The sequence below is a fragment of the Hyphomicrobium sp. genome (genome assembly GCF_036262015.1).
Taxonomy (GTDB): Bacteria; Pseudomonadota; Alphaproteobacteria; order Rhizobiales; family Hyphomicrobiaceae; genus Hyphomicrobium_C.
The window spans coordinates 397,725-453,954 of the sequence record NZ_DATAJR010000004.1 but is presented as its reverse complement, the minus strand read 5'-3'; the positions used below and the strand labels follow the sequence as shown (position 1 = coordinate 453,954).

General features: G+C 62.3%; 50 protein-coding genes and 1 other RNA gene (2 of these 51 only partly in view). 30 read left to right on the top strand and 21 right to left on the bottom strand.

The window, feature by feature from the left end; all coding sequences use genetic code 11:
• The 5 genes from VHO05_RS03130 to VHO05_RS03110 all read right to left on the bottom strand — a co-directional run.
• Positions 1-557 carry the 5' portion of a hypothetical protein gene (locus VHO05_RS03130; RefSeq protein WP_329645154.1) on the bottom strand. 379 nt of this gene lie to the left of the window's left edge, so only the first 557 of its 936 coding nucleotides appear in the window; the start codon lies at positions 555-557; the stop codon falls past the left edge of the window.
• A gap of 272 nt (positions 558-829) precedes the next feature.
• Positions 830-1,162, bottom strand: coding sequence for a hypothetical protein (locus VHO05_RS03125; RefSeq protein WP_329645153.1), 333 nt, complete (start codon positions 1,160-1,162; stop codon positions 830-832).
• Positions 1,163-1,319: 157 nt separating this feature from the next.
• Positions 1,320-1,535: a cold-shock protein gene (locus VHO05_RS03120; RefSeq protein ID WP_329645152.1), complete on the bottom strand. Its 216-nt coding sequence runs from the start codon at positions 1,533-1,535 to the stop codon at positions 1,320-1,322.
• Positions 1,536-1,795: 260 nt separating this feature from the next.
• Positions 1,796-2,659, bottom strand: coding sequence for a 23S rRNA (adenine(2030)-N(6))-methyltransferase RlmJ (locus VHO05_RS03115; protein WP_329645151.1), 864 nt, complete (start codon positions 2,657-2,659; stop codon positions 1,796-1,798).
• A gap of 83 nt (positions 2,660-2,742) precedes the next feature.
• Positions 2,743-3,291, bottom strand: coding sequence for a polymer-forming cytoskeletal protein (locus VHO05_RS03110; RefSeq protein WP_329645150.1), 549 nt, complete (start codon positions 3,289-3,291; stop codon positions 2,743-2,745).
• 232 nt (positions 3,292-3,523) lie between these two features.
• Between VHO05_RS03110 and VHO05_RS03105 the strand changes: the two genes are divergently transcribed.
• A complete protein-coding gene (locus VHO05_RS03105; protein WP_329645149.1) occupies positions 3,524-4,213 on the top strand; it encodes a protein-L-isoaspartate(D-aspartate) O-methyltransferase in 690 nt (229 codons plus the stop codon).
• A 44-nt stretch (positions 4,214-4,257) separates the two neighbouring features.
• Positions 4,258-4,473, top strand: coding sequence for a hypothetical protein (locus tag VHO05_RS03100; protein WP_329645148.1), 216 nt, complete (start codon positions 4,258-4,260; stop codon positions 4,471-4,473).
• A gap of 4 nt (positions 4,474-4,477) precedes the next feature.
• Here the strand turns inward: VHO05_RS03100 and VHO05_RS03095 are convergent, their stop codons facing one another.
• Positions 4,478-6,937, bottom strand: a complete 2,460-nt coding sequence (locus tag VHO05_RS03095; protein WP_329645421.1) for a UvrD-helicase domain-containing protein — start codon at positions 6,935-6,937, stop codon at positions 4,478-4,480.
• A gap of 626 nt (positions 6,938-7,563) precedes the next feature.
• Here VHO05_RS03095 and VHO05_RS03090 point away from each other — a divergent pair.
• On the top strand, positions 7,564-11,613 hold the full coding sequence (locus tag VHO05_RS03090; protein WP_329645147.1) for an AsmA family protein: 4,050 nt from the start codon (positions 7,564-7,566) through the stop codon (positions 11,611-11,613).
• Positions 11,614-11,625: 12 nt separating this feature from the next.
• Here the strand turns inward: VHO05_RS03090 and VHO05_RS03085 are convergent, their stop codons facing one another.
• Genes VHO05_RS03085 through fumC form a run of 3 tightly spaced genes read right to left on the bottom strand, consistent with a single transcriptional unit; the run spans position 11,626 to position 13,516 of the window.
• Positions 11,626-11,886 carry a ribbon-helix-helix domain-containing protein gene (locus tag VHO05_RS03085; protein ID WP_329645146.1) on the bottom strand — a complete coding sequence of 87 codons (261 nt, stop codon included), beginning with the start codon at positions 11,884-11,886 and terminating at the stop codon, positions 11,626-11,628.
• Positions 11,883-12,083, bottom strand: a complete 201-nt coding sequence (locus VHO05_RS03080) for a DUF4169 family protein (RefSeq protein ID WP_329645145.1) — start codon at positions 12,081-12,083, stop codon at positions 11,883-11,885. The genes VHO05_RS03085 and VHO05_RS03080 overlap by 4 nt, the downstream gene beginning before the upstream one ends.
• A 17-nt stretch (positions 12,084-12,100) precedes the next feature.
• Positions 12,101-13,516, bottom strand: a complete 1,416-nt coding sequence (fumC, locus tag VHO05_RS03075; RefSeq protein WP_329645144.1) for a class II fumarate hydratase — start codon at positions 13,514-13,516, stop codon at positions 12,101-12,103.
• A 260-nt stretch (positions 13,517-13,776) separates the two neighbouring features.
• Between fumC and VHO05_RS03070 the strand changes: the two genes are divergently transcribed.
• Complete coding sequence (locus VHO05_RS03070; protein ID WP_329645143.1) at positions 13,777-15,384, top strand: EAL domain-containing protein; 1,608 nt, start codon at positions 13,777-13,779, stop codon at positions 15,382-15,384.
• 85 nt (positions 15,385-15,469) lie between these two features.
• Here VHO05_RS03070 and VHO05_RS03065 read toward each other — a convergent pair whose 3' ends face one another.
• Positions 15,470-15,775 (bottom strand): hypothetical protein, encoded by a 306-nt coding sequence (locus VHO05_RS03065; protein ID WP_329645142.1) that lies wholly within the window; start codon positions 15,773-15,775, stop codon positions 15,470-15,472.
• 259 nt (positions 15,776-16,034) lie between these two features.
• Here VHO05_RS03065 and VHO05_RS03060 point away from each other — a divergent pair, with 259 nt between their 5' ends.
• The gene (locus tag VHO05_RS03060; protein WP_329645141.1) at positions 16,035-16,385 is read left to right on the top strand and encodes a hypothetical protein; all 351 of its coding nucleotides are present in this window, start codon (positions 16,035-16,037) and stop codon (positions 16,383-16,385) included.
• An 11-nt stretch (positions 16,386-16,396) separates the two neighbouring features.
• Here the strand turns inward: VHO05_RS03060 and VHO05_RS03055 are convergent, their stop codons facing one another.
• The gene (locus VHO05_RS03055; RefSeq protein ID WP_329645140.1) at positions 16,397-17,092 is read right to left on the bottom strand and encodes an SspB family protein; all 696 of its coding nucleotides are present in this window, start codon (positions 17,090-17,092) and stop codon (positions 16,397-16,399) included.
• 47 nt (positions 17,093-17,139) lie between these two features.
• Positions 17,140-17,522: a transfer-messenger RNA gene (gene ssrA, locus VHO05_RS03050) on the bottom strand.
• A gap of 78 nt (positions 17,523-17,600) precedes the next feature.
• On the opposite strand from ssrA, the gene VHO05_RS03045 reads away from it, so the two are divergent.
• The 10 genes from VHO05_RS03045 to VHO05_RS03000 all read left to right on the top strand — a co-directional run bounded on the left by VHO05_RS03045 (position 17,601) and on the right by VHO05_RS03000 (position 27,704).
• On the top strand, positions 17,601-18,371 hold the full coding sequence (locus VHO05_RS03045) for a CPBP family intramembrane glutamic endopeptidase (RefSeq protein WP_329645139.1): 771 nt from the start codon (positions 17,601-17,603) through the stop codon (positions 18,369-18,371).
• Positions 18,372-18,420: 49 nt separating this feature from the next.
• Positions 18,421-19,215 carry a thymidylate synthase gene (locus tag VHO05_RS03040; protein ID WP_329645138.1) on the top strand — a complete coding sequence of 265 codons (795 nt, stop codon included), beginning with the start codon at positions 18,421-18,423 and terminating at the stop codon, positions 19,213-19,215.
• A gap of 126 nt (positions 19,216-19,341) precedes the next feature.
• Positions 19,342-19,845 (top strand): dihydrofolate reductase, encoded by a 504-nt coding sequence (locus VHO05_RS03035; RefSeq protein WP_329645137.1) that lies wholly within the window; start codon positions 19,342-19,344, stop codon positions 19,843-19,845.
• A 211-nt stretch (positions 19,846-20,056) separates the two neighbouring features.
• Positions 20,057-21,184: an FtsH protease activity modulator HflK gene (gene hflK / locus VHO05_RS03030; RefSeq protein ID WP_329645136.1), complete on the top strand. Its 1,128-nt coding sequence runs from the start codon at positions 20,057-20,059 to the stop codon at positions 21,182-21,184.
• A 1-nt stretch (position 21,185) separates the two neighbouring features.
• A complete protein-coding gene (gene hflC / locus VHO05_RS03025; RefSeq protein ID WP_329645135.1) occupies positions 21,186-22,079 on the top strand; it encodes a protease modulator HflC in 894 nt (297 codons plus the stop codon).
• Positions 22,076-22,261, top strand: coding sequence for a DUF2065 domain-containing protein (locus VHO05_RS03020; protein WP_329645134.1), 186 nt, complete (start codon positions 22,076-22,078; stop codon positions 22,259-22,261). Before hflC ends, VHO05_RS03020 begins: the two co-directional genes overlap by 4 nt.
• Before the next feature lie 174 nt (positions 22,262-22,435).
• Positions 22,436-23,923, top strand: coding sequence for a Do family serine endopeptidase (locus tag VHO05_RS03015; protein WP_329645133.1), 1,488 nt, complete (start codon positions 22,436-22,438; stop codon positions 23,921-23,923).
• A 104-nt stretch (positions 23,924-24,027) separates the two neighbouring features.
• The gene (locus tag VHO05_RS03010; protein WP_329645132.1) at positions 24,028-24,738 is read left to right on the top strand and encodes a phosphatidylserine decarboxylase; all 711 of its coding nucleotides are present in this window, start codon (positions 24,028-24,030) and stop codon (positions 24,736-24,738) included.
• A gap of 41 nt (positions 24,739-24,779) precedes the next feature.
• Positions 24,780-25,763: a CDP-diacylglycerol--serine O-phosphatidyltransferase gene (gene pssA / locus VHO05_RS03005; RefSeq protein WP_329645131.1), complete on the top strand. Its 984-nt coding sequence runs from the start codon at positions 24,780-24,782 to the stop codon at positions 25,761-25,763.
• Between the two features lie 147 nt (positions 25,764-25,910).
• On the top strand, positions 25,911-27,704 hold the full coding sequence (locus VHO05_RS03000) for a hypothetical protein (protein ID WP_329645130.1): 1,794 nt from the start codon (positions 25,911-25,913) through the stop codon (positions 27,702-27,704).
• On the opposite strand, the gene VHO05_RS02995 is transcribed toward VHO05_RS03000, so the two are convergent.
• Positions 27,701-29,812: an ATP-binding protein gene (locus tag VHO05_RS02995; protein ID WP_329645129.1), complete on the bottom strand. Its 2,112-nt coding sequence runs from the start codon at positions 29,810-29,812 to the stop codon at positions 27,701-27,703. The two genes, VHO05_RS03000 and VHO05_RS02995, sit on opposite strands and share 4 nt — an antisense overlap.
• 8 nt (positions 29,813-29,820) lie before the next feature.
• Complete coding sequence (locus VHO05_RS02990; protein WP_329645128.1) at positions 29,821-30,672, bottom strand: HAMP domain-containing sensor histidine kinase; 852 nt, start codon at positions 30,670-30,672, stop codon at positions 29,821-29,823.
• Between the two features lie 230 nt (positions 30,673-30,902).
• Between VHO05_RS02990 and VHO05_RS02985 the strand changes: the two genes are divergently transcribed.
• Complete coding sequence (locus VHO05_RS02985; RefSeq protein WP_329645127.1) at positions 30,903-31,979, top strand: hypothetical protein; 1,077 nt, start codon at positions 30,903-30,905, stop codon at positions 31,977-31,979.
• A 69-nt stretch (positions 31,980-32,048) separates the two neighbouring features.
• Here the strand turns inward: VHO05_RS02985 and mscL are convergent, their stop codons facing one another.
• A complete protein-coding gene (mscL, locus tag VHO05_RS02980; RefSeq protein WP_329645126.1) occupies positions 32,049-32,438 on the bottom strand; it encodes a large-conductance mechanosensitive channel protein MscL in 390 nt (129 codons plus the stop codon).
• Between the two features lie 193 nt (positions 32,439-32,631).
• Here mscL and VHO05_RS02975 point away from each other — a divergent pair, with 193 nt between their 5' ends.
• The 9 genes from VHO05_RS02975 to VHO05_RS02935 all read left to right on the top strand — a co-directional run bounded on the left by VHO05_RS02975 (position 32,632) and on the right by VHO05_RS02935 (position 44,305).
• Positions 32,632-32,892 (top strand): DUF4212 domain-containing protein, encoded by a 261-nt coding sequence (locus tag VHO05_RS02975; protein WP_329645125.1) that lies wholly within the window; start codon positions 32,632-32,634, stop codon positions 32,890-32,892.
• 40 nt (positions 32,893-32,932) lie between these two features.
• Positions 32,933-34,756: a solute symporter family protein gene (locus tag VHO05_RS02970; protein ID WP_329645124.1), complete on the top strand. Its 1,824-nt coding sequence runs from the start codon at positions 32,933-32,935 to the stop codon at positions 34,754-34,756.
• A 2-nt stretch (positions 34,757-34,758) separates the two neighbouring features.
• Positions 34,759-35,736 (top strand): prolyl aminopeptidase, encoded by a 978-nt coding sequence (gene pip / locus VHO05_RS02965; RefSeq protein WP_329645123.1) that lies wholly within the window; start codon positions 34,759-34,761, stop codon positions 35,734-35,736.
• Positions 35,737-35,846: 110 nt separating this feature from the next.
• Positions 35,847-36,479: a response regulator transcription factor gene (locus VHO05_RS02960; RefSeq protein ID WP_329645122.1), complete on the top strand. Its 633-nt coding sequence runs from the start codon at positions 35,847-35,849 to the stop codon at positions 36,477-36,479.
• Between the two features lie 375 nt (positions 36,480-36,854).
• Positions 36,855-38,060 carry an aminotransferase class V-fold PLP-dependent enzyme gene (locus tag VHO05_RS02955; protein WP_329645121.1) on the top strand — a complete coding sequence of 402 codons (1,206 nt, stop codon included), beginning with the start codon at positions 36,855-36,857 and terminating at the stop codon, positions 38,058-38,060.
• A gap of 132 nt (positions 38,061-38,192) precedes the next feature.
• Positions 38,193-39,149: a CoA ester lyase gene (locus VHO05_RS02950; protein WP_329645120.1), complete on the top strand. Its 957-nt coding sequence runs from the start codon at positions 38,193-38,195 to the stop codon at positions 39,147-39,149.
• 46 nt (positions 39,150-39,195) lie between these two features.
• Positions 39,196-40,365 carry a malate--CoA ligase subunit beta gene (locus VHO05_RS02945; RefSeq protein ID WP_329645119.1) on the top strand — a complete coding sequence of 390 codons (1,170 nt, stop codon included), beginning with the start codon at positions 39,196-39,198 and terminating at the stop codon, positions 40,363-40,365.
• A gap of 11 nt (positions 40,366-40,376) precedes the next feature.
• Positions 40,377-41,273: a succinate--CoA ligase subunit alpha gene (gene sucD, locus VHO05_RS02940; protein ID WP_329645118.1), complete on the top strand. Its 897-nt coding sequence runs from the start codon at positions 40,377-40,379 to the stop codon at positions 41,271-41,273.
• Between the two features lie 185 nt (positions 41,274-41,458).
• Positions 41,459-44,305 (top strand): phosphoenolpyruvate carboxylase, encoded by a 2,847-nt coding sequence (locus VHO05_RS02935; RefSeq protein WP_329645117.1) that lies wholly within the window; start codon positions 41,459-41,461, stop codon positions 44,303-44,305.
• A gap of 168 nt (positions 44,306-44,473) precedes the next feature.
• Here the strand turns inward: VHO05_RS02935 and VHO05_RS02930 are convergent, their stop codons facing one another.
• Both VHO05_RS02930 and VHO05_RS02925 read right to left on the bottom strand, forming a co-directional pair.
• Positions 44,474-45,799: a TRAP transporter large permease subunit gene (locus VHO05_RS02930; protein WP_329645116.1), complete on the bottom strand. Its 1,326-nt coding sequence runs from the start codon at positions 45,797-45,799 to the stop codon at positions 44,474-44,476.
• Positions 45,796-46,437: a TRAP transporter small permease gene (locus VHO05_RS02925; protein WP_329645115.1), complete on the bottom strand. Its 642-nt coding sequence runs from the start codon at positions 46,435-46,437 to the stop codon at positions 45,796-45,798. Before VHO05_RS02925 ends, VHO05_RS02930 begins: the two co-directional genes overlap by 4 nt.
• A 178-nt stretch (positions 46,438-46,615) precedes the next feature.
• Between VHO05_RS02925 and VHO05_RS02920 the strand changes: the two genes are divergently transcribed.
• Positions 46,616-46,975 carry a DUF1428 domain-containing protein gene (locus VHO05_RS02920; protein ID WP_329645114.1) on the top strand — a complete coding sequence of 120 codons (360 nt, stop codon included), beginning with the start codon at positions 46,616-46,618 and terminating at the stop codon, positions 46,973-46,975.
• A gap of 5 nt (positions 46,976-46,980) precedes the next feature.
• Here VHO05_RS02920 and VHO05_RS02915 read toward each other — a convergent pair whose 3' ends face one another.
• Both VHO05_RS02915 and prmB read right to left on the bottom strand, forming a co-directional pair.
• On the bottom strand, positions 46,981-47,985 hold the full coding sequence (locus VHO05_RS02915) for a TRAP transporter substrate-binding protein (protein WP_329645113.1): 1,005 nt from the start codon (positions 47,983-47,985) through the stop codon (positions 46,981-46,983).
• Positions 47,986-48,230: 245 nt separating this feature from the next.
• On the bottom strand, positions 48,231-49,142 hold the full coding sequence (gene prmB, locus VHO05_RS02910; protein WP_329645112.1) for a 50S ribosomal protein L3 N(5)-glutamine methyltransferase: 912 nt from the start codon (positions 49,140-49,142) through the stop codon (positions 48,231-48,233).
• Positions 49,143-49,406: 264 nt separating this feature from the next.
• Between prmB and VHO05_RS02905 the strand changes: the two genes are divergently transcribed.
• Entirely contained in the window at positions 49,407-51,083 is a 1,677-nt protein-coding gene (locus VHO05_RS02905) for a formate--tetrahydrofolate ligase (RefSeq protein ID WP_329645111.1), read from the top strand.
• Between the two features lie 78 nt (positions 51,084-51,161).
• Here the strand turns inward: VHO05_RS02905 and VHO05_RS02900 are convergent, their stop codons facing one another.
• Together VHO05_RS02900 and VHO05_RS02895 are read right to left on the bottom strand one after the other, a co-directional pair.
• Positions 51,162-51,488, bottom strand: coding sequence for a 2TM domain-containing protein (locus tag VHO05_RS02900; RefSeq protein ID WP_329645110.1), 327 nt, complete (start codon positions 51,486-51,488; stop codon positions 51,162-51,164).
• 104 nt (positions 51,489-51,592) lie between these two features.
• Complete coding sequence (locus tag VHO05_RS02895) at positions 51,593-52,597, bottom strand: hypothetical protein (protein ID WP_329645109.1); 1,005 nt, start codon at positions 52,595-52,597, stop codon at positions 51,593-51,595.
• 566 nt (positions 52,598-53,163) lie between these two features.
• On the opposite strand from VHO05_RS02895, the gene VHO05_RS02890 reads away from it, so the two are divergent.
• From VHO05_RS02890 to VHO05_RS02880, 3 genes are all read left to right on the top strand, one after another.
• Positions 53,164-53,757 (top strand): ParB-like protein, encoded by a 594-nt coding sequence (locus VHO05_RS02890; protein WP_329645108.1) that lies wholly within the window; start codon positions 53,164-53,166, stop codon positions 53,755-53,757.
• Positions 53,758-53,947: 190 nt separating this feature from the next.
• Complete coding sequence (locus tag VHO05_RS02885; RefSeq protein WP_329645107.1) at positions 53,948-54,802, top strand: glycoside hydrolase family 16 protein; 855 nt, start codon at positions 53,948-53,950, stop codon at positions 54,800-54,802.
• Positions 54,803-54,949: 147 nt separating this feature from the next.
• Positions 54,950-56,230 carry the start of a polysaccharide deacetylase family protein gene (locus VHO05_RS02880; protein WP_329645106.1) on the top strand. Its footprint extends 2,058 nt past the window's final position, so only the first 1,281 of its 3,339 coding nucleotides appear in the window; it begins with the start codon at positions 54,950-54,952; its stop codon lies beyond the right edge, outside the window.

Sequence of the window (56,230 nt, the reverse complement as noted above, 5' to 3'; positions counted from 1 at the left end):
GCGTCAGCGGCCTTCTGCTCGGGCTTGGCTTCTTCCGGTTTTGCCTCAGCGGCAGCCGTGCTTGCTGCCGGGGTATCCGCAGGTTTGGTCTCCGCAGTCTTCTCTTCGGCCTTGGCCGGGGCAGATGTCCCGGCAGACGCGCTATCGGACTTGGTTTTTTCGCCAGACGTCGAAGCGGCTGCAGCCTCCTTCTTCTCCGGCGTAGACTTGTTCTCAGGCTTCGCCTTGGCGTCCTGCTGTTTCGGCATCTTCTGCATGTCCGGACCCCAGCAGACGGTCGCGGAGGCGGTGCAGGTATGCTCGTCGACAACAATGAGATTCAGGAAGAGCTCGCAGCTCACATCCTTCTTGCCGACTGAATATTTCTCGATGCCCTGCTCAGTCGCCCAAGTGGCGATGTGCTTGTCGAGAAGGTTCTGCGCGTCGCGCGTGGGGCCGTCTTTGCCGTAGTCGTTGACCGTGAAGCCCATGCGTTTGCAGCCCGCGATGGCCGGGTGGGCGAAAGCGAGCGCACCGGTCAGCGCAGTGGCAAGAGCAATCCTGGACACGAAACTCATCAAGTTTCTCCGTAACGGCGAAAAGCGTTTGTCTTCGTGCTGCTATAGCGAGGTCTAGCCATCATGCCTAGGCCGATTGGCAAGATTATGCGCAGCTTTACTAATAGAGCAAAACACTTACCCGGCCGGGGCATATGCCACACGCGGTGGTAAATGCGCCCCAGATTTCGTCACAATTCTACTTCGAGTCTTCGTCCTTCGGCTCAGGCGTCCACAAGAAAACACCGCGCTTTCGTAGAAAGCGCGGTGTGAATTCCCGTCAGTAGCCCGACTTAGAGCTTACAGATCGTGGCGGCGCCGCGGCAAGTCCAGCCCCAAGAGCCACCCTGCTTGCAGCTGTAGGTGCGCGGCCCGTAGGAGTAGCCGGGCAGATTTGCAGCCGCCCCGACCTTATTGTTCGAGCCCATCCACGCAGCCCAGGCGCCCCAGTCGACAGCCTGAAGAAGCGCTTCGTCGACCTGCAGCTTCGCGTCCTGCTGGCTGCCGGCCTCGCCGACCGCGCCCTTGCGGACGCAGGACTTGGCATCAGCCGTCCCAGCCGTCACCACGGCCGCGAGACCCGCGACGGCGGCAAATGCCGTCATCGAACGCAGAGCTTTGTGCATCGATCTTCTCCCCTAGCAAAATGAACGCGGCAGTTCGTGCGCGCGGCAGAACCGAGGGGGACTCTGCCCGAGATAGTGAACGCCCACCATCCGTCATTCACAGGTAATGCGATCGTTGCGTGCGATTTTGGATTTCTCGTTGCCGAGCAACAACGGCTCACATGGCCTGCTGCAAATTCACGGCTTTTGGGCCTTTCCCGCGCTTGTCGGGCTCCGTGTCGAAGGAAATACGTGTGCCTTCCGCGATTGCGCTAACTCCCGAGCGTTCAACAGCTGTCACGTGTACAAATACGTCCTTGCCCCCGTCATCCGGAGTGATGAAGCCGTAACCCTTCTGCTCATTGTAGAATTTGACGGTTCCAACTTGGCGCATTTCTTCTCTCCAGAAGCCCGCGTCAGTTCAGGGATGCCAGCAGGAAAGCGGGCGATGCTCCGGCCAGCAGGCCATCATCGCCTTCGGTTCTTGAGAGACGTTTCGTTCGTCGAGAGAACGGTCATGCGCAGGGCAAGTCCACTCGAACCTCGGGCCACTCCCACTCGGCACGCATACCGGCCAAGGAGAGAGAAGTATTTCCAAAACGGCCCCGAGGCGCAACCCTCAGCCCTATTTGATAGGGCGCAAAATATCGGGCTTCACGAGGATGTTACGCGTTCGCCCGCGAGCCACTCGAGGCGACCGTTTGCACCCTGGGCGCGCGCAAGTTTGGAAGCGAGGTACGGCAAAAGACTTGCGAGCTTTGCTTCAAGCGTGAAGGGAGGATTGAGAATAAGCAGACCCGTTCCCGCGAGTTCTCCCTCGCTGTACGGTGGACGTACGAACAGCTCGGCAACAAGGAGCTTCGGGATGCCAAGGGCTACCGCTTCCCGATAGAACGACTGCACAACGCGGACGTCCTTTATCGGGTACCACAGGATCACGGTGCCGGTCGCGAAGCGGCGGTGTGCAGCTTCGAGCCCCTCTACGAGACGTTGAAACTCGCCGGGCTCTTCGAACGGCGGATCAATGAGCACGATGCCCCGGCGCTCCTTCGGCGGCAGCACGGCCTTGAGAGCGCTCCAACCATCGATGGTCAGGACTTTCGTAGCGGGATCTTTGGCGAAGACCTCTTTCAGAGTGGCGGCATCCTCGGGGTGGGCTTCATTGACAACCAATCGGTCGCCGCGGCGCATCAAGCGCCGAGCGATCAACGGACTGCCGGGATAACTCCGGACTTCGGATCCGGAATTCTCGCCGCGGATCACATCGAGATAGGGCGCGAGACTTGCCGCAATCTCTGCGGGCGGGGTGTCGTCGAGCAACCGGCCGATGCCGTCGCGCCACTCGCCGGTTTTCTGAGCCTTTTCGCTCGCCAGATCGTAGCGGCCCGTCCCGGCGTGCGTATCGATGACGCGGAAGGGCGCGTCCTTGAGCTTCAGGTGTTCGATGACGAGCGCAAGCACGGCGTGCTTCAGCACATCCGCAAAATTGCCGGCGTGGTAGATGTGGCGATAGTTCATGCGAGGCCCAAGCGATCCGGGGGCCGGACCTGAAGGTCCGCCCCCGAAGCCTGTTAGCATATCGGCATGGGCCGTGGGACTTTTCAGCCCGCCATGTTTTGCGTGTAGCTCGGAACTGCGGGTGGCGTGCTGCGACCTTGCGCATTGGCGGGTTGGTTCGGGCTTTCGAGCTGCGGCGCGATTTCCGACGGATCGCGAACGCGGCGAGAGCGGCCGTCGAATGCGGCGCCCTGCTCAATCGAAAGTAGATGGCTGTGAATGTCGCCTTCGACCTCGGCGCCCGCATGAAGGATGACGTGGGTGCCCATGATGGCGCCGTTGACCCGGCCGAACACGTCGATCGTTTCGGCGGCGATGGCCCCCTGGATGACGGCCTCCTTACCGACTTCGAGTTGACGGCTGTGGAGATCCGCCTGGATGTTGCCGAGCACCTTGAGCGATCCCTTGCAGCGGATCGTGATAGTCTGGCCCTCGATGGAGAGATCGTTTCCGATTACGGATTGGGTGGGGGCGCCTGCGGATTGGACAGCATGAAGATGCTGCTTTTCGACGCCGAGCCCACGGTCCATGCGACGCAACTGCGGTGCGGGTGCTTCGGCTGGAACGGGTTCGGGCTTACGATTGAAAACCATGCTCACTCTCCCTGACGCATAAACTGATCCGCACGTTCCCTCCATGACGCGCGAGTTCGTCGAATTGATGTCATGGCTAACAAGGGACTAATACGGAATTTGTGCTCGCGGCGAGCCCATGCTCGGGACCAATCATGCCCCGTCCCACGTTTGGGTCTTTGTCCGCGCTCCCTACTCCGAATTGTCAGCTTGGCATGCGACGCTGACCGAATGACGGATAGTCGAGGTCCACATGTCCGCACTCGAAGAGCAGTTGGCCACATCACGTGAGCGGATGGTGCACGAGATCAAGCGCTCCATGGCGAGCCTCGGCCCGAGGCTCGGGCGAGCCGCGATATCGCCTCGCGTCCTGCATGTCATGGGGGACATCCCGCGACATCTGTTTGTCGCGCCGGACCATATGGCTGAAGCCTATTTGAACCGTCCTGTCGCAATCGGGTACAAGCAGACGATCTCGCAGCCGTTCATCGTTGCGCTGATGACTGACCTTCTGGATCTCAAACCGGAGGACTCAGTGCTCGAGATCGGAACGGGCTCCGGCTACCAGACGGCCATTCTTTCCCGACTCACGAAGGAAGTTTTCACGATCGAGCTTTGCGAGCCCCTTGCGGAGCGAGCCGCCGAGGCTTTCAAAAAGCTTGGACTGACGAACATCAAGGGACGTGTCGGAGATGGCCACCTTGGCTGGCCCGAAGCCGCGCCATTCGACGCGATCGTTGTGACAGCGTCGCCCTCCACCATCCCCCCGCCCCTCATCGATCAACTCAAACCCGGAGGGCGCCTTGTCATGCCTTTGGGGGAAATTGCCCAACAACTCATTGTTGTCGAAAAGCGGAGTGATCTATCGACTACCTTGAGAGAGATCATTCCAGTGTGCTTTGTTCCGCTGACACGGCGGGGCACCCCTCCAGACCAAGATTGAGTGGGCACGACCGGGATGACGGGGTGGATTGAGGAGACTGTGGAATGGACGATCTCGACAGGTTCGAACCGGGGATTCAGACCTACAGCGGGACAGTCCGGATCTGGGCCACGAGCACGGCCGAGATCATCACGGACAGCGGGCTAGTGCTGTTTCTCGATACGCGCGGACAACCGCCGCTGCCGGCCGGCACGCGCGTCACCATCGACGCCAGGAAGTATCGCCCGTGTCATTTTGTGACCCGCGTCACGCCGGGCTGAAAGGCTAGAAGGGCGCGACGAAGCTATCAACGACGCGCTTCTTGCCCGCGTGGTCGAACTCGATCGTGAGCTTGTTGCCGTCCACCTCGGTGACCGTGCCTGGCCCGAACTTCTGATGACGCACGCGTGCGCCGACGCGATAGCCAGCGCCCTCAGCCGACGACGACGCGATGAGTTGGCCTTCGATGGTGATCGTCGGCTTCATCGGGCGCATGTTGGTCTGCCGCTTGCGGTCCGCATCGCGCGACCAGTTGCTCCCTGCTCGCTCGTCCGATCTCGACTTTTCGTAGGACTTTGTTTTCTCGTAAGACTGGGCGCGCTGCCAGCCCGGCGTGTCGTAGTTCGATCCGAAACGTGAGGGGGCTTCATCGAAGCGGCTCTTGCCGTAGGGATTTCGCCCGAAGCCGCCGGTCTCGAACGGGTTACCGAAGTTCTGGTAGGCGCCGCCGAACGGGCTCTTGGTCTCGATGACGTCGACATCGCCCTCCGGCAGGTCGTCGACGAAGCGCGAGGGAATTGCCGACTGATAGAGGCCGCGCGTGCGGCGGTTTTGCGCGAACGAGACTTTGGCGAGCCGGCGCGCGCGCGTGATGCCCACGTAGGCGAGGCGCCGTTCCTCCTCCAACCCGGCTTCGCCGCTCTCGTCGAGCGAGCGCTGATGGGGGAACAGACCCTCCTCCCATCCCGGAAGAAACACGGTGTTGAACTCCAGGCCCTTGGCAGCGTGCAGCGTCATGAGGCTCACGCGTTCCCCGTCGTCGCCTTGCTCGACGTCCATGACGAGGCTCACGTGCTCAAGAAACGCTTCGAGCGTTTCGAACTCGTGCATGAAGCGCACGAGCTCCTTCAAGTTCTCCAGCCTGGACTGGGCCTGGGGGCTCTTGTCCGCCTGCCAGTGGGCTGTGTAGCCGCTTTCGTCGAGGATCAGCTCGGCGAGCTCCGTGTGCTTCATCCCCTCGACGAGGCCGCGCCAGCGTTCGAAGGCATTGACGAGATCCGAAAGCGATTTGCGCGCCTTGCCGCCCAGCTCCTCGGTTTCGACGATCTCACGGGCAGCGCGGAACAGCGGCACCTCGCGGGCACGGGCGAGGGCGTGGATGCGCTCGACGCTGGTGTCGCCGAGGCCGCGTTTCGGCACGTTGATGATGCGCTCGAACTTGAGGTCATTGGCCGGGTTGTGTGTGACCTCGAGATAGGCGAGCGCGTCCTTCACTTCCGCCCGCTCATAGAAGCGCGGGCCGCCGATGACCCGGTACGGCACCCCGGTCGAGACGAAGCGATCTTCGAAGGCGCGCATCTGGAATGACGCCCGCACGAGGATGGCGATCTCGTTCAGCCGGTGGCCGTTCTTGCGCAGCTCCTCGATGTCGCGCGTGATCGAGCGGGCTTCCTCCTCGTCGTCCCAGACGCCCATCACGGTGACTTTGTCGCCCTTCTCCCCGTCGGTGAAAAGCGTCTTGCCAAGACGGCCTTTGTTCTGAGCGATGAGTCCTGAGGCCGCCGATAGGATGTGTCCCGTGGAGCGGTAATTGCGTTCCAGGCGGATGATGCGGGCGCCCGGGAAGTCCAACTCGAAGCGCAGGATGTTGTCCACCTCCGCGCCGCGCCAGCCGTAGATCGACTGATCGTCGTCACCGACGCAGCAGACGTTGGGCGAACCCTGGGCGAGCAGGCGCAACCAGAGGTACTGGGCGACGTTGGTGTCTTGATACTCGTCGACGAGGATGTAGCGGAAGCGGCGATGATAGTCGGCGAGCACGTCCGGATGTTCGAGGAAGAGCCTCAGCGTTTCGAGCAGGAGATCGCCGAAATCGGCGGCGTTCAGTTCCTTGAGCCGCTTCTGATACGCAGCATAGAGCTTCGCGCCCTTGCCGCCTGCAAACGCGAAGGCTTCGCCGGCCGGGACCTTTGCCGGCGTCAGGCCACGGTTCTTCCAGTCGTCGATGACGCCCGCGAGCTGGCGGGCGGGCCAGCGATCCTTGTCGAGGCCTTCGGCTTCGATCACCTGCTTCAAGAGGCGAAGCTGGTCGTCCGTATCGAGGATCGTGAAGCCTGACTTGAGGTCTACCAGTTCTGCATGGCGGCGTAGGATCTTGACGCCGATGGAGTGGAATGTGCCGAGCCACGGCATCGCCTCCACGGCGCCGCCGACCAAGCCGCCAATGCGCGCTTTCATCTCGCGCGCGGCCTTGTTGGTGAAGGTCACCGCCAGAATCTGGTTCCCGTAGGCGCGGCCGGTCGCGAGGATGTGGGCGATGCGGGTGGTAAGAACACGCGTCTTGCCGGTGCCGGCGCCCGCCAGCACCAGCACAGGGCCATCGAGCGCTTCGACGGCCTCGCGCTGCTCGGGATTGAGGCCATCTAGATACGGGGGCGCCGCGGCGGCACGCGCGCGCTCAGAAATGGACCTACGGGCGGAAGCGGATTCAGCCGTGGGCTCGGCGGCAGCCTTTCCAGGCGCCATCGGCAAGTCGAACGGCGGAACGTCATCGTCCCCGTGTCCAGGCCCGTGGCCCAAGTCGCCGCCCGCCGCGGCGCCTTGCCGGGCAGGTCGTTTGTCGTCGTGCGGCATCAGTTCGCTCTACAGCATGCCCTTCGGAGAGACCAGTGGTTCGACCCGCGCGAACGGGGAGCATGGTCACTTTAGTGAGACCGATGATTCACGCTTCCGGCTGGTAGGGCCCGAAGCGACCATGGTCTTTTTTAGTGAGACCGATGATTCACGCTTCGGCCGGTAGGGGCCGAAGCGATCATGGTCTATGCAGCATCAATCGGGCCCGAAAAACGGCCCGTACGACAAAAATATAAGGTGCGTCGTGGGTTCCGCGAGCGGGACAGATGATCCTCCCCAGGAAAATGCCCTAATTGGGGGTCACACTTGTCATCACTGTTGGGGTATGGTGGGGCACGCGTCGGCCGTCGCGCCTTGCGACGGCATTGTTTCCAATCGGCTTCCCTCGGCCCCGGCTATCGGTGGCGCGTTTGCGATGGGTTGGCCGCGCGGCGCGTTCCCTATGCGGAAAAATGCTTGGGCTTTCGGGCCTTTGCGTGCGCCGCAGGTGCGATTGGATTTTGAGCAGATAGACGCGGATGAACAACGCCCTCCTTTATCTCGGCGGCATTCTGATCTCGGTCCTGGCGGTTCTGTTTGCTGTCCCCCGATTCGTCGATTGGAATAGCTATCGCGGCATCTTCGAAGAGGAAGCCACTCGCGTCCTGGGACGTGAGGTTCGCGTCGGCGGGAGCGTGAACGTGCGTCTGCTGCCGGCCCCCTATGTCAGCTTCGAGCGGCTTCGAATCGCCGATGTGGGCGACGAGGGAGGGAACTCGATCATCCGCGTCGAGAGCTTCACGATGTGGCTGTCGGTCCCTCCGCTGCTTCGCGGCGTGCTCGAAGCCCATCGCGTCGAAGTCCGCCGGCCGATCGTGAACCTGGCGATCAATGCCCAGGGCGGCGGCAACTGGCGGACGCTGGCCCTGACGCCCGGCACGCTTTCGTTCGCACCCAAGGACGTCGCGCTACAGTCCGTGCAAATCCACGACGGCGCAATCATCGTCAGCGGACCATCTCGGGGGGAGCTCGCGCGGTTCGACACCATCAACGGCGAGCTGACGGCCGAGGCCCTCGAAGGGCCCTACAAATTCAAGGGGCAAGTCAATTGGGGCGACACGACGCGCAACGTCCGGCTGGCGACAGCCAAAGTCGACCCCAACGGTGATCTTCGCTTCAAGGCAGCCATCGATGTCCTCGACAGCACAAACTCCTATGTCCTCGACGGCCGCCTCAAGAACATCCGGGAAACCCCAACGCTTGAAGGCGATTTGACGGCCAAGCTCGCGCTTGGAGCTCACCCACCGCTCAGCCCGTCAACCGCAGACCCGGTTTTGGACGTCCCCCCGCAGGCTCATCCTGACGCGCAGGGTGCTCCGGGCGCCCCCTCAGCCCATGTCGCCTCTCCGCCGGCGCCTGTTGTACCCGCGGTTCCAGCGCAAACCGGTCACAAAGCCTTCGAGCTCAAAGCCAAGGTGCTCGGCACGACGCAGAGCGTCGCGCTTCAGGATATTGCCGTCTCTCTGGAGGCGGGCACGACACCGCAGCTCATTACCGGCGAAGGCAAGGCGGATTGGTCCGACAAGATGCGCCTCGACGTGACGCTTGCGTCGCGCTGGCTCGACCTCGATCAGCTGACCGACACATCGTCCGCCAAGACACCGCTCGAAGCTGGCCGCAGCTACTTCGAGGTGCTCGCGGCGGCGCTGCCTGCAGAGGCTGATACGAATGCGCGACTCGAATTCGATCAACTGACGCTCGGCGGGGAGCCGATCAGCAACGTTCGGCTTGCCGCTTCGCGCACGGGCGGGCCACTCGAACTCAAAGGTGTGCGCGCAGATTTGCCCGGCGGGGTTCGTCTGGAACTCGACGGTGTTCTGACGCCGTCGTCCAAGACGACGAAGGTTCCGCGTCTCGATGGCACCCTGTTCGTTTCCGGCAAGAGCCTCATGCGCTTTTTGGCCTGGGGGCTCAACAATGCAAACGTGGGACGGGAGCGCAACGACGGTCCGTTTACGCTCGACGGCCGTTTCGGCCTCGGCGACGGAACACTCGCGCTGACCGATGCCTCGTTCGCGTTCGCGGGCACGCCTCTCAATGGCGACCTCAAGCTCGATCTCGGGGAACGCAAGAAACTCGTCATGGCCATCGAAGGCCCGCGGGTCGACGTGGCTCATATCGGTTCGGGCCTTGTTGGCCTCAATGTGCTCCGCGGCCTGTTCGGTAAGGACGCCGTTGCGACGGACGCAGCGTCTCCCGCTTCATCCTCCCAATTCTTCGATCCCGCCAATGCCGACCTGTCGCTGGCCTTCAAGGTGGCGGAGTTGGTCGACGGCGACCGCGTCCTGACAAACGTCGACACCGAGATTCGGCTCGATCGCGGTACGCTCACCATCCCTCGCCTTCGCTTCTCGACGCGCGAAGGTCTTCAGGTCGATGCGGACGGTGAGGCCAAGAATGTTCCCGCACAGCCGGAGGGCTCCATCCGGGGGTTGATCTCGGCCCCCAATGCGGAGGCGGCACGCGCGTTCGTGTCATTGCTCGACCTCGATGACACCCCGGCTGCCGATCTTGACCGCCTTGCTCGTCTGGCGCCGCTTCGTTTGGCCGGAACACTGCAGCTCAAAGGCGGCCCGAGCAACGCCACCGAGCTCACACTTGACGGCTCGCTCGGAGGGGGACGGATGTCCGCCGCGCTACGTCTGGACAGGGGGCAGGGGCAATGGCGGTCCGCCCCGCTCGACATCCAGGCTACGCTCGACAACCCCGATGTGGCCGGTCTCATGGCGACGCTGTTCGATGCGAAACTGAATACCGCGGCCGGCGACGCGCCGAAGGCGGGGCGTGTTGTCGTGAAAGCAGCTGGCGTCCCTGCCGATGGACTTCTGTCGCTGGCGGACGTGACGTCCGACGGCCTTTCTCTGAGCTATCGCGGCAAGGTTCGCCTCCCGGCACCTAGCGATATCGGGCTCGACGGAGACCTGCAGATTGCCGCGCCGGATGCACGCGTTGCGCTTGCTCTGGCGGGGCTCTCGACAGGGGACGGCGCGGCGGGCGTTCCTGTCAACGGCACGATCCAAGTGCGCCGCGACGCGGGGAGCCTGCGGCTCGGGTCGCAATCCATCACGCTCGGAGAGAGCACGCTTTCAGGAGACTTGTCTGTGGCTGCTCGGGATAGCGGCGGCAAGACGATCCAGGCGACGCTCACGACCAACAAGGCTTCGTTCGCGACACTCCTCTCACCCATTCTCAGCGCGACCGACGCCTCAGCTCAGATCCTCGGTACGTCTCCTGCCGCGCAGGCGCCTCAGGCACGACAGGTTCGTCAGCCGGACGCGCCGAATGCAGCTGTGCCGGAGACGATCCTTTGGCCGGAGCAGTCCTTCGATCTTTCTGTTCTCGACCGCCTCGATGGCAAGATCGATCTCAGCATCGGAGCCCTTGTCGTCGAACCGGGTCTGACAATGCGCAATGCGCGCCTTGTGACCGAGCTGTCGCCGGGAGGCATCAAGGTCGCGTCGCTCGAAGGCGATGCGGTGGGGGGGCGGATGACCTCTCAGCTCAACATCGCGAAGGCTCCGGCCGGCATCGACCTCACCGGCGCGCTCAGGATCGATATTTCGAGCAAGCCGCAGCCTGCCGGTGGCCAAGTTTCGCCACCGCCTGGCGATGCGGTAGCCTTCAACGTGAGTTTCTCCAGCCGCGCTCTGAGTCCCGCCGCGGCGATGGCGGCCGTAACGGGCAAGGGTGAATTGACCATCGGCGATGCGACCCTCAACGGCAATTCTCCTGCAGCCGTCGCGGGAGTCGTGCGTGAGGCTCTGACTGGGCAAGGCCCGAGCAGCGGCAACGGTTTGACGGAGGCCATCAGGACCTCGCTCAGGCAAGGCGAGGTCAAGCTCGGCAAACTTGCAGTTCCCGTCGATATCAGCGATGGCGCGCTCAAACTCGAGAAGGTGCGGATCGAGATGGCGGACGGACGCTCGACCTTCGCAACGGCTGTCGAGCTTGCCACCATGAAGGTCGATAGCGAATGGCAGATCGAGCCCAAGCTCGAAAAAGGCGTTCCCGCAAATCCGGCGCGCGCCTTCCTGCCACCCGTAACCGTTGTTTACACGGGCAAGCTCAGCGAATTCTCGACGCTCGTGCCCACAGTCTCGGCTGGCGCGCTCGAACGCGAACTCGTCGTGCGCAAAATGGAGCTCGACGTGGGCGAGTTGGAACGCCTGCGCAAGCTCGATCAGGAGCGCGCACGTCAGGACGCAGAACGGCGCAAGGCGCTCGAAGAGGATCAAGCGGCAACGCCGCCACCGGTGCCAGTTCCGGTCCCTGCCCCCGCGGCCGCCCCCCAAAATAATCCTTCACCGCCAGCTGCGGCGCCTCAGGCCTTCGAACCAGGCGCCTGGGATACGTTCGACGGGGAGAGCAACCAGGCCAACGGTGCTCACCCCAGCGGCAATCAGGAAGCTGGGGCGTCTCAGACCCAGCCTCCCACCGTTGCGCCTTCACCTGCAGCCGAACGCCCGCGCCCGCAGCGCCGCAAGCGGCCGGCTGAGGAGGAGTGGCGGCCGTTCCAGACGCCCTACTGAGCACGGGAATTTTCAGTCGCGATTGCCGCCGTCGTAGCTCTCGATAGCGCCGGCTTGGCGGACATAGTCCAAGATCCAGACGCGGACGGCACTCGACAGGCCGGCCTCGCCACGGCGTTCGTCGATACGGGCGATGAGGGCCGCGAGAGAGATGCGCTCGCGCGCCGCGGACTGCTTGAGCGCCTCCCAAAATGGCTGTTCCAGCGAGATCGACGTGCGGTGCCCGCGGATCGAGAACGAGCGCTTGACCGGACGGACCGCACCCCCGCTCATGAGTTGTCGCCGTCCTCGCCGGTGTCGCGCTTGTGCGCCTCAAGGCGACGCCCGGCGAGTTCGTTGTTTGCGTCGAGCTGCTCCCGCTCCGCCTTGGTGCGGCCGAACTTGATGCGGTTCTCCTCAGCCCGCTTTTCCTTCTCAATCCGATCGCGCGCCTTGCGGGCCTTGCGCAGATTGACGATCTCGGCGGCCATCGGCGTCTCCGTTCGGTCTATTCCGGCCCGATCATCTTCTCCGGCCTGACAATCTCGTCAAACTCCTTGTCAGTGACGTAGCCGCCGCCCACAGCTTCCTCGCGCAACGTCGTGCCCTTCTTGTGGGCGGTCTTGGCGATCTTGGCCGCGTTGTCGTAGCCGATCTTCGGCGCAAGCGCTGTGACCAGCATCAGAGACCGGTCGAGGCCAGCCTTGATGTTGTCCTCGCGCGGCTCGATGCCGACGACGCAATTATCGGTGAAGGACATCGCGGCGTCCGACATCAGGCGCACGGACTGCAGGAAGTTGTAGGCCATGACGGGGTTGAAGACGTTCAGCTCGAAGTGGCCCTGGCTGCCAGCAAAGGTCAGCGCTGCGTTGTTGCCGAAGATCTGAACGCAGACCTGGGTCATCGCTTCGCATTGGGTCGGGTTGACCTTGCCCGGCATGATGGACGAGCCCGGCTCGTTCTCCGGCAGGGCCAGCTCACCAAGGCCGGAGCGCGGCCCCGATCCCAAGAACCGAATGTCGTTCGCGATCTTGAAGAGCGACGCGGCGACGGTGTTGATGGCTCCGTGCGAGAAGACCATGGCATCGTGAGCGGCCAGCGCTTCGAACTTGTTCGGCGCGGACGTAAAAGGTAGCTGCGTGATGGCGGCGATGCGCTGCGCGACCATCTCCGCAAAGCCCTTCGGCGCGTTGAGACCGGTGCCGACGGCTGTGCCACCCTGCGCAAGCTGCATCAGAGCGGGAAGCGTCTGCTCGATGCGCTTAATGCCGTTCTCGACCTGCTGGGTGTAGCCGGAGAACTCCTGGCCCAGCGTCAGCGGCGTGGCATCCTGAGTGTGTGTGCGGCCGATCTTGATGATGTGCTTCCACGCGTGCGCCTTGTCGTTCAGCGCATTGCGCAGGTACTGCAGCGCGGGCAGAAGGCGGTGGTGGATTTCCTCCGCGCAGGCGATGTGCATGGCGGTCGGATAGGTGTCGTTCGACGACTGCGCCATGTTGACGTGGTCGTTCGGATGCACGGGTTTCTTGGAGCCGACAACGCCGCCGAGCATCTCGATGGCGCGGTTCGAGATCACCTCGTTCGCGTTCATGTTCGACTGCGTGCCGGACCCCGTCTGCCAGACGACGAGCGGGAAGTGATCGTCAAGCTTGCCCTCGATCACTTCCTGGGCCGCCTTGACGATGGTTTCGCCGATCTCGGGATCGAGCTTTCCCAGCGCCATGTTCGTCTCGGCAGCCGCCCGCTTCACGATGCCGAGAGCGCGTATGACGGGCGCGGGTTGCTTTTCCCAGCCGATCTTGAAGTTGCCGAGGCTACGCTGAGCCTGGGCCCCCCAATAGGTGTGGGCCGGCACGTGGATCTCGCCGAACGTGTCGGACTCGACGCGGTGAGCGGGCTTGGCGGAAGGCTTCTTGTCGGTCATGGCGCTGATCCGTACCTGGAATGCATGGGATTGGCCGTCGCCATAGCACGGGCGGTTCGAGGGTCCAAGATCACGCTGCCGCGCAGGTTCCAAAGCACCGGACTGCCGATTCGACCTGCTATCCGCGCTTGGAACGGCCGCACTGAACCGAACGGCGGGTTCATGGTCTGCTGGCGGACGTTCTTCGAATATTTACAGCACTGTGGTTCCATCCCTGACCCGCCAGTGTCGCGAGACATTTGGCCGTTCGAGTATGAGTCATGGCGTCAAGATTCTTTAATCCCTTTGTATCGGATCGCCATGATCGGCTGGTCGGATTTGTCATTTGGCTGCTGATTGCCGCGATTTTTCTCGCGGCTGGCGCCTGGTTCTGGCGCAATCAGATCGAAGAGACTCTGGCGCGCGATGCGCGTGCCGAGCTTGCGCAGTTCGATAAGTTGCATGCCAACGTCACCACCGCCTTCGACGAGCTGCAGCGGACGGCTACGTCCACACCATGCTCGAACGAATTCATCCGGGAACTGCGCCGCGTCGCCTTCAAGCCCGATGGTTTGAATGAATTCATGTACGCGCCCCAAGGCATCGTGACGTGCTCGACCAGCATGGCATCTCGCGTTGCCGTGCCGCTCGGGCCACCGGACATCGATCGCCCGGGCAAAGGCGACATCGATCTTTGGGTCAACAAGCGCCTCGATATGATCGGGCTTTCCGGCGTTGTCGGAAGCGTCGTGCTCCAGGAGCCCTTCGCCCTCGTGATCCCGCCACAGGCGTCTTGGTCCGATGCCTCCTCCTGGCTGCGCAAAGAGTTCGTCGTCGCAACGGGAGGCCGCGTATGGCACCTGAGCGGTGAGAGCGGGACTTTCGCAGCTGCTTCGGCACAGCGGACCGAGGGCGAGTCAATGTGGGCCATCCACGGCACCGCATGCAGCGACGCCCATCCCTTCTGCGTGGCCCTCGAAACCAACCTCGCGCAGATCGCTTTCGACTGGCGCGCGGAACTTATTCTCGCGGTGGGCGTCGTGGGCTTCTATGCGTACTGGCCGGCTTCTGTCGCGCATCGATCGCTCAAAAAATATTGGTCGCTGGAATCGCGGTTCCGCCGCAACCTCGACGCGGCCTCGATCGTTTGCGCCTATCAGCCGATCCTGGATCTCCGGACGGGAGCCATCTCGAGCTGCGAAGTTCTGGCGCGCTGGCGCGACGTTGACGGCTCCATCGTGCCGCCTGACAAGTTCATCGATCTTGTCGCCTCCGCCGGGCAGACGCTCGAGTTCACGAAGATGGTCGCAGATCGTGCCTACGCCGAACTCTCGGCTAATCTTCCTCAAGGCACCAAACTACAAGTCAACTTCAATATCTTCCCGCGCGATCTCGACTGCGAAAAGCTTCGGCACGTATTCAGCGCGTTCGAAGCGGATCGAGATCGCTTCCCGTTGGCGCTCGAAATCGTTGAAAACGACGAGGTGCTCGACAACGTTCACGGCGAGATCGAAGCGCTGGCACGGCATGGTATTCGCACCTACATCGACGATTTCGGCAACGGGTATTCGAGCATTCACCGCGTGGCCTCGCTTGCGATCCACGGCGTCAAGCTCGACCGTTCGTTCGCCATGGCCCCGAACGAAAGCCTGATGGCACGTATGCTCGTTCATGCCTTGGACATGATCGGCTCGTCAGGCCGAGAAATCGTGGTCGAGGGCGTCGAAACCCAAGACAGGCTCGACCTTCTCCTTGAGTCCGAACGCGTGGCGTATGCCCAGGGCTATCTCATTTCCAAGCCGCTCCCCATCGGGCGTCTCGTTGAGTTCTTGGCCAACCACGATGCCAAGGCCGTTCTTGCGCGCGCTTCGCGCGCCGCTGCAGCCTGACAGGCCTCTGCGCGGAGGAATACATGCTCAAGGGCCGCGCATTGCGCGGCCCTTTTCATGATCCCAACCTACACCGTCGGCTCACCTATGAGCGGTACGCGCGTGCTACGAGCGCGGCGTGGCGGCGTTCGGCGTTGCGAAGCTGCATGCGTTCAACGAACGTGACCTTGCCGTCCGCCCACACGCGCCGCTTCAGAGCCGCAAGATTGGCTGCACTGCGCGCGATGGCTGCGCGCTCGAACCCGTTCACGCCGCGATGTTTCGCGACGTTGGTGTAGCCGGGCTTGCCGTAGCCATGGGTATAGGCCTTGGCCGGAGCCGCAACGGACACACCGGCGGTCATCATGAGAGCAGCGGCAGTCAGAAAGGCGGTCTTTAGCTTCGTCGTCATTTGGATCATCTCCACTTTGTTGCGGCCCTTAATCACGCTGCGAGCAGCTCTGTGGGCCTTACATGAGGAGAACGATGCCTCGCTCGCACTTCCGTTGCTGAAAACGTAAAAAAATTCAGTCACTTAGCGTTCATGTAGCTGAACAATCATTCATCCGGAACGCCGTCTTTTTTGGAACCCTTACGAGCGCGCGCCGCTTCTATGAGCAAGCCTGCTCCGGAAGAGAACGGGCCAAATAACGGAGTACGAGATGATGAGCATGTTGAAGACGTACACGTCGGTGGCCGCGTCGGCTGCGATCCTGATCGGTGCTGGCGCCGCGGTTGATACAGCCGCAGCCACTCCCCTTTCCCAAGCGGGCGTCAGAACCGCAGACGCAAGCGGAACCGTGCAGGACGTGAGATATCGCCGATGGGGCGGCGTCGGCATCTACATCGGGCCGAGCTACGGCTATTATCCGCGCTATGGCGATGGCGGATACTATAGCGACTATGGCTACTATCCGCGTTACCGCTCTAGCTATTACGGCGACCGGTACGATCGCGGCTACCCCAAATATAGCCGCCGCTGGACAAAGGAGCGCTTCGAGCACCCGCTTGGGCGGCGATAGACATCGTCCAATTACTTTTTGCGGAATTTATCGAGGCTGACGATTTCGGCTCCACCCGGCTTGATCGGCGCTTCCGCGTCGTTCGAGCTGGGGGCGGCTTCATCCGAATTTGAGCGCTTGCTGCCGGATTTCGCGGCCAGAGGCGTCGGCGCCGAGGCGTCCTCAGCCGCGGGCTCGATGGATGGAGCCGCGCCGCTCTCGCCTGAAGCTGACGCTTTGTCGTTCGCGTCATCCAGCGTTTGAGTTTTGCGCGTGCGGGCAGCTTTACGTGTGCGCGTCGCGCCAGCACGGGCTGTCATACTCTCGAACGTGCCACCATCGGATTGCGTGCGCCCTTCCGGACCCGCGTTTGGATCCTCAAACTGCAGTCCGAACCGAACGGATGGATCGAAGAAAACCTTGATGGCATCGAATGGCACGACCAAACGCTCCGGAATGCCATCGAAGGTGAGCTTGACCTCGAAGCGATCCTCGGTCACCGCGAGATCCCAGAACCGATGCTGGAGCACGATCGTCATCTCACGCGGATACTTCTCCTTGAGACGCTTCGAAAGCGTCACACCTGGAGCCTCGGTATCAAAGGAGATGTAGAAATGGTGATCGCCGGCCAAGCCTGACTTAGCCGTGCTGGCGAGAACCTTGCGTACGACTCCGCGCATCGCCTCTTGCGCAAGTCCCTCATAGTCGATCGTCGACTCAACCGTCATGCCGTGCCGCTTCGTCTCGCGCCTCAATTCCCCCAGCGACGCAGATGAGTGGGAGGCTTCTGTTGCCCGGTGCCCCCCAGACCGCGCCTTGCTCGGCTAGGAGCGAGGACTTTAGTATTTAGGCATTTCGCGCTGCATTACGCAGCGAGAGCAGCCTCAGCATAGTTGTCATTGGCAACTATTCTGAATGACCCGATGACGGCGGTATCATGCCGAGCAAAAGCTAAATCCTTTACACCCTCGTCGATCCTAGTTCGCCCCCATCACCAACTCACTGAACCCTGTGACAGGTCCGCAATCAATGAACTGATGGTGGAGGCGCCGGGTACTGCCCCCGGGTCCGAACGGCTTATTACGATCGCGTTTATCGCCATAGCCGGACGAATCCGGCGCGCTAAATATATGCTGGAAGGAATTGAAATAAAAGTGCCTCACGGGAACCCGTCCTGCGGCGAAGGATCAGACCGGCCCGCCTTGCTTCCAGCCCTCATCTTCAAGGAAATTGTCCATGTCTGACGCCACGAGCGCGAATGCGAGCTCCGACGCCTATCGCGCGGAAACACCCTGGGGACCAACTGCCGCACTTGCCGTTGCCCTGCTGGCCAGTCTGGCGCCGGTGCTGGTCGGGATTGCCGGCCTGATGGCCGAAACGTCGGGTCTCATCAGTCCGGAAGGCCAAACCCAGCTCGACGGCGCCCCGTCGCTGGCCTCGCCGTTCATGCTTGCCCAAATGATCCTCGGGCAACTTCTTTCGTTGTCGATCATCTGGCTGGCCGCGGGTTGGAGGGGGGCCAGGGTGCAGACCCTTCGCCTCGCATCTCCGCAAACTGGCTGGGTCGAAGCTGCAGGGCTTGGTGTCCTGCTGATCGTTGCAATCGGGCCGATCGAGCTTCTGCTCTATCGGATTGCCGGCCTCGACCTTTTCACCGATGGCCGCTGGCTCCTCGAGGGATTGCGGTCACCAATCTGGCTCGGAATTGTGGTGGCGGCTGTCATCCTGGCTCCGCTTTGGGAGGAGATCACGTTCCGAGGCTTTCTGCTGTCCGCATTGGCGAAAAGTTCACTCGGATTCTGGCCGGCCGCCGTTCTTTCATCCAGCTTGTGGACACTTTTGCATTGGGGTTACTCGTGGCCAGGCCTTTCGAGCGTATTTCTCGCGGGCATTGGCCTTTCCTGGATAATGCAACGAACAGGCTCCATGCGTGCCGTTGTGGTGGCTCATGGCGTCGTTAATGCCTTTTCGCTGACAGTCACCTATCTGTTCGCTCCTCAGCCCTAGCGACGATGCAGCGTTTGGCTCGCGAAAAAGAATCGCTATCCTCCCGACCATGCAGCAGTACCTCCACCTTCTCCGTCGCGTGCGCGACGAGGGCGTTCACAAGACCGACCGCACCGGAACCGGGACCCTCTCGGTTTTCGGCCACCAGATGCGGTTCGATCTCGCCGATGGTTTTCCGCTGGTCACGACCAAGAAGCTGCACCTCAAATCGATCATCCATGAGCTAATCTGGTTTCTCGCGGGCGACACCAACGTCGGGTATCTCCAGGCCAACGGCGTGCGCATCTGGGACGAGTGGGCCCGCGCCGACGGCAGTCTAGGCCCCGTCTACGGAAAGCAGTGGCGGAGCTGGTCGGCTCCGGACGGACGCGTCATCGATCAGATCTCCGATGCGGTCAACACGCTGAAAACCAATCCAGACAGCCGGCGCATCATCGTTTCCGCCTGGAACCCCGCGGACATTCCCGACATGGCGCTGGCACCTTGCCATTGCCTGTTCCAGTTCTACGTGGCCGAAGGGCGGCTCTCGTGCCAACTCTATCAACGCTCAGCCGACGTCTTTCTCGGCGTCCCGTTCAACATCGCGAGCTATGCCCTGCTCACCCTGATGATGGCTCAAGTCACGGGGCTCAAGCCGGGCGAGTTCGTACACACGTTTGGCGATGCTCATCTCTACGTCAATCATTTGGAGCAGGCAGACTTGCAACTTACGCGCGCACCGCGCGTGCTGCCACAAATGACCATCAATCCGGACGTCCATTCGATCTTCGCGTTCCGCTACGAGGACTTCATGCTCGAAGGCTACGACCCCCATCCCCACATCGCAGCACCTGTGGCCGTTTGAAAACAGTTCGGCGTTTAGCGCAAAATTTGCGATCGAGATGGGAATATTCCTTCGCTTGCAAATTTTCGCTCTGGAACGGAATAAACGCAAACTCACCCCTACAGACCCGACAAGACTTCTGAAGACATGCAAATTTCACTCATCGTTGCGGTTGCCGAAAACGGCGTCATTGGCGCAAATGGCAAGCTGCCCTGGAAGCTTTCGTCGGACCTCAAGACGTTCCGCCGTATCACGATGGGCAAGCCCGTCATCATGGGCCGCAAGACGTTCCAGTCGCTCAAGGGGCCACTCGACGGACGCGATAACATCGTGCTGACGCGAGACCCCCACTTCGAAGCCCCCAGCGTGAGCACGGTCGACTCATTCGCCGACGCGTTGACGCTCGCCCGCACCCTCGCTGCGACGCGCGGGGCCGACGAGATCATGGTCATCGGGGGGGCCGATGTGTTCCGTGCTGCGCTTCCGCACGCGACCCGACTCTACTGGACGGTTGTGCATGCCCGACCAGAGGGCGACGTCCACTTCCCGTATCTGGACCTTTCAAGCTGGACCGCCGTGGAAAGTGCCGAATTGCCCGCGAGCGAAAAAGATAACGTGACGGCAACCTTCAAGGTGCTCGATCGTAAATAAATTCCCCTAAGGGTGCGAAAAACACCCCTAACCGTCTTGACCGGCTCTCTCCGCGAACCACATTCCACCCGGCGGGTTTGCGTCTCCCCTGGTCCTCCCCTATAAGCGAAGCGCAATTGCCTTCTGGGACTTACGCGATCCCGGGCTCCCGCTTGGGCCCCTCCTGACGCGGTTCCCGTCCATCATTCACAATCGAAGGGCTGAGATCACTATGCCTTGGAGCAATCAGAGCGGCGGCGGCGGAAACGGCGGCGGCTGGAAAGGTGGCGGAGGCGGCGGCGGGCCGTGGGGGCAAGGGCCGGGTTCCCAGCCTCCCGATCTCGAGGAGATGCTCAAGCGCAGCCAGGACCGCATGAAGCAGGTCATGCACGGCGGTGGCATTCCGGGCCCTCTCGCGTTTCTCGCCGCTCTCGTCGCAGCTGCCGTGGTTGCCTGGTACGCCTTCTTCTTCCGCGTCGATCCCGACGAACTGGGCGTCGTCATGCGCTTCGGCGAGTTTGTCCGCCAGGAACCACCGGGCCTGCACTTCCGGTATCCGTATCCGATCGAAGAGGTCATCCGCCCCAAGGTCACGACCCAGAATATCATCGAGATCGGCATGCGCTCGGCGAACTTCGAGCGCGGCTTCGGCGGCGGCGGCGTGCAGGACGTCAAAGAAGAGAGCCTGATGCTGACCGGTGACGAGAACACCGTCGACATCGACTTCGTGGTCTATTGGCGCATCAAGGACGCGGCCCAGTATCTGTTCAACATTCAAAACCCCAACAACACCGTGAAGGAAGTGGCCGAGAGCGCCATGCGCGAAGTCGTGGGCCAGTCCGAAATTCAGCCGCTCCTCACGCAAGCACGGCAGAAGACCGAAGCGGCGGTCTTGAAGCTGATGCAAGACACGCTCAACGGCTATGGCGCAGGCATCCAGATCGATCAGGTGACGCTGCAGAAGGTCGACCCGCCGAGCGAGGTGATCGACGCCTTCCGCGACGTCCAGGCGGCACGCGCCGACAAGGAGCGCCTGCAGAACGAAGCGTTCGCCTATGCCAACAAGGTGGTTCCGGAAGCGCGCGGCGAAGCCGAACGCATCCTACAGGGCGCCGAAGGCTTCAAACAGCAGACCGTTGCCGAGGCGCAAGGCCAGACGGTCCGCTTCCTCAAGGTCTACGACGAGTACAAGAAGGCACCCGAGGTCACGCGCAAACGCATCTTCCTCGAGACCATGGAACGCGTCTTCGGCGGCACCGACAAGGTCATCATCGACAGCAAGAGCGGCCAGGGCGTCGTGCCCTATCTTCCGCTGGATCAGCTCCAGCAGCGCCGCCAGCCCAGCGAGGGAGGCAACTAATATGCGTGCATTTCTCGCATTCGTAATCATCCTGCTCGGCGCTGCTGCCGCAGCTGTCTATGCGTCAGCCTATATCGTGCATCAGAACGAGCAGGCGCTCGTACTCGAGTTCGGCAAGCCAAAGCGCGTCGTGCAACAGCCCGGCCTGCATTGGAAACTGCCGTTGGTCGAGACAGTGGATATCTTCGACAAGCGTATTCTCGATATCGATACGTCGACACAGGAAGTCACCGCATCCGATCAGAAGCGTCTGCTCGTGGACGCCTTCGCGCGCTACAAGATCGTCGATCCGTTGAAGTTCTATCAGACGTTGCGCCTCGAAAGTAACGTACGCTCGCGCCTTGGACCGATCGTGGAATCGGCTCTGCGCCGCGCGCTCGGCGGAGCGACCTTCCAGGACCTGGTTCGCGACAAGCGTGAGGCGCTGATGAAGCAGATCGCCGCCAACGTGAACGAGGAAGGCAAGGACTTCGGTCTCGAAGTGGTGGACGTGCGCATCAAGCGGGCCGACCTGCCGGACCAGAACCTGAAGAGCGTGTTCGACCGCATGCGGGCAGAGCGTCTGCGTGAAGCGGCCGAGTTCCGCGCCCAGGGCACGGGCGAGGCCAACCGCATCAAGGCGACCGCCGATCGCGAGGTCACGGTCATCAAGGCGGAGGCGACCCGCAAGGGCGAAGAGCTGCGCGGCGCCGGCGAAGCCGAGCGCAACAAGATCTTCGCCGATGCGTTTGGGCGTGATCCGGACTTCTTTGCCTTCTACCGTTCGATGCAAGCCTACGAGCAGGGTCTCAAGCCCGGCGATACGCGGTTGGTGATCTCGCCGGATTCCGACTTCTTCAAGTATTTCTCGAACCCACAAGGGACGGAGCCCGCTCCTACGCCGCCTAAACCATGAGCGATCTCGCCGTCGCCCTAGGACTGGTGCTCGTCATCGAGGGATTGCTCTGGGCGCTTTCCCCTGATCTCGGACGCCGTCTTCTGGCGGCGGCGGCGGCTACCCCGGAACAGAGTTTGAGACGTTCCGGCTGGATTGCGGTCGCGGTCGGCGCCCTCATCATCTGGTTGGTTCGGGGATAGAGGAGGCGGCCGGAGCCTCCTCACCTTGGGCCCAAAATTTCCTGGCCCCAGCCGCGTTGACAGCCCCCGGGCGATCTCACACTTTGGCAGGTAGGCCCCTAGGGATTATTGCTCCTAGGATGGCGGCTGGCAGACCGAACCGGCGGTAACCGGCGGGTGAGCAAGGAGATCCTGATGATCACGACCAACGGACCACGCGCGGCGGTTTTTTCCGGCCGGCTCTCGGTCCCTCTCCTGCTTGCGCTCGTTGCGGGGATGCTGGCCGCTGGGCCGGCTGCTGCACAGCAGCGTGGTCCCCAGTCCGTCGCTCCCATAGCGGAAAAGCTAATCGACGCGGTCGTCAACATTTCGACCAGCCAGGTCGCCAAAGGACCGGAAGGCGTTCCGCTTCCGAAGGTTCCGAAAGGTTCTCCCTTCGAGGATTTCTTCGAGGACTTCTTCAATAAAAAAGGTGGCCGCGCTCCGCAGGCCGAACGCAAGGTTTCCTCTCTCGGCTCCGGCTTCGTGATCGATGGAAAAGAGGGCCTGGTCGTCACAAACAATCATGTCATCGAGGGTGCGGACGAGATCGTCGTCAATTTTCATGATGGTTCGAAGCTCAAGGTCGACAAGGTGCTCGGCCGCGACACCAAAACCGATCTGGCACTCCTGAAAGTGACGCCTAAGAAGCCGCTGGTCTCTGTCGGGTTCGGCTCTTCCTCCGATCTCAGGGTCGGCGATTGGGTGATGGCAATCGGCAACCCATTCGGCCTGGGCGGCTCCGTCACCGTCGGCATCATCTCGGCCAAACAGCGGGACATCAACGCTGGCCCCTACGATGATTTCCTGCAGACCGATGCGGCTATCAACAAGGGCAATTCCGGCGGACCGCTGTTCAACATGGACGGACAGGTCGTCGGCGTAAACACAGCCATCATCTCCCCGACCGGCGGTTCGATCGGCATCGGCTTCGCCGTGCCCGCAGACACGGTTACTCAGGTCGTTTCGCAGCTCAAGGAGTTTGGCGCCGTCAAGCGTGGCTGGCTCGGCGTCAAGATCCAGTCGATCAGCGAAGACATTGCCGAGAGCCTCGGCGTTCCGGAGAACACCGGCGCGCTAGTAGCGGGCGTGACCCCGGATTCGCCAGCCGCGAAGGCGGGCATCGAGGCTGGCGACGTCATCATGAAATTCGACGGCAAGGACGTCACAACGATGCGCGGCCTGCCGAAGCTCGTCGCGCAGGCGCCGATCGGCAAAACGGTCGACGTGGAGGTGTTGCGTCAGGGCCAAAAGAAGACACTGCCCGTGGCGGTCGGTATGCTCAACGACGAAGAGAGCGCACCCGAACCCGCAGCCGCGGAGAAAAAGGAAGAAGCACCTCAGCCTTCGACGTCGATCCTGGGCCTCACAGTCATTCCCTTGACCGATGACTTGCGGAGCCGTTTCGGCTTCGACGCCAAGGTCAATGGCATCATCGTCACCGAGATCGATCCTTCGAGCCAAGCCGCTTCGAAGAACATCCGTCCAGGAGACGTTATTACAGAGGCTCAGCAGGAGCCGGTGGCCGCGCCGAAGGATCTCGAGGCCGCAATAGAAAAGGTCCAAAAGTCCGGCGGCAAGAGCGTCTTGCTTCTGGTCGAGGATGCGAAGGGGGACACGCGGTTCGTCGCCATTCCGTTCTAAAAACGGAATACCCACAACGAACGGACACCCAATTCGGCGCCTTGTGTTAAGTTCGTGCGCGGACGAGTACCGCGCACTCCGTTATTTTCGTTCAGGAGGACACCTTGTCCGATCATTCCTTGCTCGACACCATCACCGACACCCTCGCGCCGGTGCACCGGGACGGGCACAAGTTCATTGCCATCGGGCTCGGCGTAACGCTGATCCTTTTCCTGATCTGGCCGGTCCTCGGCTGGATTGCGGCACTCATCACCGCGTGGGTGATCTATTTCTTCCGCGATCCGGACCGCGTTACGCCGCTGCGCGAAGGGCTCATTATCGCACCGGCTGACGGCAAGGTGTCGCTCATCGAGAAGGTGCGTCCCCCGGCAGAGCTCGGCCTCGGCGACGAGGAGCGCACCCGAATTTCGATCTTCCTCTCCGTCTTCGACGTTCATATCCAGCGCGCGCCGATGGCCGGCCGGATCATCCGCTCTCTCTACATGCCCGGCGCGTTTCTCAATGCCGCGCTCGACAAGGCATCCGAAGAGAACGAGCGCCGTACTATCGTGATCGAAACCGCGAACGGAACCAAGATTGCCGTCGTACAAATCGCAGGCCTCGTCGCCCGCCGCATCCTGACGCTGGCTGCGGAAGGAGACACGCTCGGCGTTGGCGAACGGTTCGGCCTGATCCGGTTCGGCTCGCGCGTCGATACATACCTGCCGCCCGGCGCCTTCCCGGCCGTCGCGATCGGTCAGCGCGCGATCGGGGGCGAGACAATTCTTTCGGACCTGAGATCGACCGAGCCGGAACGCGAAGCCCGGCGTCACTGAGAAGCAGACTGGTCACTGAGCACGCGCTGAGGAGGGCTCTCATGGACCCGATCGTACCGCAACTCGAGAAGGAAACGCGCCGTCGCCGCCGGCGGCGCATGTTCAGCCATTCACGCATTCCGGTGCGCATGATGGTGCCGAACTTCTTTACTCTGCTAGGACTTTGCGCGGGTCTCACCTCGATCCGCATGTCAATCGAAGGCCGCTACGACTTCGCGCTCGCGGCGATCGTGTTCGCAGCCCTGCTGGACGGTCTCGACGGGCGTATCGCGCGGCTTCTCAAGGCCTCCTCACGCTTCGGCGCAGAGCTCGACAGTCTTGCCGATTTCGTGAACTTCGGCGTGGCGCCCGCCATCCTGATCTTCACGTGGGGTCTCGGCGACCACAAGAGCCTCGGCTGGATTGCCGTCATGCTATTCGCGTTGGCTTCCGCGCTGAGGCTCGCGCGGTTCAACACGCTGATCGACGATGAGCGGCCGAAGTGGCAATCGGACTTCTTCATGGGAGTTCCGACGCCGGCTGCGGCGATCCTCGTGCTGCTGCCGGTGTATCTCGCCCATCTCGGGCTCGATCTCCGGTCGTCCCCGATCCTGCTCAACATCGTGCTGGCCTATACGATGCTGATCGGGCTCATGATGGTTTCGATTGTCCCGACCTATTCGGGAAAGCTGCTCGGCGAGCGGATCGGCCGCGAGTGGGTGCTGCCGATCTTCATTCTCTCGATGCTGGCCGTTGCGTGTCTGCTGACCTACCCGCACGCGACGCTGGCGATTGCTTCGATCGCCTATCTCGCCGCCCTGCCCTACACCTGGAAGCGGTTCCGCAAGCTCGAGCAGCTCCATGCTCCCGCCATGGCCGGCGCGCCTAGCGCATCTGCTCCGGCGGCACCTGATCCATCCCCTGCGAACGAGCCCTCAGCTCAACCGAGCGAAGCCGCCAAGCCCGAAGATGTGCCGCAGCGCACGTCTCAAGAACCACCATCGGCGCGAATTGTCGAAATTCGGCCGGGCGAACAAAAGCGCTAGCCGACGAGCCGCGACCGGCGTTGCTCGGATGCATCGCCCGTGTGTCCGCGTGCGGACGTTCGCGGAACCGCAGGAGGACATGCGGAGCGATTTCCCCTAATGTTCCCTTCAGGGAGCATTGTCTCGTTTCGCCGGGGGTGTCGCGTCATGGCCGAAGCTGCTTCGAAGCCGTCCAAAGTCTGGCGGCGGCGTCTCGATTACATTTTCGGACGCAACACGCTTATCGGCGTCGCCTCCCTGATGCTGCTCTTCCTGTCCGGGTACGCCACTTGGCACGGAATGCGAGATTTCATCATCGGCGTTTCGGCCGCACCCACGGGCTCCGATCCCGGGCCGATGTCGATCCCGAACGACATTCTCGTCATCGGCGTCGTGGTCGCACTCACATTCCTGATGTGGCTCGCTTTGCGCGAGACATTCGGCGCGGGACGTGACTTCAGCGACCGCATCATCATGTTCGTGCTCTACGTCTTCCTCGCCATCTGGTCGATCGGTTTCGGCTACGGCTTCTGGTGGAGCCTCATCTCCGGCCAGGAAGCGACACGGACCGGCCTTTCGGGTCTCCAGGAGGATGCACGCGACGCGAGCGCGGTGGTCGCCGCGCGTCTCGATGCCGTGCGGTCTCAACTCGACAATGTCGTCTCGTGGTCCGAAAGCCAGATGGCCCGCGAGGAGACGAGCGGCGGCAGCTGCGGCACGGCCTCCGGTGCCGGGCGCGGGCCGCTCTATAACGCACGGCGCGGCGTACGCGATTCCGTCGCGACGCTACGCGACGGAATGGTGAAAAGCTGGCTCGAGCCGGTGCAGGCCGAAGTCGAGCAGCTGCGGCAGAGCGCGCAATCACTAGCCGGCGCAAGCGTCGAGGAACGCCAGCGCAATTTCGAGACGATGGCCTCGCAGATCCGAGGCTCGGCACGCAACATCGCTGCGCGGTCGAACGAACTCGGCAAGTCGACGGCCGCCGAGATGCGGGCGCTGTCGGAGACCGTTTCGGTAGCTCCCGGACAGCCCGGCTTCTCCTGCTACGACCCGACCCTCGCCCAGCGCCTGACGCAGGCGGCCGAGCAGGCCGACCAACCCGCCGAGGTGAAGCTGCGCGACGCGGCCTTCAGCGAAGGACCGGCCGGTGTCGCGAATGCGGTCAAGAACCTCTGGAAGAATATTGGCGCCTACTCCTACAGCCTCGGGCATTTCGTCGTGACGGGAGGCTCGGAGCCGGCAACGCACACGGAAGCGGGCGATCCGATTACGGGGCGTGACCTCATCGCGCTCCTGGCTTCGGTCGGCATCGACTTCGGCCTGCTGGTGCTGGCGATCCTCAATCCGCCTGCGCGGCGCCCGGAGATGGCGGGCGACAAGAGACGCGAGATCCAAACCGCCATAGCAACGGCCATCGCCAGGGCTCCCGACGCCGATATCGAGTGGGTCCGGCGGCATTTCATCTATCACCGCTCTCACTCCTATCTCGTCATTCCCAATCTCTACAGTTGCGACTCCGAGAAGGAGGGCGCGAAGGCGCTGGCCATGAACCAGCTTGCCGGCGTGCTTGACGATCTCAGTCTCGTGGAGTGGCCCAAGAAGGCGTGGATGGGGATCGGCAAGAGCGAGCTGCAGAAGCTCAAGGCCGAAGAAGGCCAGGCGAGCGACACCGATCTCACCGCTATTCGAAAGGCCTGGCTCGACAAGGAGGGGCACACGGACGGGCCCGACGCGGCAAAGCGCGACGAGGACGTGCGCAACTCAGCCGCGCTCAGAAATCACGGGCTCTTCTCCAAGGCGGAGAAGGCACTGACCATCGCCGGATGGAGCGAGCCCGCGCGGCGGGACGTGGAAGTCTATCGCCTCGTCGACACCGAAGGATTGACGCCGATCCTCGACGTGCTCAACGATTGGAGCGACGGTCCCAGCAAGCCCGCGGAGGCGAGCAAAGAAAGCGCTTAGAGCCCATTGGAGCTCAGCGTTGTGCTGACGGCTTCAAAAGGCGCTCGCGCAGAGCCAGACGGGGATTGCCCGAGGCCGGCGTCGCATCGCCGGAGCTTTGGGGGGCGGACGGCGGCGCGGCCTCGCCACCACGCACGAGGCCCGGCGGCGGTTGCGGCCGCCCCTGGTATCCGGCCGCGCGGAATGTCCGCCGACGCAAGCGGCCGGCGCAGGATCGAAGGCTCGCTGCGGGACACATGCATGGGCGGCATGGCATTGCGCTGCGCGTCGGCATGGAGGGGGCGGGCATCTGACGTCGGGTCTGGCTGAGCCCCGTCGCCAGCGGTGCGATCCAGAAACGCGGCATCAAACCCGACCGACGTTTCTGCATGCCGTGGCACGCTAGCCGATGCGGGAAGGCTGATCGTCTCGGCGAACATTTGGGCCTGTGTCGCGGTATCGAGCTGCCCGGTGACGCCAGCGGCGCGCCAGCGTTCAACGACCGCTTCGAGGAAACTCTCGTCACCGAGCGACTCCTGCCACTTCTCGGAGAACCGAGCAGTCGTCGAGCGCGGCAACGCGTGTGCGGGCATCTCGTCGAACTTGATGCGCACTGGAATGGGAACGCCATCGCCAAAGGCAATCGCTTCGCGCGCGCCGAGCGCTGGCAGGAACTCGATAAGACCCGTGCCGGTATCGGTGACGGCCGAGGCGACGATCGCCTGGTCGCGATCGTTCGACATGCGCAGCGCGAACACAGTATTACACTGCGATAGAATGGTAGGATCGATTTCAGCCGGCCGCTGCGTCACGATGCAGAGTGAAGCGCCATACTTGCGGCCTTCCTTGGCGATTTTTGCAATCGCCCGCTTGCACGGCTCGAAACCCATCTCTGGGTTCAGTGGCACATAGCGATGGGCCTCTTCACACACCACCGTAACAGGGATCTTTCCTTCGCCCCACAAAGCGAAATCGAACGCCATGCGGCAGAGCACCGACACGACGACATTGACGACTTCGGGCGGAAGCCCCGTAAGCTCCAGAATCGTGATCGGCTTGCCGTTCACAGGGACACGGAAGATGCGTGAGAGCACCTGTGTCATGCCGTCATAAACGGTGACCGAGCCGAACATGAAGGCGTATCGGCCGTCCTGTGAGAAGGTCTCGATACGGGTCTTGAGCTGTCGATAGGGCGCGAGATCCCTGCGGTTCTCAAGCTTGCCCATCCGCTCATCAATGAGATTGGTGAGGTCCGAAATGCGGTAGGGAACCGGCGTGTCGACCGTAAAGCGCGAGCCGTCGAGCCCGGATTTGCGAATTTTCTGCGAGTCCTGTGCGCGGCCGGCGCTGTAGCGTGCCTTGGCGAGCGGGATAATATCCTGCAGGATTTCGATCTCCGCCTTGCGCTCCGCGTCGCCGACGAGCACTTCAACGGCTTCCTCGAAGTTCAGGAGCCACAGCGGAAGCTGCAGCGTGCGAGGCGAAATCACTTCGGCGCGCTCGCCGAAGGCTGTCGCATATTCGTTGTGCGGATCGAGAAGAACGATATGAGCGTTCGGATTGCGCTCCAGGATCGCCCGCAGGATGAGGGCGGTCGAGCAGGACTTGCCAGTTCCGGTCGTCCCCAAAATCGCGAAATGCTTGCCCAGCAGTTCGTCGACCCGGATCATGGCGGGGATGGAGCTGTCCTGGCGGATCGATCCGATACGGACCGTATCCTGATCGCAGGCCGTGTATGTGAGCTGCAGCTCGTATTTCGTGGCGAACCGCACGCGATCTCCGAGCGTCGGATAGGTCGTGGTGCCACGATGGAATGTGAGCGGCTTGCCGTCATCGTTCTTGGTCAGCTCGCCAACGAGGCCGAGCTCGGCAATGCGTATTTCCTGCTCCGTACCATGGGCTGGCACTGGCACGCTCAAGGCTGAGACGATGGCGAGAACTGTCGCCTGTCCTGTGTCGATCGCCAGAAGCGTGCCCATCTCGGGGCGATCCGCTCTGCTTTTTGGATCGTTCTCGTGCGAGACATCGAGCAACAGGATCGCCTTCGAACCCGTCACCGAAGCAATTCGGCCGATGGATCTTGGCAGCACGTGGTGCTGGGGCTCTTTTATGGTCGGGCCAGTTTGCATGGCTATGCTCAATCCACATCCAGACGCCGGCCAGTGCCGAACATCGCATCACGGGCACCGACCGCAGACACCTGATGAGCCGGCGGCAGGGTGATCGTCACATCAGTGCCCTTGTTCTTCGCGCTCGTGATCATCAGCTCGCCGCCGTGCAGATCGACGAGGGACTTGGCGATCGTCAGTCCGAGGCCTGCTCCCTCGCGCCAGCGCGTGCGAACGGCATCGACCTGACCGAATGGCTCGAGCGCAACGCGGATTTCATCGGGCGTCATGCCGATGCCCGTATCGCGCACCGAAATCATCACGCCGCCGTCGCCCTGCTCCAGGACCTCAACGCTGACGCTTCCACCCTCTCCTGTGAACTTCACGGCATTGGAGATGAGGTTGGTGAATATCTGCGCGAGCTTCGTGTCATCGCCGCGAACGAGCGGGACGGAAAACGCCGTGCGAAGCGTCAGGTCGACACCGGCTTGAAGCGCCGTTGGCTTTGCGGCCTCGACACAGTCGCGGATAACGGCGGCGATATCCACCTCGAAGGCGTCGAGCGCATACGTCCCGCTCTGCATTTTCGAGATGTCGAGAATATCATTGATGACCGCCAGGAGATGGTCGGCGGAGTCCTTGATGAGGCTGGCGTACTGGACGATGTCCTCATCGGACAGCCGGCGCTCGCCGTGCTCCTTCAGAAGCTTGGAGAAGCCGAGAACCGTGTTCAGCGGCGTGCGCAGCTCGTGGCTCATGTTGGCGATGAATTCGGATTTTACCCGGTTGGCCAGCTCGGCTTCCAGCCGGGCCTGGCGTTCGGCCATGCGGGTACGCTGGCGCAGAACGGCATCACCGATCCGCGCGGAGTACTCCTGCATCAGAGTATTCGATTTACTCTTACTCAATCCGCCAGAAAGCATGTGGACGCAACGCCGAGACTTTTACTCCGATCTCCCACCGTAGTATCGATTGGATAAGACGTGGTTAAACTGCATCAGTTGCCCGATAGAGACCTCGCCGGGCCCGGGCCCGACCTCCGGTGGCCGTTGTTTTCGGGGCAGGGTTGGGCTTTGATGCGGGCCGGTTGCCGCCTGGGGAGGGCCAGCAGATGGATCGTCGCGAGTTCCTGATCACCAGCGGTGGTGCCGCAGTTGCAGCAACATCGGCTGTTGCCGCCCATGCGACGGAACCCGGCGAGGCATCCCAGACTGCCCGCGAAACGGGCGCTCGCGTGCTCAGGCTTTCGATGCCCTGGGCTGATACCCCGCAGGGTCCTGCCGATAGCGTTCGGCGCCTCGTACGCCGCTTCGAAATCATGACAGAGGGCCGCTACCGGATCGAAATCTCGAGCCAGGCTCAAGATGTTGCCGCGGACGCCGATCTCGTCCACGGCACCGCTCATGATTTTGCCGGACTACATCCGGCCTTCGCCTATTTCGCAGGCCTCCCCGGCTCGTCGGGGCTTGGCGCGCAAGACTTCGCCCATTGGATCGCGGTCGGCGGCGGTCAAATGCTGTGGGATGATCTGGCCGGGCAGCATGGCTGGAAGCCGCTGCTTGTCGGCCACTCCGGCGAGGCGCCACCCCTTTGGTCGCGTCAGGCGATTGGCGGGCTCGGCGATCTTGCCGGCCAGCGCATTTCGGCACCCGGACTGGGGGCTGATGTGGCGCGGGCGCTCGGCGCGGAAGCCATACCCGTGGCTCCGGACGACATTGCTGCCGCGATCCAGGACGGTCGGATTTTTGCGGCGGAGACCGGGCTCTTGACCGCCCTCGCCGGCGGCGTTGCACGAAGCGCCCATTTCGCAACGGGGACCGGGCTCAACGGCCGCGGTACAGCCCTTTCGCTCACCGTGCGCCTTTCGGTTTGGGAAAGCCTGCCCGAGCACGATCGCGCGATCCTGACGGCTGCGGCCATGGAGGAGTATCAAGCCTCGCTCGCCGAAGGGCGTGCTCACGAGCACGTGGCCTGCCGCGCCCTCGCCGCTACGTTCGGCATCACGTTCGCGCCCTGGCCCTCGGACGTTGCCGAGGCGATCGATCGCGTGGCGGAGGCCACGATCGCCCACGTCGCAGGACAGGACGCGCTCGCGGCGCGCATCGACCAAAGCTATATGGCGTTCAGAAGTGCGCTGCAGGGGGCAACGCCTCCCAAGCGCGTGCCAGGATCTGTAGCCCTTTCGTAAGACGCATCCGCCGACCTTGAATGCGGCCAGTCCCCGGCAGGCTGACCGCATTCCGTGGCGACCGAGCCGCTATTTCTTGACGAGCGCGTCGCGAATTTCCCGCAGGTAGATCTCCGATTGCGAGGGCGGCGGCGGTGCCTCGGCGGCTTTCGGCTTCTGGAACTTGTTGATGGCCCGGATCAATAGGAAGATCGCCAGCGCCGTAATCAGGAACTTCAGGAGGGCGTTGAGAAACAGACCATATTTGATCAGCACGCCGTCGCCGGTCGGAGTCGGAAGCGTGATCGCCAGAGCACTGAAGTCAATCCCCGCGAGAATGTATCCAATCGGCGGCATGATGATATTCTCGACCAGCGTCGAGACGATTGGTGCGAAGGCGGCGCCGATGATGACACCGACCGCGAGGTCGATGACATTGCCCCGCATTGCAAAATCCTTGAATTCGGACAGTATCTTCATGTCAGGCTCCCTTACGCCGTTCTCGGTCCCGACTCGCTTGGAGCCGTCCGTATCAATGCTAGGGGAGGCTCCGGCCCGGAGCAAACTGCTCGTTGGCCAGGCTTTTGAGGGGGCCAGCTAGCTTGCCTCAAAGGAACCACATCTCGAACGCACGTCAGTGCGAGCATCCGGCTCTTGGCGGACAGGGACCTTCATGATCGAACGGCGCGAGCGAAAGCCTTACTGGCGGCATACAAAGTGGCAGATGCTGGCGAGCCTGGTGCCGTTTATGCTCGTCATCCTCGTGTTGCCGCTCTATGCCGACCGCCTGAATTCAAGCCGGTTCATGGGCTTCCCGCTAGGCTACTTCCTTTGCCTCCATGGCCTGGTCCTGATCGCCGTGATCACAGTTGCGAGCTTCGTCAACCGGCAGGATGCCATCGACCACTGGCATGGTGCGCATGAGGATGCGTGACGCCTGCCTTCCTCCTCGTTGTGGCGCGGAGCGCTGAGCCATGCCGTTTTCGCACCGCACCGGCTACGTCAATCCCCGCCTTGGGACGTACTTCGGAATCTTCATAAGTGCCTTCCTGGCGCTCGCACTGATGACGCTGATCCTCGAAGGTCTTGGTGTCAGCAGCGAGGCGCTCCGCCTCACCATGTTTCTCGGGCCGATCGCGCTTTACGCCATCATCGGACTGGCCGCCTTCACCCGGGAACCGATCGACTACTTCGCGGCGGGACGCCGCGTGCCTGCGTTTTACACGGGACTTGCCTTGGCTCAGACGGCGCTCGGAGCGACGGGGCTCGTCGCCCTGACCGGAGCCTTTTTTCTGATCGGTTTCGATGCCCTGTGCATCGTCATCGGCGGGCTCGCGGGCTTTGTCGTGATGGCCGTTCTGCTCGCGCCTTTCTTCCGCAAGTTCGGCGCCTACACCGTGCCGACGTATCTTGGCAAACGCTTCGATAGCCGTGCGCTGCGTCTCGTCGCGGGCGCGGTCCTTTCCGTTCCGATGCTGCTCGTGATGGCCGCGGAACTCAGGATCGGCGCGCATGCCGCGGCGTGGTTCCATCCGATGGCGCCTGCCGCGATCGTGATGCTTCTGGTCGCCGCGGTCGTCGTGACGGTCGCTGCGGGCGGCATGCGCTCGCTGGCGTGGACTTCGGCGGCGCAGAGCATCGCCGCGCTCATCGCGCTTCTCGTGCCCGTGGCTATCGTTGGCATTATCGTCACCAATCTGCCGCTGCCGCAGTTCTCGGCCGGGCCGGTGTTGCGCACAATCGCACGGGCGGAGGCCGCGCAAGGGCTCCCAATCATTCTGCCGCCGCTCCTCGCCTTCGACATGCCCGGCGAAGGACTTGAACCCATCGCGAAACGGTTTTCCGATCCGTTCGGCAGTGTAGGGCCACTGGCCTTCGTCATCATGATCCTGTCGCTGCTGTCCGGCATCGCGAGCGCGCCCTGGTTGTTGCCGCGCGTCGCCGGCACGCCCGGCGTCTACGAGGCGCGTAAATCGCTCGGCTGGGCTACTCTGCTCTTTGGTGTCGCCATGCTGACTGTCGCATCGGTCGGCATTTTCATGCGCGACTACCTTACCGATATCGTCACGGCAGCCGGCGCCATCCGCTTTCCGCCGTGGTTTGAGACGCTTCAGGCGCAGGGAATCCTGGCGGTGGCTGGCGAAGGACGGCCGACGCTCGCCAGCTTCAGCATCAGCCGCGACGATGTTCTGCTCAGTCTTCCTGTCGCCGCCGAGATGCCGTCAGCGGTCGTCTATCTGGCGGCGGGCGGCGTCGTGGCCGCTGCCTTGGCAACAGCCGGAGCCGTGGCGCTCGCGCTCGGGAACATCCTTGCAGAGGACATCGTCTATGGGCTGAGCTGGTCTCCGGCCAGGTCCGGACCGCGTCTCATCGTTTCTCGCCTCGCGCTCGGCATGGCGGCTTCCATCGCGGGCCTGATCGCGCTCGCGGCGCCGACCGATCCGCTCCAACTCGTGCTCTGGGCGATCGCGCTTACGGGGGCTTCGACCTTCCCTGTGCTGGTGCTTTCGATCTGGTGGAAGCGGCTCAACGCATTCGGCGCCATGGCCGGAATGCTCACCGGTTTCGGCGTCACCGTTCTCGCCATCATCGCCGGCGAGGCCGGGCTCACGGGAACCGATGGCGCGCTCGCCGCGGCCATCGGGTTGCCAGCAGGAGCCGCGGCCACGATTGCCGTCGCTCTCGCGACGCCGGGACCGCACCGCAATCTGCTCGAGCTCGTGCGCGACATCCGCGTGCCGGGCGGCGAGATCCTTCATGATCGCGAGATGCGCTTCCATCGCCGGAAGAAGGTTTAGGTATGTCCTCTCGCGAGCGATTGACGCTCTACCCACCGCGCGAGCTGTTCAACGAGGGCTTCCTCGATACCGGCGACGGCCACAGGCTCTACTTTGCCGAGTGCGGCAACCCGAAGGGCGCGCCGGTCTTGATCGTACACGGCGGGCCGGGCGGCGGTTGCAATCCGGCGATGCGGCGCTTCCACGACCCTCAGCACTACCGGATCATTCTGCTGGACCAGCGTGGGTGCGGAAAGTCGTTGCCCAATGCCTCCATCGAGAACAATACGACCTGGCACCTCGTGGAAGACATGGAGCGGCTGAGAACGCACCTGGGCGTCTCTCGCTGGCAGCTCTTCGGCGGCTCATGGGGGTCGACGCTGGCACTCGCCTACGCCGAAACATACCCTGACCGGGTCGCCTCATTGGTCTTGCGGGGGATCTTCCTTCTGCGCCGAAGCGAGCTGGTCTGGTTCTATCAGAACGGATGCAGCTCGCTCTTTCCGGAGGCTTGGGAAACCTTCGAGCGTGTCATTCCGCCCGAAGAGCGCGGCGACATGATCCGAGCCTACTACAAGCGGCTGACGGACCCCGACCCCCGCGTTCATATCCCGGCCGCGGAGGCCTGGAGCGTCTGGGAGGGAACGACACTTTCGCTGATCGAAGACCCGATCCGCGTACGTTCGTTCGCCAATCCGTCCTATGCGCTGGCGTTTGCGCGTATCGAATGCCACTACTTCATCAATAACGGCTTCTTCAAAGCCGATGGCGCTCTGCTCGACGAGGCGCACCGGCTGGCGAACATCCCGGGCATTATCGTGCATGGCCGTTATGATGTAGTAACACCTATCCGCAATGCGTGGGATCTCAAGAAGGTGTGGCCATCCGCCGAGTTGCGTATCGTCCCCGATGCGGGGCACGCAATGACGGAACCCGGTATCGTCCACGAGCTCGTTCGAGCCACTGCGGCGTTCCGCGACCGGAACCAGGCCGCCGGTTGAGATCAATTCGCCATATCCTGCGATGATGCTACGCGGGCGCGGCCTCGCCAGATACAGTAAATTCCTTACGGAGGCCGCTATGGGTCGCCTTCCAATGAGACTACCGATTGATGCCGACCGATAATCGCCGCCGCATTGCCATTGCCGATAAGAACCCGGTGGTCCGTACCGGGCTGGTCGACATCATCACGCGCGATGGCCGCTTCGATGTGGTCGAGGCGGTTTCGACTGGCACCGCGTTTCTGAACCTGCTCGAGAGCCGAGAGATCGATATCGCGATCATTGGTTGGGCCATGCCGGACATGACGGGTGGGGACATCCTGGCCGAACTCAGGAAGCGCCGTTCCCCGGTTCGCGTCATCGTCTACACCGGCGAGCCCGGCTCTGATGTGTTGCGGCGCACGATCAAGGCCGGCGCATGGGGCTTCATGTCGAAGAGCGACGAACCCGAGGTGCTGCTCGAGACCATCTCGTCCGTCTCGCACGGACGTGTCTCATTTCCGTACGTCGACATGGAGGCTGCGAGCCATGATCCGCTCGACGTGCTGACGACGCGAGAACGGGAGTTGCTCGGCGCGCTCGCGGACGGCTGGACCAATCTTCAAATAGCGGCCCGTATCGGTATTTCGCGCAACACAGTGAAATATCATCTCAAAAATCTCTACGACAAGCTGGACGTGAACAATCGCGCTATGGCAGTGAAGCTGTTCATGTCATGGCAAGCTCAGCACAACGGACGCTGACCTCCAGCAGGCTCCGGCTACGTCCTATTACGCTGACGCTAAGCCGCAGGGTGGGTAGGCCATAAACTACCCAACTGGGCAATACCCAGCGCGATCAACACCGCTCATAAGCCTACCCAAGAGATTTTCTGCCGTCGCCCTTGCGGGTGTTGCGCACGAGAACGGAGCTGATACGAGTGGTCCCGTTAAGGGACTTCAAAATCAACTTCCGCCACTCGCATCCGGGGCCTTTCACGACGCGCAGCAAACTCAAACGCCCACGCAGCAAGGATTGACCTTTTTGCGCGGGGCGAGGGCAGTTTTGGCTGACGCTTCGCAGTCGAAACGCTAAGGTTGGGCAAAAAAACTCGAAGCTCTATTCTTGAGGAGACGCACATGACCAATATGGTGAAGCCGCACCTGTTCATCCCTGGCCCGACCAACGTTCCCGATGCCGTCCGCATGGCGATGAACATCCCCATGGAGGACATGCGCAGCCCCGAATTCCCGAAGTTCACTCTGCCGATCTTTGAAGACCTCAAGAAGGTCTTCAAGATGAAGGACGGCCGCGTTTTCATTTTCCCGTCGTCGGGCACCGGCGCGTGGGAATCGGCGATCTCCAATACGCTTGCGGTTGGCGATAAGGTTCTGATGAGCCGCTTCGGCCAGTTCTCGCTGCTCTGGGTCGACATGGCCGAGCGTCTCGGCCTCAAGGTCGAGCTCTGCGACGAAGAGTGGGGCACGGGCGTTCCGCTGGAGAAGTACGCCGACATTCTCGCCAAGGACAAGAACCACGAGATCAAGGCCGTGTTCGCCACGCACAACGAGACGGCAACGGGCGTTTCGTCCGATATCGCCGGCGTGCGTAAGGCTCTCGATGCCGCCAAGCACCCCGCACTGCTGTTCGTCGACGGCGTGTCCTCGGTCGGCTCGCTCGAGATGCGCATGGGCGAGTGGGGCGTTGACGCGTGCGTCTCCGGTTCGCAGAAGGGCTTCATGCTTCCGACCGGCCTCGGCATCCTCGCCGTCAGCCAGAAGGCGCTCGACGCCAACAAGAGCCTCAACGGCCGCATGAACCGTTGCTTCTTCTCCTGGGAAGACATGATCAAGACGAACGATCTTGGCTACTTCCCCTACACGCCGGCTACGCAGCTCATTCGCGGCCTGCGCGCTTCGCTCGACCTGATCGCCGCGGAAGGTCTCGATAACGTCGTTGCTCGCCACACGCGTCTCGCTTCGGGCGTGCGCGCTGCGGTCGATGCCTGGGGCCTCAAGCTCTGCGCAAAGGAGCCGAAGTGGCACTCGGACACGGTGTCCGCAATCGTCGTGCCTGAGGGCATCGATGCCAACAACGTGCTCAAGACGGCGTACTATCGCTACAATACCTCGCTCGGAACCGGCCTCAACAAGCTCAACGGCCGGGTGTTCCGCATCGGTCACCTCGGTGCCCTCGACGAGGGCATGATCGGCGGCGTCCTGTTCAACGTCGAAATGACGCTCAAGGATTGCGGCGTGCCGATCAAGTTCGGCTCGGGCACTGGCGCTGCTGCCGAGTACTTCAGCAAGACAGCGACCAAGCCCGCCCTCTCGAAGGCTGCTTGATCAAATAGGCGGCGCGCACCTTGCGCGCCGCCTTTTCCCTTCCCTGCGCCACTTCGATAATCCACGATCGTGACCGGTCGGGACTGGCCGCAAATCTTTCAAAAACACGCGTAGACCAAAGGAAACGCCCCCATGAGCTACACTCTCTATCCGATCCGCAAGCAGCGCCTGCAGCGGTCGTATTTGGCCGTGCCCGGATCGAACCCGACGATGATCGACCGCGCCCACAAGAGCGCCGCCGATTATGTCTTCCTCGATTGCGAGGACGCCGTTGCTCCGCCGGACAAGGAGCAGGCGCGCAAGAACATCATTCAGGCTCTCAACGACCTCGACTGGAAGGGCGTCGGCAAGAGCGTCTCGGTGCGCATCAACGGCCTCGACACGCATTACATGTACCGCGATGTCGTCGACATCGTTGAGCAGGCAGGCGCCAAGCTCGACACCATCCTCGTGCCGAAGGTCGGCGTTCCGGCCGACGTGTACACGGTCGAGACGATCGTCAGCCAGATCGAAGTCGCGAAGGGCCTGCCCCACAAGATCGGCATGGAAGCCCTGATCGAGACCCCGCTCGGCATGGCCAACGTCGAAGCCATCGCTTCCGCCAACAGCCGCCTCGAGTCGATGCACTTCGGCGTCGCCGACTACTCTGCCTTCAACAAGGCCCGCACCGTCGTCATCGGCGGCCTCAACCCCGACTATCCGGGCGACCAGTGGCACTTCCCGCTTTCGCGCATGACGGTTGCCTGCCGCGCGTTCGGCCTGCGTCCGATCGACGGCCCGTTCGGCGGCATCGACGATCCGGATGGCTACCGGGCTGCTTGCCGTCGCGGCGCCGCGCTCGGCATGGAAGGCAAATGGGCCATTCACCCGTCGCAGATCGAGCTCGCCAACGAGATCTACTCGCCGACGGCAGCCGAGGTCACCAAGGCAGAGAAAATTCTCGTCGCTCTTAAGGAAGCCGCAGCTCAGGGCAAGGGTGCCGCATCGCTCGACGGCAAGATGATCGACGCCGCCTCCGAGAAGATGGCCAACCACATCCTGGCCACGGCAGCCGCGATCAAGGCTGGCGAAGCCGCGCGCGCAAAATAAGAAAAGAAGCAGCCGGCAGGAATCAGTTCCCCCCAAGGAGGTCCAAATGGACATTCACGAGTACCAGGCCAAGGAGCTTCTCGCGAAGTTCAATGTGCCCGTCCCTCGCGGCGGACTCGCCTACAGCCCTGAGCAGGCCGTTTACCGTGCGCACGAGATCGGCGGCGCACGTTGGGTGGTGAAGGCTCAGGTGCACTCGGGTGCGCGCGGAAAGGCGGGAGGCATCAAGGTCTGCAAGACAGACAACGAGATCGAGGCCGCGTCCGAAGGCTTGCTCGGGAAGAAGCTGGTCACGATCCAGACCGGTCCTGCCGGCAAGCTCGTGTCGCGGCTTTACATCGAGGAAGCGACCGACATCGACAAGGAGATCTATCTCTCCTTCGTGATGGACCGCGCAGCCGAGCGTATCGTCGTCGTCTCGTCTGCGGCGGGCGGCATGGATATCGAGGAAATCTCGCATAGCCAGCCGGACACGATCATCAAGGTCGTGGTCGATCCTGCCGTCGGCATGCAGGCCTTCCAGGCCCGCGAGGTTGCTTTCGGTCTCGGTGCAGAACCCGAGATCATCAGCAAGCTCGAGCGCGTTATCCTTGGCTGCTACCGTGCATTCCGTGACCTCGACTCGTCGATGCTCGAAATCAATCCGCTCGTCATCACCAAGCAGAAGCAGGTGGTGGCGCTCGATGCGAAGATGAGCTTCGACGAGAACGCTCTGTTCCGCCGTCCGCAAATCGCGGAACTGCGTGACAAGAGCCAGGAAGATCCGCGTGAGACCTACGCCAACGACCGTGGTCTGTCGTACGTCGGCCTCGACGGTGACATCGGCTGCATCGTGAACGGCGCGGGCCTCGCCATGGCGACGCTCGACATGATCAAGCTCGCGGGCGGCGAGCCCGCGAACTTCCTCGACATCGGCGGCGGCGCAAGCCCCGAGCGCGTGACGAAGTCGTTCAAGGCCGTGCTTCGCGACAAGAACGTGAAGGCGATCCTCGTCAACGTGTTCGCCGGCATCAACCGCTGCGACTGGGTGGCGAAGGGCGTCGTCGACGCGATCAAGGAACTCGACATCAAGGTTCCGATCGTCGTGCGCTTGGCAGGCACCAACGTCGAAGAAGGCCGCAAGATCATCGATCAGAGCGGCCTCACCATGATCAGCGCTGAAACGCTGGCAGATGCGGCAAACAAGGCCGTGGCCGCGGCCAAGAAGGCTGCATAAGGAGGAACCCAATGGCTATCTTCATTAACGAGAATACGCCGATCCTCGTGCAGGGCTTCACCGGCCGCATCGGCACGTTCCATGCCCAGGAGATGATCGACTACGGCACCAACGTGGTCGGCGGCGTCACGCCCGGCAAGGGCGGCACTACGCATCTCGGCCGTCCCGTATTCAACACCATGAAGGGCGCGGTCGACGAGACGAAGGCGGAAGCCTCTATCGTGTTCGTGCCACCGCCGTTCGCGGCAGACGCGATCATGGAAGCCGCTGACGCCGGGATCAAATACTGCGTCTGCATCACGGACGGTATCCCGACGCAGGATATGATCCGCGTGAAGCGCTACATGCGCCGCTACAAGAAAGAGAACCGCATGGTTCTCACGGGGCCGAACTGCGCCGGCACGATCTCGCCCGGCAAGGCCATGCTCGGCATCATGCCCGGACACATCTACATGCCGGGTCGCGTCGGCATCGTCGGCCGCTCGGGCACGCTCGGTTATGAAGCCGCTTCGCAGCTCAAGTCTCTCGGCATCGGCGTCTCGACCTCGGTCGGCATCGGCGGTGACCCGATCAACGGTTCGTCCTTCAAGGACGTCCTCGAGCACTTCGCCGAGGATCCGGAGACCGATGCCGTCATGATGATCGGCGAAATCGGCGGTCCGCAGGAGGCTGAAGCCGGCGAATACATCCGCGACCACTTCAAGAAGCCGGTCGTTGCCTACATCGCAGGCCTTTCGGCTCCGAAAGGCCGCCGCATGGGCCACGCGGGCGCCATCGTGTCCGCCTTCGGCGAATCGGCTTCAGAGAAGGTTGACATCCTGACGACGTGCGGCGTGGTCATCGCGCCCACTCCCTCGGAGATGGGGGCGACCCTTCAGAAAGTTCTGGCTGCCCGCAAGGCAGCTTAGCGGACGTGCGTGTGCCGGGAAAAGCGGTTCCCACTTTTCCCGAAGCACTTTAGGTCAGAACTGGCCCTGCGCCCGATGGCAGTGCCGGTTCGACGACCCGGCGGTCGCAAGATCGCCGGGCCCCTCCCTGCCTGGGACTCACGTCATGCGAGCCCCGACCTTCCGGGGCGGTCGAGGAGAACAAGATGTCTAATATGCCGTCGCCCGGCAGCACGAAGCTCGACGAGAAAGCACTGCGGGCCGAACTCAAGTCGCTCCGGTCGCAAATTCCCGACCAGCCGACTCTCAATCCTATTTTCGCCGTCGCATTCAATCTGTCCCGACGCCTGGAATCCGGTGAGATCAGCTTCGAGGACCTGAAGTCCCTCTCCACCCGCCTGATGGATAGCGCATGCGTCCATCGCGCGCTGCTGCTCAAGGAGCAGATCGGCGTCGAGAGCGAGGCTGCGACCCGCAAGGAATTCTCGAATTTCGTTGCCGATTACGTGACCGGCAAGGACGACGCCGCATTCGAGGCGTTCAAGGCCCGCTTTGCCCGTCCTCGCAACGGCATCGTGTTCACCGCCCATCCGACCTTCGGCCTTTCGGAGGCGCTGTCGAACCGCATTGCGGAGATCGCCGTTTCCGGCAATGTGCAATCTATCGGCCTGCCGCACCGCCCCGATCCGGACCTTACGCTCGGATACGAACATGGGCGCGTCCAGAGCGCGATCCGGAATCTTCGCGACGCCTATTGCAATCTGCTCGGTGACTTCTTCACGACCGCGCACAAGACCTTCGGCGATCGCGCTTTCAAGACCAATCCTCAGCTCTGCACCTTTGCCTCGTGGGTCGGGTACGACCTCGACGGGCGCACGGACATCAAGTGGACGTTCTCGTTCATCATTCGCCTCAAGGAAAAGATGGCGAGCCTGGCCGACATCCGCCAGCGCTTCCTGGCCCTCAAGGACATCCTGGGAGACGACCCTGAAATGGTGCGGCTGTCGCGCCAGGTCACGGGCAAGCTCGACCTCGCAATCGCTGCCGCCGAAGGGCACATCAAGGCTCTCGAGGCCGTCGGCAAGGACGGGTTCACCCTGTCGCAGGCCGCGAACATCATCACTCAGAGCGATGGCCACAACCTGACGAGCGCCGAGCCTATCCTTGCGCTGCTCGATCAGGTCGTCGACACTACGCGGGATATCAAGAGCAAAACGGCGGTTGCCGAAATCGCTGGCCTCCTGCGCGCGACCGGCCTCGGCATGAGCCACATCCACGTGCGCGTCAATGCCGTGCAGATCAACAACGCGTTCCGTGCCTTCGTGCACGAAAGCTGGACGAAAAATCTCACGGAGCGCCAGGCAATGGCGCGCATCGTCGAGATGATCAACATGGCGAAGCCGGAGACGGTCAACTTCGAGACGCTCGATCTCGAAAACGCGACGGCCATCCGCCAGTTCGCGCTCGTCGCGCAGATCGCCAAGCACATCGATCGCGACACGCCGATCCGCTACCTCATCGCCGAATGCGAGAGCCCGGCGACAATCCTGATCGCGGTCTACTTCGCCAAGCTGTTCGGCGTCTCCGATATCGTCGACATCTCGCCTCTGTTCGAGACGCCGGAAGCGCTCGAGACCGGCCCGCGTCTCGTCGAACGCCTGCTCGCGGAGAAGGCCTATCGCGACTACGTCTCGAAGCGCGGCCGCCTTGCCGTGCAGACCGGCTATTCGGACGCCGGCCGCTTCATCGGCCAGATCGCTGCCGGTCTCGCGCACGAACGCCTGCACCATGGCCTCGCGGAAGTCGTACGCAAGGCCAAGCTCAAGAACGTCGAGACGCTGATCTTCTCGACGCACGGCGAGAGCATGGGCCGCGGCGCGCATCCGGGACCGCTGCGGCGGCGCCTGCGCTACGTCTTCCCCGGTGAATCGCGCTGGCGGTTCTTCCGCTACGATCTGCCCGTGAAGCACGAAACCAGCTTCCAGGGTGGCGACGGCTATCTCTACTTCGCCAACCGCGAGTTCGCACAGCGCGCGCTTGCCACGGTCGTCATGAGCGGCAAGGACCCTGGAGAGGGCGAGGATCCCTTCTATCAGGACACCAACCTCACGCTCGACTTCCAGCTGCGCCTGCGCGACTATCAGCAGGAGCTGTTCGCGCATCCCGGTTACCGGGCGCTGCTCGGCGCATTCGGGGCGAACCTGCTATTCAAAACCGGCTCGCGGCCGGTCAAGCGGCAGGGCGACCATCATTCAGATCGCGGCGATCCGGCCCGGATGCGCGCCATTCCGAACAACGCTATCCTTCAGCAGTTCGGCTACGTCGCGAACGTTGTGGCAGGTCTTGGCGCAGCGGTCGGCACGGAGCGCGAACGCTTCGTCGACATGGCGAAGAAATCGCAGCGCCTGCGTCCGCTGATCGAAATGATCGCGCGCGCCAAACAGATGTCGAGCCTCAACGCCGTCGGCGCGAACGCATTGATCTTCGACCCGGGCTTCTGGGCGCAGCGCGCCTCCTGGGCACGCGAGCCTCACCTTGACAGCGCGTTCAAGTTCCTTGCCGAGCAGCTGCTCGATGATGACCGGGCACAGAAGATCATCGGCCTCGCACATTATCTTCGCCTCGACGCCATCGAGTTGCATGGCATTCTGGAGGAGATCGGTCTCGAGGGCGGAAAAATCCCGGACGATCACCGCATGGAGCTGGACCTGCTGCAGGCCATCCGCGCGGCGCTGATCATGCGTATCTTCATCCTGACGGCACAGCTTCCGCGCTTCACGCCGACCAACGAGGTGACGCATGCGGAACTCGTCGGCAAGGCCCTGAGCCTCGAGATCCCGGAGGTCATCAAGGTCATGCGCGAAGCCTTCCCGCTGCGCTCGACCAGCAAGCACGATCACGCGGCCTTCGAGGAATCCGCATCGTACCTGCCGAAAGGCATCGACGACTACGGCCGGATCGAAACCGAGATCCTCGCGCCGATGGAGCAAGCCTACGAGTTCGTCCGCGAGATCGGCACCGGAATCTCGCACCACTGGGGCGCCTTCGGTTAAGGCGCTATCGCGCTCTAACCTTTGTTTGGACCGATGATTCGCGCCTCGGGCTAGAGCCTGAAGCGATCATGGTCGGAGATCCTGCAGGGAGGGAGCAAGCCGCGGGTACAAGCGGCTGCCCCTCATCCTAACCCTCTCCCCGTAACGACGGGGGGAGGGAATTTTCTTTCACATCATGCCAAGCCAACGCGGCAGGGCGAGCGACAGCTCGGGCCAGTAGGTCACCACCATCAAAAACCCGAGCATGGTCAGCAGCCAGGGCATCACCGCGCGCGACATGGTGGTGAGACCCAAGCGGGAAATTCCGCTCGCGACATAGAGGTTGAGGCCAACGGGCGGGGTCAGCATGCCGACCTCCATGTTGACGACCATGATGATGCCGAAGTGCACGGGGTCGATGCCCAGCGCCGCCGCCACCGGAAACAGGATCGGCGCCAGGATCAGCGTGACGGACGCCGGCTCCATAAAGCAGCCCGCTATCAGCAGCACGATGTTGACCACGGCGAGAAACGCGATCTTGCCGAACCCCTGATGCACCAGCCAATCGGCAATGGCCTGCGGGATCTGCTCATGGGTGAGCAGGAACGAGAACAGGACCGCGTTGGTGATGATGTAGAGCAGCATCGCGCTCATGCTCGCCGAGGCGAGGAGGACACGGGGCACAGCCGAGAGCGGCAGATCGCGATAGATGTAAACCGCGACGATGAAGGCGTAGACCGCGCTCACGGCGGCTGCCTCGGTGGGTGTAAAAATGCCCCCGTAGATGCCGCCCATCACGATGACGATCAGTGCCAGACCCCAGCCACAGTCGGCCAGCGCAGCAAGCCGCTCAGACCAAGATTGCCGTTCGGTCTTCGGATAGCCGCGGCTCCAGGCGATCCAAAAGGTCGTCAACCCCAGCAAAGCCGCCAGCACAAGGCCCGGGATCACGCCGGCCATAAAAAGATCGTCGACGGAGGCGGCGTGCACGCGCTCCCCGTTCGGTCCTTTGACGTTCATGCCCGCGGTCGCCACCGAGTAGAGCACCATGACAATCGAAGGCGGGATCAGGATGCCCAGTGCGCCAGAAGACGCCACAACGCCTGCGCCGAAGCTCTTTGGATAGCCGCGCGAGACCATGGCGGGAATCATGATCGAGCCGATGGCAACGACGGTAGCGGGCGATGACCCCGAGACGGCGGCGAAGATTGCGCAGGCCACGACGGCGGCCAGGCCGAGTCCTCCCGGCCAATGACCGGTCATGGCGGTGGCAAAGCGGATCATGCGCTTGGCCACGCCACCGTGGGTCATGAAGTTGCCGGCCAGGATGAAGAACGGGACGCACATCAGCTCGAAGCTCTCGATGCCGGTGAAGAGCTTGAGAGCCACCGCGTCGAGGGGCACGTCCGTCAGGAAAAAGAGAACCGTCAGTACCGTCAGGCCGAGCGCGATCGAGACGGGCATGCCGACGAGAAGGAACGCGATGAGGACCAAGAAGATGAAGGCCGCCGTCATCGCGCGCCCTCCGAACCGGCCACGGGCTCGATGCCTTCGACTGCGCCGGGATCGTGATGCGGCCGCTCACCCGTCTTCCAGAAGTGCCAGGCGACTTCGAGAAAGCGGTAGCACATGAGGTAAGAGCCCAACGGAACCGCGAGGTAGACCAACCACATCGGCAGCTCGAGCACTGCGGAGGTCTGTCCGGTATCGTAGATGTGCCAGACGAGTTGTGCGCCGAGCGTGCCGATGATCACCGTAAAAAGCGCACCGGCGAGCAAGCCAGCGACAATCAGAACTCGCTGGGACGTACCCTTCAGATTCTCGACCAGAATATCGACGCCGACATGGATGCCGGTGCGCACGCCATAGGCCGCGCCGAATTTGGCCATCCAGACGACCATGAAGATGCAGAGCTCTTGCGCCCATGTCAGGCGCACGGAGGCGATCGCGAAGAACAGGCTTTTGGCTAGGCTCGTCAGCCAGGGTAGATCCTCGACGCGAGACCACCTGTAGACAGAGGCCACGCCCGAAAGACCGTACCGCTGCGCGACCGCGACAAAGATCAGGAGCGTCGCCGCAGCCAGCAACGTCGCGATGATGATCTCCTCGAGGTGGTCGAGGATGCGCGCAGCTTTCGCTCTCTCTTCCCCCATGTCTCCCCCTGCGGCCGGCGGGACGGTGCCCGGCGGCTCATTCTTGGACCGCTATCGCACGGGAACGTTCCGCCGTCACATATTTGTTCCGCATCCCTATGTATTTCGTTGTCCTGGTTATGCGGTGACCAGCCGCCTAGGTTGGGATGACAACAAGAAACGCTCGAAAGGAGAGGTGATGGCTTACGTTGATGGGTTTCTACTGGTGGTTCCGAAAGACAAGCTCGAGGACTATCGCAAGCTTTCTAAAAAAGCCGGCAAGGTCTGGCGCGAACACGGGGCACTCGAATACCGGGAATGCGCGGGCGATGACCTCGATATGCCGTTCGGCCGTCCCTTTCCGAAGCTCCTAAAACTCAAGCCATCGGAAACAGCCGTGTTCTCCTGGATCGTCTACAAATCGAAAGCGCACCGCAATCAGATCAATGCGAAGGTCATGAAGGACGAAAGGCTTACAGATATGATGGACCCGAAGTCTATGCCGTTCGACACGAAGAAGATGTCGATGGGCGGCTTTTCAGTGATCGTCGACGCGTAAAGGCTCTATTGGGTGGCCGGCTTGTGACCTGTCGCGGCGTAGATGCGGTCGATGAGGTCACGGCCCACCCTATTCGCCATCTCGTCGTGGACAGGCAGCAAGGCTGCCCTCCATGCCGCAATCTCCTCCGGTGTCGGCTCATGGAACACCGTACGACCTGAGGCCTTCATTTCCGCCATCGCCGTCTCGTTTTCATCGCGCGCGAGTTTGTTGGCGACTGGTGTGGTCTCGGCAATCGCGCGTTCGAGAGCCGCGCGGATGTCGGGTGGCAGTCCTTTCCAGAACTTGGCGTTCGAGATCACGGCGTAGCCGAGATAACCGTGATTGGTGAGTGTCGCGTGCTTTTGGACCTCGAACATTTTCTGATTGTACATGTTCGCCGGCGTGTTCTCGGTGCCGTCCACCACGCCCGATGAAAGCGCCTGATAGGCCTCAGAGAAGGCCATCACCTGCGGCAACGCGCCCAGCGCCCACATCTGGGCTTCGATCACTTTCGAAGCCTGAATCCGCATCTTTAGACCCAGCACATCATCGGGACCGAGCAACTGGCTGTTCGCGGAGAGGATCTTGAAGCCGTTGTTCCAATAGGCGAGTCCGATCAGGCCCTTCGACTCGAGCTTGCCGAGAAGCTCCCGTCCGACGTCGCCTTCCGTCACCTTCGCCAGCTCGTCATAGCCCGCAAAGATGTAGGGAAGATCGAAAACCTCGAAGGCTTTAATGCCGAGCGGTCCGAATTTCGACACCGAAGGGGCCAGCATCTGCACGGCACCGAGTTGCAGAGCTTCGAGCTCCTCCTTGTCCTTGTAGAGCTGCGAGTTCGGATAAAGTTCGATCCTGACGCGGCCCTGCGTGTACGCCTCGGCGAGCTTCTTGAAATGCTCACTGGCCAGGCTCTTATGCGCCTGTGGCGCCGCGACGTGACTGAACTTGATAACGATCTGGGGTTCGGCCGCCGAGACGGGCAATGCGGCGAGCCCGAGGGCGGCCATGGCCAATAGAATTGCGCGCATCTCGCCACCCTCGTTTCCGGACTAGTTTTCGATCGCGGCCTTGTCGGTCTCGCGTCTTTCGGTCTCCCACGCTCGTATCACCCGGCGGGTCAGACGGAACACGCGCCTTGCGCGGCGACGATCTTCTATCGGAATGCAAACGCAGCAACAGCAGAATCCCGGCCGCCGGGCCACCTTGAGCATCAGCTCTCGGTGCTTCCAGGCTACGTCCCCCGGCACCTGATCGGTCATGCGGGCCTCGTGAGTCAGCTTTCCAATTGGCGTAGTGCTTGAGCGGGCAGAGCGAACAGCTCGCCCTCACTTTGCTCCGTATCGAGCCAGAGAAACGGCAAATCAGGATATTCGGTTTCAAGCGTATCACGCGCCATCCCGACTTCGACGACGAGCACTCCGTCGGTATTCAGATGAACGGCGGCGTTGGACAGAATGCGCCGCACCAAATCCATGCCGTCCGATCCGCCCAGATGGGCAAGCTCTGGCTCGGCCTTATACTCAGGCGGAAACGCGGCCACTGCAGCGGCGGTGACGTAGGGCGGGTTCGAGATGATGAGATCGTATTTGGTGGACCCAAGCGCAGCGAACAGATCCGATTTGCGAAGGGTGACCCGATCTTGGAGGCCGTAGTCGGCAACATTCCGCGCGGCGACTTCGAGGGCTGCCGCGGAGATATCGACGGCGTCGACGTCCGCATTCGGGAATGCCAGCGCCGCGAGAACCGCGAGGCAACCTGACCCCGTGCAGAGATCGAGGACGCGCTCCACCGCTTCTGGTTCGGCAACGACTGCCGAAAGGCCGTCTTCAAGCAGCTCGCCGATGTAAGAGCGCGGTACGATCACCCGCTCGTCGACATAGAACTTGTGGCCCTTGATCCAGGCCGCGTTCACAAGATACGGGGCAGGCTTGCGTGTTTCGATGCGCATCTCGACGAGGCCGGCGAGATGGGCGCGCTCATCGTGCGTCAGGCGGGCTTCCAGCCAAGGCTCCAGCTGATCGATCGGCAGGTGCAGCGCCGAAAGGATGAGAAAGGCGGCCTCGTCGAGAGCCGTCGCAGTGCCATGGCCGAAGACCAGTCGCTCCTCCGAAAACCGGCTGGTCGCATAGCGGAGCCAGTCGCGAATTGTCACGAGGTCATCGAGAATGTCGGGAGTTTTACTCATAGTCCTGCCGCGCGGGTGGGTTTGGCTTGTCCCTAGCCCATCGACCGGGCGGTGCCAATGGCTGGTGGGGGGGCGGTTGCGGCGGCAATTGCAGGCAGATTCACCGGTGGCAAATCTCGCATGTGCGAAATAATCGTCGCGTCATCGTGTCCATTTTTTAGTGACCCGCTTGGCGAACCACGTACAAAAAGCCAATATCGCTGCCAGCTCAGGCCCGTGTGGAATTGGGTCTGACCACAGAAACGTCCATTCGGAGGGACCCCCGTGACGGTTAAATCAGATATCGAGATCGCGCGCGAAGCCAAGATGAAGCCAATCACCGAGGTGGCGGCCAAACTCGGCATTCCGGCAGACGCGATCATCCCTTACGGGTCGACCAAGGCCAAGCTGTCGTTCGATTTCATCAACGCGCTCAATACGAGACCCGACGGCAAGCTGATTCTGGTTACCGCCATCAGCCCTACGCCTGCCGGCGAAGGAAAGACGACAACTACGGTCGGTCTTTCCGACGGCCTCAATCGTATCGGCAAGAAGGCAATGTGCTGCCTGCGCGAGCCCTCCCTCGGCCCGTGCTTCGGCGTAAAGGGCGGCGCGGCAGGCGGCGGCTATGCGCAGGTCGTGCCGATGGAGGACATCAACCTCCACTTCACCGGCGACTTCCATGCCATCACCAGCGCTCACAACCTGCTGTCCGCGCTGATCGACAACCACATTTACTGGGGCAATGCCCTCGGCCTCGATAGCCGCCGCGTGGAGTGGCGCCGCGTGCTCGACATGAACGATCGTGCGCTGCGCTCGATCGTCAACTCGCTCGGTGGCGTTTCGAACGGCTTCCCGCGTGAGGATGGATTCGACATCACTGTCGCCTCCGAAGTGATGGCGATCCTCTGCCTCGCCTCGGATCTCAAGGACCTCGAGACCCGCCTCGGCAACATCATCATCGGCTACACGCGCGACAAGAAGCCGATACGCGCCCGCGACGTGAAGGGCGACGGCGCGATGACCGTTCTGCTCAAGGACGCGCTGATGCCGAACATGGTGCAGACGCTCGAGAACAACCCCGTGTTCATTCACGGCGGCCCGTTCGCGAACATCGCGCATGGCTGCAACTCGGTGCTCGCAACCAAGAGCGCGCTCAAGGTTTCCGACTACGTCGTGACGGAAGCGGGCTTCGGCGCCGATCTCGGCGCCGAAAAGTTCTTCGACATCAAGTGCCGCAAGGCTGGTCTGCAGCCGGCTGCCGCCGTGATCGTTGCTACCGTTCGCGCGCTCAAGATGCACGGCGGCGTGGCAAAGGAAGATCTCAAGCACGAGAACGCAGCTGCAGTGGCAAAAGGCTGCGAGAACCTCAAACGCCACATCGAGAACGTCGGCAAGTTCGGCGTGCCGGCCGTGGTTGCCATCAACCGCTTCATCACCGATACGGACGCCGAGATCCAGGAGGTGATGAAGGCCGCCGAGAGCATGGGCACCCGCGCTTTCATGTGCACGCACTGGGCCGACGGCGGCAAGGGTACGGAGGCGCTGGCGCATCATGTGGTTGAGGTCGCGAACTCGGGCAAGGCTCAGTTCAAGCCGCTCTATCCGGACAACATGAGCCTGCGCGACAAGGTCAAGACGATCGCAACCGAGATCTACCGGGCCGCCGACATCTCGTGCGATTCCGCGGTCGAGACCCGCTTCAAGGAACTCGAGGCGATGGGCTTCGGCCATCTGCCGGTTTGCATGGCGAAGACGCAGTACTCGTTCTCGACCGATCCGACGAAGCGCGGTGCACCGACGGGCCACATCGTTCCGGTGCGGGAGCTGCGCCTCTCGGCTGGCGCCGAGTTCGTGGTCGTTATCACGGGCGAGATCATGACCATGCCGGGCCTGCCGAGGGTTCCCTCCGCGGATACGATCCGTCTCAATGAACGGGGGCAGATCGAGGGGCTGTTCTAAGCGTCACTCGGCGAGTACGGCAATAAAATGGGCGCCGGATCATCGATCCGGCGCCCATTCTTTTTTGCAAGCTCGTGCCTAGAGTGGCTTGCCAGCCTCGTCGCTGGAAGCGGCTGCGGGCGCTGCTTCTGCGGCGGCGGCGGCTTTCCGCTTCTCACGCGCGCGGCGCAGCTCGCGGATCTTATGCTCCTCTTGAGGCTTCTTCACGAAGATCCGATAGGCGTGAAAGGCGATTCCGAGCCCCCAGCCGAGCACTACCCATTGGATCCAGAAGCTGTCTCCGGAAATGAGGTTGACGAGTGCGAGCCCCGCAATGACCGCGAGGAAGACGATGAAGTGCGTGTAAAAACCATTGATGGCCTTATCACGTTCACTTTCCATGAGTTGTTCGAAGAGGTCATCCATGGCGAGCCTCCTGGTTGCCGGCCCTTATTCTGGATCATCATCTTACACCCGTCACGCCGTTAGGACATGCCTCCTACGGAACAGCTTAAAAATGCCTGCACAGGTTATACTGTGAGATCGAGGGCTTGGGTGGCGGGGCGCATCTCCTCGAAACCTTGAGCCACGAGGCGCCCTTCGCTTGCATCGGAAACCATGACGATGCGCGTAGTCGGATTCAGAATAGGTGGCGCGAGCCAGGAAAAGTCGGGAATCAGCTCCGGGATGATGCGGTGCATCATCGATGCGCGCTCGGCGCTCTGATTGCCACGTGAGCGGCCGCGCCAACCCGGCGCTTCCCAATGGTTGGCAGCGACGTTCGGGCCAACATGCACCCGCGCATCGGTTTCCGTGCGCTCTATCACGATAGTCTCGCTCGCCTTGATGCCCGCCAGCGAAAATATGGCCGGCGTCGAAATGGGCTCGCGCGTCAGCCGATCCCGGGCATCCGAATAATTCGCGGCATTCTCGAAGACGGACCGAAGCAAGTGCGCCGGCGTTGGATGGGGCATCGTCCACACCCGCCTGCGGCTCACGGCCCAGTCGAGCGCATAGAACCCAACCGCCTTTCGCATCGGCGCTTGATTCAGGGCTGCCGAGAAGCGGCCGGGAGCCATGCCGGTCAGCACGCCCGTGTAGCCAGGCCAAGTCAGGGTGACGAAGCGACCACGCGGACCTTGCACACGCGCCGCGATCACGTGACGGCCAAGCCCCGGTGTCCGCCAGTCCAGCACACGCACAAGCCGCGCGCTGTTGCGCGTGGGGCTTGGTGCGACACGGCAGGTACACGCCCATTCATAGTTCACGGACAAGAAGTATGCGCCCGGCCGTGCGAGACGCGCGGCGATTGCGTCGATTTCGGGCAAATGCGCGTTTTTCCACTTCGCGAGCCAGCGGCGCGAGACCTTGTCGAGCTGACGCAGTGCAGCTGACGGCAGTGGGTTCGTCGCCTGATCCAGCAAGGCGTGTGCGCGCGCCTCGTGCGCGATCAACGTCTCCATCGGAAACGATGGACCCGTGTCGAGAACCGAAATGGGCTCGAGCTGTGCAGAGGCCGGTGTGTGGGAAAGCATGAAGCGGCGGCCCTCCAGCCGCGTCCGTTCCACGAAGACGAAGCTTAGACGTAGGCCGGAATCACGCCACGTCAAGCGGACGAGAAATCGTGTCCCGCTTGCATAGGTCGTGATCGTGATCGCGGCAGTGCGGTCGATCTCTGACCTGGCTCAGACATTGGGAGTCTTTTCGACAATTCCTCCGATTGTTGTTGCATTGGACGCGATGGACCGCCGCACTTTTCTCAGTTTCTGGTTCGCGCGCGAACACGTTCCTGTTTGCTCTCGACTTCAAGGTCCAGACTGTTCGTTAGGCACGCAAGACGCTCTGCGCTTGGCCCTGGTGAGCTCATCTCGAAGGTTTGTCTCTGTCGCTGGAGCGCGCAACTCGTACGTCCGCACCGCGAGCCCCAATTTACCAATCGTTTACCTTGACGTCGTTAGCTGTCATGGATGCGACGCAATTGCGCTTGGGTACGTACATGGTCAATGCGGTAGCGCCGAATGTTCGGAGGGCGCGCGGTCGGATTGGTTCAATCCCCTCTAAGCAAACAGCCCGGGACTGCAGGCCTAGCATACGCGTCGGCATGATCTTCGAAGCGCCGCTCGAGGCCTTGCGGCCTACTCAGATGGCCGTCGGAATGCGCTCCGTCACGCGCAAACTGCAGAAGATCGAAAAACGCGCGGATAAGCCGAAAAAAATCGAGAAGACACTTTTCAATCGGCCGATACCCGCAGTGTATGGCCCGGATGGCGGCCTATTCATGGTCGATCATCATCACTTCGGCATGGCGCTGTGTCTCGCAGATCTGGAAATCGCGTATGTCCGCGTGATCGCCGACGCCTCCGAGTTGTCACGGACGGCATTCTGGAAGCGCATGGAAGCGGACGGGCGCCTCTATCTCTACGATGAATATGGCGAGCGTGTTTCGCCTTCTCGCCTGCCCACCTCACTCAGCGGCCTTCGGCACGATCCATTCCGCGATCTCGCTTGGGACGTGCGCGAGGCCGACGGCTTCCGCAAGGTCACACGCCCTTACGCCGAATTCGAGTGGGCAAATTTCTTCCGCGCGCACATTCCGCTCACGTCTTTGCGGCGCGATCCGAAATCCATGCTCCGCGAAGCGCTGAAGCTCTGCCGGTCACGCGCTGCGGCGCACTTGCCGGGCTTTGCGCACTAACGAATTGTCGAGCCCGCATCGACGCTTGGAGCGCCGCGGAACGGCTCACCCAGGTTACTGCGAGCGCTTCGGCCGGTTCGTTCATTAGCCATCGCGCGATGAAAAGTTGGCACGTCTTTCATCGCGCGCCTATTTAACTTTTCGCGGTGGACGCCCGAGCACTATTCTCACAACGGCTCGATGGCACGCGATGAAACAGTCGGCAAAACTCTATTGCACAGCACTGGGGCTCATTTTTTCCAGCTCTGCGTGGGCTCTTGCAGGTTGTCACGTTCCAGCCGACGTGGTCGCGGGCCAGGAGCTGTTCGAGACATTCAAGGCGCCGTTGAATGAATGCGTCTGGACTAAAGTCCAGTCCAACTGGGGTGGCCTGACGGCAACCGGCGATTACAGCGGAGGCGTGCTCCTCGACAACATTCAGGAAGGCACATGGCCGCTTGTCCTGCATGCCTACGGCAATCGCTACAATGGGCCGATCCGCGGATTGAACAGCGATGACTCGGTGCGTCCGGATGGGAGGAGGACCGGTGCCGCGATCATGACACGCCAGCGCTTCCTGGGTGGCCGCTTCGAAGTCAGGGCGACGGTTCCAGATGCTCTTGGAGTCGTCTCGGCGTTCTGGACATACAATAACTTCACCACGCGCGATGGCGTTGAGCACAATCACGAAATCGATATCGAATTTCCAGGACGCCCGCGGACCAACGCCCCGCCCAGCCTCAAATACGTGATGCTGACCACCTGGACGGGCCTGAAGGACGGGCAGTCTACCTCCGCCCTCGAGCGCTTGCCCGCATCAGTCACGGACGGCAAATATCACGTCCTGCGCTTCGACTGGCTACCGCCAAGCGACGGCGGAGCCGGCTACGTCAAGTTCTTCATCGACGGCGCCCTGCTCACGACGACGACCACCAACGTCCCGAGCGAACCCGGCAACGTTTGGCTAGGGTTGTGGTTTCCGCCTGAATGGGCGGGAACACCCGACTTCGACAGCGTCGAAATGAAGGTGGATTGGGTCCGCATCTCGCCGCTGCAAGCGCCGTGAAGCGGGCACCGGCCCGGCATATTCACCATAAATAATCTATTAATATCTGACCTGAACCCGTAAGGTCTAATACTTAGGGGGACAGCATATTTTGTATTTTGCTCGGCCCTCTCTTTTGGCCCCATTCCCATGCAACGAAACTCCGTATTGCACGATCCAAGCGGATGGCGGCGGCGTTTTGTGAACGTCGGCGGCTTGGTCATTGCAGTGGCCGCAATCACCCTGGTGATCGTGGGCTACAGGAGCTTCGCCAACGCCCCTCACCTCGAACGCGACGGCGATCTCTGGCGCATGCCACGCACGCTGATTGCCGCCGTGAGCGACAACAGCAAGTCGAACCTGTCGCCGACGCTCAACGGTACCTTGTCTCGCGCGGTCTCGCCCGAAGCGAGCCAGGTGACTCGCATCGCGTTCTTCGACGTGCACGAGATGTCGGCTTTTGCCGGCCTCAAAGATCACGCTTCGTCGCTTGACGCGATCTTCCCCAACTTCCTGACCATTGATCCCACCACCAAAAGGCTTGCAAGGATCAGCGGCGAGTCGGAGGAGCGGCTGCACCGGCGACTTCAAAAGCAGGCGCCCGCTCTGAGCATCTATCCCATCTTGTCGAACGAGTTGAATTACGCCGATGCCGTGGCGTCGATGTCCTCCGAGGGGTTCCGCGCTCAGCTGGTCGATGACGTACGGAACTACCTCCACACGCAACAATACGCCGGTATCGTCCTCGATCTGAACGAGCTGCCTTGGAGCAGCTTCGGCTACGTTCTCGACTTCGTCTATCGGCTGACCGACGCGGTGCGCCCAGAAGGCCGGAAGGTGATCGTTCTCGGATCACCCAATCCAGACAAGGCACAGTTGCAGCAGCTCGCCGCCGCTGCCGACTATGTCGTCACGCCGACGGACAGAGCCATCCGCGACCCGAAAATCGGCGGGCCGCTCGCCGCCCAGTCGGATTTCGAGGCGACGCTTCGCGACTATCTCGAAACGGTCGACCCCAAGAAGATCATTGTCGCGGCGGGCTCGTTCGCTTGTGACGGCGTACGCGGCCAACCCTGCAAAAAGATCTCGGTTCAGTCCGCATGGAACACAGCCCAGCGTGCCGGCGCGGCAATCGCCTTCGATCAGAAGTCGCTCAACAGCAGATTTAGCTACGTCGACGAGCTCGGCCGCTCGCATGATGTCTGGCTGCTGGACGGCGTGACCTTGTTCAATCAGGCAAAAGTCGCGCTTGCACAACTGCCCGGGGGCTTGGCGCTCTCTGCGATCGGCTTGGAGGATCCCACCGCTTGGTCGATCCTTGCCAGGGGCCGCGTTCCGGATGCCTCGGCGCTCGCCGATCTGCGCGTGTTGCCACAAGGCCGAAGCTTCGACGAAGCGCTGGAGAGCCAGATCGTCAACGCGGCTCCGGAAGGCTCCAGCGGATCGAGG

What these genes read in the sequence shown, in the direction of transcription:
- mscL (WP_329645126.1), bottom strand. Translation starts at nt 32,438, where the DNA reads ATGAAGATACTGTCCGAATTCAAGGATTTTGCAATGCGGGGCAATGTC.
- VHO05_RS02945 (WP_329645119.1), top strand. Translation starts at nt 39,196, where the DNA reads ATGGACATTCACGAGTACCAGGCCAAGGAGCTTCTCGCGAAGTTCAAT.
- VHO05_RS03045 (WP_329645139.1), top strand. Translation starts at nt 17,601, where the DNA reads ATGTCTGACGCCACGAGCGCGAATGCGAGCTCCGACGCCTATCGCGCG.
- VHO05_RS02975 (WP_329645125.1), top strand. Translation starts at nt 32,632, where the DNA reads ATGATCGAACGGCGCGAGCGAAAGCCTTACTGGCGGCATACAAAGTGG.
- VHO05_RS02955 (WP_329645121.1), top strand. Translation starts at nt 36,855, where the DNA reads ATGACCAATATGGTGAAGCCGCACCTGTTCATCCCTGGCCCGACCAAC.
- VHO05_RS02990 (WP_329645128.1), bottom strand. Translation starts at nt 30,672, where the DNA reads ATGCAGGAGTACTCCGCGCGGATCGGTGATGCCGTTCTGCGCCAGCGT.
- VHO05_RS03120 (WP_329645152.1), bottom strand. Translation starts at nt 1,535, where the DNA reads ATGCGCCAAGTTGGAACCGTCAAATTCTACAATGAGCAGAAGGGTTAC.
- sucD (WP_329645118.1), top strand. Translation starts at nt 40,377, where the DNA reads ATGGCTATCTTCATTAACGAGAATACGCCGATCCTCGTGCAGGGCTTC.
- VHO05_RS03095 (WP_329645421.1), bottom strand. Translation starts at nt 6,937, where the DNA reads ATGGCGCCTGGAAAGGCTGCCGCCGAGCCCACGGCTGAATCCGCTTCC.
- VHO05_RS03115 (WP_329645151.1), bottom strand. Translation starts at nt 2,659, where the DNA reads ATGAACTATCGCCACATCTACCACGCCGGCAATTTTGCGGATGTGCTG.
- VHO05_RS03060 (WP_329645141.1), top strand. Translation starts at nt 16,035, where the DNA reads ATGTTGAAGACGTACACGTCGGTGGCCGCGTCGGCTGCGATCCTGATC.
- VHO05_RS03090 (WP_329645147.1), top strand. Translation starts at nt 7,564, where the DNA reads ATGAACAACGCCCTCCTTTATCTCGGCGGCATTCTGATCTCGGTCCTG.
- VHO05_RS03035 (WP_329645137.1), top strand. Translation starts at nt 19,342, where the DNA reads ATGCAAATTTCACTCATCGTTGCGGTTGCCGAAAACGGCGTCATTGGC.
- VHO05_RS03055 (WP_329645140.1), bottom strand. Translation starts at nt 17,092, where the DNA reads ATGACGGTTGAGTCGACGATCGACTATGAGGGACTTGCGCAAGAGGCG.
- VHO05_RS02900 (WP_329645110.1), bottom strand. Translation starts at nt 51,488, where the DNA reads ATGGATGACCTCTTCGAACAACTCATGGAAAGTGAACGTGATAAGGCC.
- pssA (WP_329645131.1), top strand. Translation starts at nt 24,780, where the DNA reads ATGGACCCGATCGTACCGCAACTCGAGAAGGAAACGCGCCGTCGCCGC.
- VHO05_RS03105 (WP_329645149.1), top strand. Translation starts at nt 3,524, where the DNA reads ATGTCCGCACTCGAAGAGCAGTTGGCCACATCACGTGAGCGGATGGTG.
- VHO05_RS02925 (WP_329645115.1), bottom strand. Translation starts at nt 46,437, where the DNA reads ATGGGGGAAGAGAGAGCGAAAGCTGCGCGCATCCTCGACCACCTCGAG.
- VHO05_RS02995 (WP_329645129.1), bottom strand. Translation starts at nt 29,812, where the DNA reads ATGCAAACTGGCCCGACCATAAAAGAGCCCCAGCACCACGTGCTGCCA.
- prmB (WP_329645112.1), bottom strand. Translation starts at nt 49,142, where the DNA reads ATGAGTAAAACTCCCGACATTCTCGATGACCTCGTGACAATTCGCGAC.
- VHO05_RS02950 (WP_329645120.1), top strand. Translation starts at nt 38,193, where the DNA reads ATGAGCTACACTCTCTATCCGATCCGCAAGCAGCGCCTGCAGCGGTCG.
- VHO05_RS02915 (WP_329645113.1), bottom strand. Translation starts at nt 47,985, where the DNA reads ATGCGCGCAATTCTATTGGCCATGGCCGCCCTCGGGCTCGCCGCATTG.
- VHO05_RS03015 (WP_329645133.1), top strand. Translation starts at nt 22,436, where the DNA reads ATGATCACGACCAACGGACCACGCGCGGCGGTTTTTTCCGGCCGGCTC.
- VHO05_RS03080 (WP_329645145.1), bottom strand. Translation starts at nt 12,083, where the DNA reads ATGGCCGCCGAGATCGTCAATCTGCGCAAGGCCCGCAAGGCGCGCGAT.
- VHO05_RS03040 (WP_329645138.1), top strand. Translation starts at nt 18,421, where the DNA reads ATGCAGCAGTACCTCCACCTTCTCCGTCGCGTGCGCGACGAGGGCGTT.
- hflC (WP_329645135.1), top strand. Translation starts at nt 21,186, where the DNA reads ATGCGTGCATTTCTCGCATTCGTAATCATCCTGCTCGGCGCTGCTGCC.
- VHO05_RS03085 (WP_329645146.1), bottom strand. Translation starts at nt 11,886, where the DNA reads ATGAGCGGGGGTGCGGTCCGTCCGGTCAAGCGCTCGTTCTCGATCCGC.
- VHO05_RS02960 (WP_329645122.1), top strand. Translation starts at nt 35,847, where the DNA reads ATGCCGACCGATAATCGCCGCCGCATTGCCATTGCCGATAAGAACCCG.
- VHO05_RS02885 (WP_329645107.1), top strand. Translation starts at nt 53,948, where the DNA reads ATGAAACAGTCGGCAAAACTCTATTGCACAGCACTGGGGCTCATTTTT.
- VHO05_RS02920 (WP_329645114.1), top strand. Translation starts at nt 46,616, where the DNA reads ATGGCTTACGTTGATGGGTTTCTACTGGTGGTTCCGAAAGACAAGCTC.
- VHO05_RS02935 (WP_329645117.1), top strand. Translation starts at nt 41,459, where the DNA reads ATGTCTAATATGCCGTCGCCCGGCAGCACGAAGCTCGACGAGAAAGCA.
- VHO05_RS03100 (WP_329645148.1), top strand. Translation starts at nt 4,258, where the DNA reads ATGGACGATCTCGACAGGTTCGAACCGGGGATTCAGACCTACAGCGGG.
- hflK (WP_329645136.1), top strand. Translation starts at nt 20,057, where the DNA reads ATGCCTTGGAGCAATCAGAGCGGCGGCGGCGGAAACGGCGGCGGCTGG.
- fumC (WP_329645144.1), bottom strand. Translation starts at nt 13,516, where the DNA reads ATGACCGACAAGAAGCCTTCCGCCAAGCCCGCTCACCGCGTCGAGTCC.
- VHO05_RS02895 (WP_329645109.1), bottom strand. Translation starts at nt 52,597, where the DNA reads ATGCTTTCCCACACACCGGCCTCTGCACAGCTCGAGCCCATTTCGGTT.
- VHO05_RS02890 (WP_329645108.1), top strand. Translation starts at nt 53,164, where the DNA reads ATGATCTTCGAAGCGCCGCTCGAGGCCTTGCGGCCTACTCAGATGGCC.
- VHO05_RS03000 (WP_329645130.1), top strand. Translation starts at nt 25,911, where the DNA reads ATGGCCGAAGCTGCTTCGAAGCCGTCCAAAGTCTGGCGGCGGCGTCTC.
- VHO05_RS02970 (WP_329645124.1), top strand. Translation starts at nt 32,933, where the DNA reads ATGCCGTTTTCGCACCGCACCGGCTACGTCAATCCCCGCCTTGGGACG.
- VHO05_RS03070 (WP_329645143.1), top strand. Translation starts at nt 13,777, where the DNA reads ATGGCGTCAAGATTCTTTAATCCCTTTGTATCGGATCGCCATGATCGG.
- VHO05_RS03065 (WP_329645142.1), bottom strand. Translation starts at nt 15,775, where the DNA reads ATGACGACGAAGCTAAAGACCGCCTTTCTGACTGCCGCTGCTCTCATG.
- VHO05_RS03125 (WP_329645153.1), bottom strand. Translation starts at nt 1,162, where the DNA reads ATGCACAAAGCTCTGCGTTCGATGACGGCATTTGCCGCCGTCGCGGGT.
- VHO05_RS02930 (WP_329645116.1), bottom strand. Translation starts at nt 45,799, where the DNA reads ATGACGGCGGCCTTCATCTTCTTGGTCCTCATCGCGTTCCTTCTCGTC.
- VHO05_RS03110 (WP_329645150.1), bottom strand. Translation starts at nt 3,291, where the DNA reads ATGGTTTTCAATCGTAAGCCCGAACCCGTTCCAGCCGAAGCACCCGCA.
- VHO05_RS03020 (WP_329645134.1), top strand. Translation starts at nt 22,076, where the DNA reads ATGAGCGATCTCGCCGTCGCCCTAGGACTGGTGCTCGTCATCGAGGGA.
- pip (WP_329645123.1), top strand. Translation starts at nt 34,759, where the DNA reads ATGTCCTCTCGCGAGCGATTGACGCTCTACCCACCGCGCGAGCTGTTC.
- VHO05_RS02985 (WP_329645127.1), top strand. Translation starts at nt 30,903, where the DNA reads ATGGATCGTCGCGAGTTCCTGATCACCAGCGGTGGTGCCGCAGTTGCA.